The sequence below is a fragment of the Paracoccus sp. S4493 genome, from assembly GCF_000967735.1.
Classification (GTDB): domain Bacteria; phylum Pseudomonadota; class Alphaproteobacteria; order Rhodobacterales; family Rhodobacteraceae; genus Paracoccus; species Paracoccus marcusii.
Window position 1 is genome coordinate 1 of the sequence record NZ_JXYF01000043.1, and the last position, 57012, is coordinate 57012.

General features: G+C 66.9%; 52 protein-coding genes (1 of these 52 only partly in view). 23 read left to right on the forward strand and 29 right to left on the reverse strand.

The genetic code is table 11. The features are described from left to right. From TW83_RS21095 to TW83_RS08185, 3 genes are all read left to right on the forward strand, one after another. A partial coding sequence (locus tag TW83_RS21095) for a sugar phosphate nucleotidyltransferase (protein WP_045982278.1) occupies positions 1-267 on the forward strand: 267 nt, incomplete at its 5' end. Between the two features lie 33 nt (positions 268-300). Then, a complete protein-coding gene (locus TW83_RS08180; RefSeq protein WP_045982279.1) occupies positions 301-1920 on the forward strand; it encodes a glycosyltransferase in 1620 nt (539 codons plus the stop codon). Next, positions 1917-2816 carry a glycosyltransferase family 2 protein gene (locus tag TW83_RS08185; protein ID WP_052714748.1) on the forward strand — a complete coding sequence of 300 codons (900 nt, stop codon included), beginning with the start codon at positions 1917-1919 and terminating at the stop codon, positions 2814-2816. The genes TW83_RS08180 and TW83_RS08185 overlap by 4 nt, the downstream gene beginning before the upstream one ends. 44 nt (positions 2817-2860) lie before the next feature. On the opposite strand, the gene TW83_RS20510 is transcribed toward TW83_RS08185, so the two are convergent. The 3 genes from TW83_RS20510 to TW83_RS08200 all read right to left on the reverse strand — a co-directional run bounded on the left by TW83_RS20510 (position 2861) and on the right by TW83_RS08200 (position 6669). Beyond that, positions 2861-4504, reverse strand: coding sequence for a sulfotransferase (locus TW83_RS20510; protein ID WP_157001439.1), 1644 nt, complete (start codon positions 4502-4504; stop codon positions 2861-2863). Continuing rightward, on the reverse strand, positions 4505-5641 hold the full coding sequence (gene glf / locus TW83_RS08195; protein WP_045982281.1) for a UDP-galactopyranose mutase: 1137 nt from the start codon (positions 5639-5641) through the stop codon (positions 4505-4507). Positions 5642-5733: 92 nt separating this feature from the next. Next, entirely contained in the window at positions 5734-6669 is a 936-nt protein-coding gene (locus TW83_RS08200) for an NAD-dependent epimerase/dehydratase family protein (protein ID WP_052714750.1), read from the reverse strand. Positions 6670-6742: 73 nt separating this feature from the next. Here TW83_RS08200 and TW83_RS20515 point away from each other — a divergent pair, with 73 nt between their 5' ends. The 4 genes from TW83_RS20515 to TW83_RS08220 all read left to right on the forward strand — a co-directional run bounded on the left by TW83_RS20515 (position 6743) and on the right by TW83_RS08220 (position 12636). Then, on the forward strand, positions 6743-7360 hold the full coding sequence (locus tag TW83_RS20515) for a hypothetical protein (RefSeq protein ID WP_157001441.1): 618 nt from the start codon (positions 6743-6745) through the stop codon (positions 7358-7360). Continuing rightward, positions 7361-9934 carry a rhamnan synthesis F family protein gene (locus tag TW83_RS08210; protein ID WP_045982283.1) on the forward strand — a complete coding sequence of 858 codons (2574 nt, stop codon included), beginning with the start codon at positions 7361-7363 and terminating at the stop codon, positions 9932-9934. Between the two features lie 82 nt (positions 9935-10016). Further along, the gene (locus tag TW83_RS08215; protein ID WP_045982284.1) at positions 10017-11066 is read left to right on the forward strand and encodes a hypothetical protein; all 1050 of its coding nucleotides are present in this window, start codon (positions 10017-10019) and stop codon (positions 11064-11066) included. Between the two features lie 139 nt (positions 11067-11205). Then, complete coding sequence (locus tag TW83_RS08220) at positions 11206-12636, forward strand: sulfotransferase (protein WP_045982285.1); 1431 nt, start codon at positions 11206-11208, stop codon at positions 12634-12636. Here the strand turns inward: TW83_RS08220 and TW83_RS08225 are convergent. From TW83_RS08225 to TW83_RS08235, 3 genes are all read right to left on the reverse strand, one after another. Then, positions 12633-13307 (reverse strand): HAD family acid phosphatase, encoded by a 675-nt coding sequence (locus tag TW83_RS08225; protein WP_052714751.1) that lies wholly within the window; start codon positions 13305-13307, stop codon positions 12633-12635. The two genes, TW83_RS08220 and TW83_RS08225, sit on opposite strands and share 4 nt — an antisense overlap. An 84-nt stretch (positions 13308-13391) precedes the next feature. Continuing rightward, the gene (locus TW83_RS08230) at positions 13392-14633 is read right to left on the reverse strand and encodes an MFS transporter (RefSeq protein WP_045982287.1); all 1242 of its coding nucleotides are present in this window, start codon (positions 14631-14633) and stop codon (positions 13392-13394) included. Between the two features lie 90 nt (positions 14634-14723). Further along, the gene (locus TW83_RS08235) at positions 14724-15314 is read right to left on the reverse strand and encodes an outer-membrane lipoprotein carrier protein LolA (protein WP_045982343.1); all 591 of its coding nucleotides are present in this window, start codon (positions 15312-15314) and stop codon (positions 14724-14726) included. 151 nt (positions 15315-15465) lie between these two features. On the opposite strand from TW83_RS08235, the gene TW83_RS08240 reads away from it, so the two are divergent. Next, the gene (locus TW83_RS08240) at positions 15466-16701 is read left to right on the forward strand and encodes a putative DNA modification/repair radical SAM protein (RefSeq protein ID WP_045982288.1); all 1236 of its coding nucleotides are present in this window, start codon (positions 15466-15468) and stop codon (positions 16699-16701) included. Continuing rightward, the gene (locus TW83_RS08245) at positions 16698-18119 is read left to right on the forward strand and encodes a UdgX family uracil-DNA binding protein (RefSeq protein ID WP_045982289.1); all 1422 of its coding nucleotides are present in this window, start codon (positions 16698-16700) and stop codon (positions 18117-18119) included. Before TW83_RS08240 ends, TW83_RS08245 begins: the two co-directional genes overlap by 4 nt. A gap of 4 nt (positions 18120-18123) precedes the next feature. On the opposite strand, the gene TW83_RS08250 is transcribed toward TW83_RS08245, so the two are convergent. Genes TW83_RS08250 through TW83_RS08260 form a run of 3 tightly spaced genes read right to left on the reverse strand, consistent with a single transcriptional unit; the run spans position 18124 to position 21215 of the window. Beyond that, positions 18124-19035: a glutaminase gene (locus TW83_RS08250; RefSeq protein ID WP_045982290.1), complete on the reverse strand. Its 912-nt coding sequence runs from the start codon at positions 19033-19035 to the stop codon at positions 18124-18126. A gap of 55 nt (positions 19036-19090) precedes the next feature. Beyond that, entirely contained in the window at positions 19091-20314 is a 1224-nt protein-coding gene (locus TW83_RS08255) for a UbiH/UbiF/VisC/COQ6 family ubiquinone biosynthesis hydroxylase (protein WP_045982291.1), read from the reverse strand. A 49-nt stretch (positions 20315-20363) separates the two neighbouring features. Beyond that, positions 20364-21215 carry an SDR family oxidoreductase gene (locus tag TW83_RS08260; RefSeq protein WP_045982292.1) on the reverse strand — a complete coding sequence of 284 codons (852 nt, stop codon included), beginning with the start codon at positions 21213-21215 and terminating at the stop codon, positions 20364-20366. A 94-nt stretch (positions 21216-21309) separates the two neighbouring features. On the opposite strand from TW83_RS08260, the gene TW83_RS08265 reads away from it, so the two are divergent. The 7 genes from TW83_RS08265 to pdeM all read left to right on the forward strand — a co-directional run bounded on the left by TW83_RS08265 (position 21310) and on the right by pdeM (position 29880). After that, the gene (locus TW83_RS08265) at positions 21310-22794 is read left to right on the forward strand and encodes an AMP nucleosidase (RefSeq protein ID WP_045982293.1); all 1485 of its coding nucleotides are present in this window, start codon (positions 21310-21312) and stop codon (positions 22792-22794) included. Positions 22795-22941: 147 nt separating this feature from the next. Then, positions 22942-23241, forward strand: a complete 300-nt coding sequence (locus TW83_RS08270; RefSeq protein WP_042246023.1) for an HU family DNA-binding protein — start codon at positions 22942-22944, stop codon at positions 23239-23241. Between the two features lie 124 nt (positions 23242-23365). Continuing rightward, on the forward strand, positions 23366-24256 hold the full coding sequence (locus tag TW83_RS08275; RefSeq protein ID WP_045982294.1) for a DMT family transporter: 891 nt from the start codon (positions 23366-23368) through the stop codon (positions 24254-24256). A gap of 59 nt (positions 24257-24315) precedes the next feature. Next, on the forward strand, positions 24316-25308 hold the full coding sequence (locus tag TW83_RS08280) for a ligase-associated DNA damage response exonuclease (RefSeq protein ID WP_045982295.1): 993 nt from the start codon (positions 24316-24318) through the stop codon (positions 25306-25308). After that, the gene (locus TW83_RS08285) at positions 25305-26855 is read left to right on the forward strand and encodes a cisplatin damage response ATP-dependent DNA ligase (RefSeq protein ID WP_045982296.1); all 1551 of its coding nucleotides are present in this window, start codon (positions 25305-25307) and stop codon (positions 26853-26855) included. The genes TW83_RS08280 and TW83_RS08285 overlap by 4 nt, the downstream gene beginning before the upstream one ends. Next, the gene (locus TW83_RS08290) at positions 26852-29227 is read left to right on the forward strand and encodes a ligase-associated DNA damage response DEXH box helicase (RefSeq protein WP_045982297.1); all 2376 of its coding nucleotides are present in this window, start codon (positions 26852-26854) and stop codon (positions 29225-29227) included. Before TW83_RS08285 ends, TW83_RS08290 begins: the two co-directional genes overlap by 4 nt. Continuing rightward, complete coding sequence (gene pdeM / locus TW83_RS08295; protein WP_045982298.1) at positions 29224-29880, forward strand: ligase-associated DNA damage response endonuclease PdeM; 657 nt, start codon at positions 29224-29226, stop codon at positions 29878-29880. The genes TW83_RS08290 and pdeM overlap by 4 nt, the downstream gene beginning before the upstream one ends. Positions 29881-29931: 51 nt before the next feature. Here pdeM and TW83_RS08300 read toward each other — a convergent pair whose 3' ends face one another. From TW83_RS08300 to mutM, 9 genes are all read right to left on the reverse strand, one after another. Beyond that, on the reverse strand, positions 29932-30669 hold the full coding sequence (locus tag TW83_RS08300) for an outer membrane beta-barrel protein (RefSeq protein WP_045982299.1): 738 nt from the start codon (positions 30667-30669) through the stop codon (positions 29932-29934). 173 nt (positions 30670-30842) lie between these two features. Continuing rightward, complete coding sequence (gene gyrB / locus TW83_RS08305; protein ID WP_045982300.1) at positions 30843-33278, reverse strand: DNA topoisomerase (ATP-hydrolyzing) subunit B; 2436 nt, start codon at positions 33276-33278, stop codon at positions 30843-30845. 93 nt (positions 33279-33371) lie between these two features. Next, positions 33372-34013 (reverse strand): LysE family translocator, encoded by a 642-nt coding sequence (locus TW83_RS08310; RefSeq protein ID WP_045982301.1) that lies wholly within the window; start codon positions 34011-34013, stop codon positions 33372-33374. Continuing rightward, positions 34010-35086, reverse strand: a complete 1077-nt coding sequence (recF, locus tag TW83_RS08315) for a DNA replication/repair protein RecF (protein WP_045982302.1) — start codon at positions 35084-35086, stop codon at positions 34010-34012. Before recF ends, TW83_RS08310 begins: the two co-directional genes overlap by 4 nt. After that, positions 35083-36201: a DNA polymerase III subunit beta gene (dnaN, locus tag TW83_RS08320; protein WP_045982303.1), complete on the reverse strand. Its 1119-nt coding sequence runs from the start codon at positions 36199-36201 to the stop codon at positions 35083-35085. Before dnaN ends, recF begins: the two co-directional genes overlap by 4 nt. A gap of 84 nt (positions 36202-36285) precedes the next feature. Further along, positions 36286-37647: a chromosomal replication initiator protein DnaA gene (dnaA, locus tag TW83_RS08325; RefSeq protein ID WP_045982304.1), complete on the reverse strand. Its 1362-nt coding sequence runs from the start codon at positions 37645-37647 to the stop codon at positions 36286-36288. Between the two features lie 543 nt (positions 37648-38190). After that, positions 38191-38460, reverse strand: coding sequence for a 30S ribosomal protein S20 (rpsT, locus tag TW83_RS08330; RefSeq protein WP_045982305.1), 270 nt, complete (start codon positions 38458-38460; stop codon positions 38191-38193). A 157-nt stretch (positions 38461-38617) separates the two neighbouring features. Then, a complete protein-coding gene (locus tag TW83_RS08335; protein WP_045982306.1) occupies positions 38618-39394 on the reverse strand; it encodes an enoyl-CoA hydratase in 777 nt (258 codons plus the stop codon). 70 nt (positions 39395-39464) lie between these two features. After that, a complete protein-coding gene (gene mutM / locus TW83_RS08340) occupies positions 39465-40310 on the reverse strand; it encodes a bifunctional DNA-formamidopyrimidine glycosylase/DNA-(apurinic or apyrimidinic site) lyase (RefSeq protein WP_045982307.1) in 846 nt (281 codons plus the stop codon). A 75-nt stretch (positions 40311-40385) separates the two neighbouring features. Here mutM and ubiE point away from each other — a divergent pair, with 75 nt between their 5' ends. Next, positions 40386-41132: a bifunctional demethylmenaquinone methyltransferase/2-methoxy-6-polyprenyl-1,4-benzoquinol methylase UbiE gene (gene ubiE, locus TW83_RS08345; protein ID WP_045982344.1), complete on the forward strand. Its 747-nt coding sequence runs from the start codon at positions 40386-40388 to the stop codon at positions 41130-41132. Positions 41133-41136: 4 nt separating this feature from the next. Next, positions 41137-42669, forward strand: a complete 1533-nt coding sequence (gene ubiB / locus TW83_RS08350) for a 2-polyprenylphenol 6-hydroxylase (RefSeq protein ID WP_045982308.1) — start codon at positions 41137-41139, stop codon at positions 42667-42669. A 10-nt stretch (positions 42670-42679) separates the two neighbouring features. Here ubiB and TW83_RS08355 read toward each other — a convergent pair whose 3' ends face one another. The 11 genes from TW83_RS08355 to pqqA form a co-directional block, all read right to left on the reverse strand. After that, entirely contained in the window at positions 42680-43021 is a 342-nt protein-coding gene (locus TW83_RS08355; RefSeq protein WP_127897576.1) for a hypothetical protein, read from the reverse strand. Continuing rightward, entirely contained in the window at positions 43018-43623 is a 606-nt protein-coding gene (locus TW83_RS08360) for a hypothetical protein (RefSeq protein WP_045982309.1), read from the reverse strand. Before TW83_RS08360 ends, TW83_RS08355 begins: the two co-directional genes overlap by 4 nt. Before the next feature lie 85 nt (positions 43624-43708). Then, positions 43709-45028, reverse strand: coding sequence for a hybrid sensor histidine kinase/response regulator (locus tag TW83_RS08365; protein ID WP_045982346.1), 1320 nt, complete (start codon positions 45026-45028; stop codon positions 43709-43711). Continuing rightward, the gene (locus TW83_RS08370) at positions 45018-46169 is read right to left on the reverse strand and encodes an FIST N-terminal domain-containing protein (RefSeq protein ID WP_052714755.1); all 1152 of its coding nucleotides are present in this window, start codon (positions 46167-46169) and stop codon (positions 45018-45020) included. The genes TW83_RS08365 and TW83_RS08370 overlap by 11 nt, the downstream gene beginning before the upstream one ends. After that, a complete protein-coding gene (locus TW83_RS08375; protein WP_045982310.1) occupies positions 46169-46876 on the reverse strand; it encodes a response regulator transcription factor in 708 nt (235 codons plus the stop codon). Before TW83_RS08375 ends, TW83_RS08370 begins: the two co-directional genes overlap by 1 nt. A 120-nt stretch (positions 46877-46996) precedes the next feature. Beyond that, the gene (locus tag TW83_RS08380; RefSeq protein ID WP_045982311.1) at positions 46997-47791 is read right to left on the reverse strand and encodes a quinoprotein dehydrogenase-associated SoxYZ-like carrier; all 795 of its coding nucleotides are present in this window, start codon (positions 47789-47791) and stop codon (positions 46997-46999) included. Positions 47792-47795: 4 nt separating this feature from the next. Beyond that, entirely contained in the window at positions 47796-48932 is a 1137-nt protein-coding gene (gene pqqE / locus TW83_RS08385) for a pyrroloquinoline quinone biosynthesis protein PqqE (RefSeq protein ID WP_045982312.1), read from the reverse strand. After that, entirely contained in the window at positions 48929-49222 is a 294-nt protein-coding gene (gene pqqD, locus TW83_RS08390; protein ID WP_045982313.1) for a pyrroloquinoline quinone biosynthesis peptide chaperone PqqD, read from the reverse strand. Before pqqD ends, pqqE begins: the two co-directional genes overlap by 4 nt. After that, positions 49219-49971, reverse strand: coding sequence for a pyrroloquinoline-quinone synthase PqqC (gene pqqC / locus TW83_RS08395; protein WP_045982314.1), 753 nt, complete (start codon positions 49969-49971; stop codon positions 49219-49221). The genes pqqD and pqqC overlap by 4 nt, the downstream gene beginning before the upstream one ends. Continuing rightward, positions 49968-50849: a pyrroloquinoline quinone biosynthesis protein PqqB gene (gene pqqB, locus TW83_RS08400; protein WP_045982315.1), complete on the reverse strand. Its 882-nt coding sequence runs from the start codon at positions 50847-50849 to the stop codon at positions 49968-49970. The genes pqqC and pqqB overlap by 4 nt, the downstream gene beginning before the upstream one ends. Before the next feature lie 78 nt (positions 50850-50927). After that, entirely contained in the window at positions 50928-51020 is a 93-nt protein-coding gene (gene pqqA, locus TW83_RS08405) for a pyrroloquinoline quinone precursor peptide PqqA (protein ID WP_042250260.1), read from the reverse strand. Positions 51021-51167: 147 nt separating this feature from the next. Between pqqA and TW83_RS08410 the strand changes: the two genes are divergently transcribed. The 5 genes from TW83_RS08410 to TW83_RS08430 form a co-directional block, all read left to right on the forward strand. Continuing rightward, the gene (locus tag TW83_RS08410) at positions 51168-52226 is read left to right on the forward strand and encodes a quinoprotein relay system zinc metallohydrolase 2 (protein ID WP_045982316.1); all 1059 of its coding nucleotides are present in this window, start codon (positions 51168-51170) and stop codon (positions 52224-52226) included. 87 nt (positions 52227-52313) lie between these two features. Continuing rightward, positions 52314-53669, forward strand: a complete 1356-nt coding sequence (locus tag TW83_RS08415) for an ABC transporter substrate-binding protein (protein ID WP_045982317.1) — start codon at positions 52314-52316, stop codon at positions 53667-53669. A gap of 61 nt (positions 53670-53730) precedes the next feature. Further along, positions 53731-54726, forward strand: coding sequence for a sugar ABC transporter permease (locus TW83_RS08420; RefSeq protein WP_045982318.1), 996 nt, complete (start codon positions 53731-53733; stop codon positions 54724-54726). Then, the gene (locus tag TW83_RS08425; protein WP_045982319.1) at positions 54726-55859 is read left to right on the forward strand and encodes a carbohydrate ABC transporter permease; all 1134 of its coding nucleotides are present in this window, start codon (positions 54726-54728) and stop codon (positions 55857-55859) included. The genes TW83_RS08420 and TW83_RS08425 overlap by 1 nt, the downstream gene beginning before the upstream one ends. Further along, on the forward strand, positions 55856-57012 hold the 5' portion of the coding sequence (locus tag TW83_RS08430) for an alpha-amylase family glycosyl hydrolase (RefSeq protein WP_052714757.1). The gene runs 385 nt beyond the window's last position; the window shows 1157 of its 1542 coding nt (coding positions 1-1157); the start codon lies at positions 55856-55858; its stop codon lies beyond the right edge, outside the window. Before TW83_RS08425 ends, TW83_RS08430 begins: the two co-directional genes overlap by 4 nt.

Sequence of the window (57012 nt, forward strand, 5' to 3'; positions counted from 1 at the left end):
CTTCTGGAAAGCTATCTGCATGACGGGTCGCTGACCGTCGAACGCATGGGCCGCGGCTTTGCCTGGCTGGACACCGGCACCCATGCCAGCCTGCTGGATGCGGGCAACTTCGTGCGCACGTTGGAGAACCGCCAGGGTCTGCAGACCGGCTGCCCCGAGGAGATCGCCTTCGAGGCCGGCTGGATCTCGCCTGACCAGCTGCGCGCGCGTGCGGCAAGGTTTGCCAAGAACGATTATGGGGCCTATCTGCTGCGTCTGATCGACTGACCCTTCCTCCCGACAGACGGATTGACCTCGCCCATGTCCGACCTTGCCTCGCACACGCCCGCAGATCCTGCGCTGGTGGCCCATCTGACCGCCGGCATCGCCGAGGCCCGTGCGATCTATGAGCTGCTGTTTCCCACGCAGCAGCTGTTCTTCGTCCTGTCGCAGGGCAACAACCCGATCTGGGCCGCCCCCGAGGTGATCGAGGGTCCGCACAATCCGCGTCCCCAGGACCTGGGTGCGGATTATCTGGGCACCCTGACCCGGCCGGGCGCCTATGACGGCGCGCCGCAGGTGACCATCCGCCTGGCCATCCCGCGCCTGCCCCTGCCCGGAGAGATCAAGCAGATCGATGCGCCCTGGAGGCCCATGCGCGGCCTGGGCGCGCTGTTCCGCGCCAGCCCGCTGTGGTACGAACAGGTGCGCTATGGTGCCGAGATGGCCCGCAAGCGGCAGGCCGACCGACGCACGGACCAGACGGCCATGCCCCTGGGCGACGGCTCGGCCCTGTTGCCCCCGCCCGTGGCGCCCGACAGCGACAAGCGTCCCGCCATCCTGATCGGCATGCACTGGCTGGAGATGGGCGGCGCCGAGAAGCTGGGCTTCGACACCATGCGCTGGGCGCTGGCGGCCGGGCTGCGGGTGTTCGTCGTGGCGTCGGTTCCGGCCGTGCAGCGGCTGGCGGACAAGCTGCCCGACCATCCGGACCTGACCTTCATCCGGCTGGATCGCTATCTGCCGCACCACCTGTGGCCGCGCTATGTCCAGCGGCTGGCGATGGCGGAAAACATCCGCGCCGTGCACATCCACCATTGCACGCCGCTGTACGAAAGCCTGACCATGCTGCGCATGCACCTGCCGTGGGTGCAGACGATCGACAGCACGCATATCGTCGAACACGCGAATGGCGGCTATCCGCGGATCTCGGGCGTGTGGTCCAACTATCTGGACATGCAGCATGTCATCAGCGGAGAACTGGTCCGCTATTTCCGCGACCGATTCCATGCCCCTGCTGGCAAGGTCGTCCTGGGCCGCATGCTGGACCGCAAGAACAACGATGCGCTGCCGCCGCTGCGCCTGCAGGCGGGACAGAAAACGCTGCATGCCTGCTTCATCGGGCGGCTGTTCTATCAGAAGCGACCGGTCGTGGTGGTCGAGGCCCTGCGCGCGCTGAATGCCTGGGCCGGGCGGAACGGCGTCACGTTGACCGCGACCATCGTCGGCGAAGGTCCCTATGACGGCACGCTGACGCGCCTTCTGCGCAAGCACGGACTGTCGTCCAAGGTCGACCTGTTGCCCGGCAATACCGACATTCCGGCCCTGCTGGAACGGTCCGACATCCTGCTTCTTCCCTCGAACAACGAGGGTCTGGCGCTGGTCTGCTACGAGGCCGTGGCCCATGGCTGCATCCCCATCTCGACCCGCGTCGGATCTCAGGACGAGGTGCTGCCCGACGGTCTGCTGGTGCCGCTGGCGCCGCGTGCGGCCGTGGCGGGCACGGTGGCCGCAGTCGACGCGATGTGGCGCGATGCAGGCACCCTGGCGCGCCACAAGGACGCCCTGCAGGCTGCGTGGACGCGTCTGACCGCCGATCCGACCGCCGAGGAGGTGCTGATGCCCGTCTATCGCCGTCTGGCCCAAGGGGACGTGGCATGAGCGTCCTGAACAAGACGGCTGCGGTCATTGTCACCTTCAACCGCTCGGGCAAGCTGATGGCGGTGCTTGACGCGCTGGCGGCGCAGACCATGCGCCCCGACATCGTGCTGGTCGTGGACAATGCCTCGACCGACGACACCGCAGCGCTGGTGCAGGCGCGGGCCGACGCCGACCCGACCATCCGCCACCTGCGGCTGCCGGCGAATGTCGGCGGGGCGGGCGGGTTTCATGCCGGGATCAAGGCAGCCTACCAGATGGGCGCGCAGTATTTCTGGGTGTCGGACGACGATGCCTATCCCCGACCGGACGCCCTGCAATCCCTGCATCGGGCCCTGACGGGTTTCCAGGCCGATAACGGCTGGCGCCCCAGCTTTGCCTGTTCGCGGGTCGAGTGGATCGACGGATCGCTGTGCGAGATGAACTGTCCGCGCACGGTGTGGGACTGGGCACGCTTCGTGCGGCCGGGCAGTGCCTGGGCGCTGGTGGACAGCGCGTCCTTCGTGTCGGTGATGATCCCGCGCTGGGCCGTCAGCGAACACGGCCTGCCGATCGCGGATTACTTCATCTGGTTCGACGATGCCGAATACACCCGCCGCATCGCGCGCAGCTATCCGGGCATCTTCGTGCCCGAAAGCGTCGTGGTCCACGACACGCCCGACAACCGGGGCGTCAACTTCGGCCTGGTCGACGACAAGAGCCTCTGGAAGTTCAAGTACGGAGCTCGCAACGAAACCTCATGGCGCCGGCGCGAGATGGGCCTGATGGGCGTGCTGGCCTATGCCTATGGGGTCCGGGGGCAGATGCGCCGCGGCGACGTGCCCTCATCCCTGCGCCGCCAGATCTATGGCGCGATCATCAAAGGCTTGGGGTTTCGCCCGGCCATTGAGCGCGTTTGACGGACAAGGTGATGCTGACGCGGCATGCGCGTCAGCACTGATTTTTAATGGGTCAACCGAGTGGTCAACACATCTGCAATCTTCTGTTGATCGAACGGTTCTTGCAGCATGTCGAACAGCGGCTTGATTGCATTTGGATCCTGTGAAAATCTTTCATAGGACATCATGATAGAACATTCTTTGTGTCGATCGTGATACTCCGAAAACCTCTGATCCATGTCGCGCACAAGCTTCTCAACATCTTTTAACTTCCAATCTTTCCACCAAGCAGATTTTGCGACATCTTCAATGTTGCGCGTATTGAATATGAAAATCGGATCTTTGAAATGAAAGCGCATAAAGTCGAGTAAGTCGGGAAATCTATCGCCAAGTGCGTTGTATCGGATTTCCTTGAATCCAAAATATTTTGCGTTCCGTGGTGGGGTGATTACGTTGTCGATCATAGAATCGATCATGCCAGCAGCAAATAGCGCAGGACGAATATTTTCTGCGCCAAACCACGGATGATTCGACTTTCGTTCTTCGTTCCCCCAAGTGCCTCGCGTCATTCGCGCCCTCATGGCGGCATTCCAAATTGTTTCAATAACGTTATGGTTCTCACCCCGGATTGTGCAGTCCGGCAGCGTTTGTACAAGACTTTGAAGAAGGGTTGATCCGGTTCGGCCATAGGTGACAATAAAGATATTGCGTTTTAACGCAGGAAACCGCGCATTGAGCCTATGGGTATTGGATATCGTCATCCCTGTATTCCCAGTGTTTGATTGAGAGATCGCAGCGGTTGCCGCATTGCCGCCAGCGTCTGATCTGGCCGCCATCGCTTTTGCTTTTATGCTTGCGAGATCTGATAGAGGAAATTTTGGAAGGGCGGCGTCACATATCTGTTGGGCACATGCAAATTTTTTTCTTTTTATCGCGTGATTTGCCATTACACGATGATATTGAACGGCAGCTTTACGGTTTCGTGCAAGAATCTGAAATTCGCTTTTATCCAGCGACATTTCGATCATTTTCTGGGTTGTTAGCTTTAGCAGCCCCATTTGAGAGAGGAGAGGAGAAACCCCATGACCACCACCAGGAAGGTTGAGGTGCGTTGTTTTCGCCGGGTTACCAAATCGACGTGCGTGCCGCCTATCCGGTCGATCAAGTCCATCATACACTACGTAACAGTGCCTAGCATAAGCAACTCCTTCAGCGGCTTCACTGTAAGGCAAGCTCCAATCCTGGGCCTTCCCTTCGGAATATCGCCACTCCCACGGAACTTTTTTTGCATCTAATGTGCTCTGCGGACTGAACGCAATAACAAGAGAATTAGGCGCAAGAGGTGCAAATGCTGCTGCAGCAAAACCACCCATTGATCCTCCGCTCATGATCACCCTGTCAAATGATGCGAAAAACCCGCCATCTCGGAGCGACTCTAACGCTTCTATTATCTTCGGATCTCTATACCAAATAGCGCGACGAGCTATAACACCAAGGATGGAAAAGCCTTCGCTGCGATAAAACTTGTCTCCCCATGTCGGTCGACCAATATACGGCTCTTGCACTGGACGTGCGGCGTTGTCGAAACTTACGATTAGAGTTTCATTTCCTGGTTCAAACTGAAGCCTATGATCGCCAAGCTCCCGAACGAAGGCTTCTTGTGGTCTGGGCGTGCGCTTTGCCTTGCGTTGAAAAAGATGCCTAAACATTTATAGGGGCTCTGCAGCAAAAGCCGGCATATCAGCGGCGTGGTTTGTGAACTTCTTTGCCGTGTCAAGCGCCTCTCTGATCGTCACGTCCATGTCCAGATAGCGATACGTGCCGAGGCGGCCCACGAAGGTCACGCCGGGGGTGTCGTGGGCCAGGTCGACATACTGCTCCAGCAGGGATTTCTCCTCGACCAGGCGGATCGGGTAATAGGGCGTGTCGCCCGGCTCTGCCGCGCGGGAGTATTCGCGATAGCAGACGGACCCCTGGTGGCTCTCCCAGGGACTGAAATGCTTGTGCTCGGTGATGCGGGTATAGGGCACGTCGCGGTCGCCGTAGTTCATCACCGCGCAGCCCTGATAGTCGCCGTCATGGCTGAAGCGTTCGAAATCCAGCGTCCGATAGCCAAGGCGACCCAGGCAATAGTCGAAGTATCCGTCCAGCGGCCCCGACCAGAAGACGTGATCGGCCTCTGCCGCCATCTCGGCGCTGTATTCGGTGCCCAGTTCGACCGTGATCCGCGGATGGTCCAGGATGGCCGCGACCATCGCGGTGTAGCCGTCCTGCGGCATCCCCTGGAAACGGTGGAAGAAGTAGTTGTCGTCATAGTTGAACCGCACCGGCAGCCGCTTGAGGATCGACGCCGGCAGTTCGGTCGGCGAACAGCCCCACTGCTTTTCGGTGTAGCCTTTGAAGAAGGCCTCGTAGAGTTCCGGGCCCACGAACCGCAGGGCCTGCTCCTCGAAGCTTTGCGGATCGGTGATGGTCGTGACGGCCTTGGATTCGATGAAGGCGCGCGCCTCCTCGGGGCGCAGGGTGGTGCCGAAGAACTGGTTGATCGTCAGCAGGTTCACCGGCAGCGAATAGACCCGGCCCTGCGCGGTCGTCTTGACCCGGTTCTGGAACGGCATGAAGCGCGCGAAGCGGTTGACGTAATCCCACACGCCCTCGTCGTCGGTGTGGAAGATGTGCGGGCCATAGACATGCATCATGACGCCGGTGTCGGCATCGCGTTCGGTATGGCAATTGCCGGCGATATGGGGGCGCGCGTCGATGATGCGGCAGTCATGCCCGGCCTCGGCCAGCTCCCGCCCGATCACGGCACCGGACAGTCCCGCACCCACCAGAAGAATTCTCATTGCCCCGCCCCGCCTTTGTGCATGGTCGACAGTCCGTCATGCTTTGGCCGATGCTATAGCGTGCCGGGAAGGGCAGGCCAACAGGCCGCCGCCTAGGCGACGGCTGAAACCTGCTGCTGCTGACGGATCCAGTCCCAGCTGTCGCGCATGCCCTGCTCCAGCGGGATGGTGGGGTTCCATCCGACCGCCTTTCGAATGCGCGCGATGTCCAGGATGATCCTGGGCACGTCGAAGCCGCGGCCGGGTCGATAGAGCGGCGACAGATCCCGCCCGGTGATCTGTGCCGTCAGCTCGACGATGCGCTTGACCGACGCGCCTTCGCCCGAACCGGCATTGAAGCAACCGTTGATCGGCGATTCCAGGGCGATCGCCGACAGCGCCGCAAGGTCGCGGACGTCGATGAAGTCGCGGATGACGCTGCCGTCGCCCCATACCTCGATCTGTTCGCCGCGGGCTATCTTCCACAGATAGGTGCCGATGATGCCCTGCAGGCCGGCATGACCCTGGCGCGGGCCATAGGGATTCGAGGCCCGCAAGGCGACGAAATCCAGCCCATGCAGCTTGCGCTCCATGTGCAGATAGTTCTCGATGGCGACCTTGACGATCCCGTAGGAACTGATCGGCTGCAGGGGGTGGCTTTCGGGCACCTCCTCGCACTGGGGCACGCCATAGACGGTGCCGCCCGACGACAGGAACACCAGCTTGTGAATGTTGCGGGCCCGCATCGCGTGCAGCAGCCGGACGGTCGCGATCAGGTTGCCCTCGATGTCGGCGCACGGGTTCAGGTTGGAGGTCGCGGGCACCGTCGTGCTGGCGCTGTGGATCACTGAATCGACATCGCGCAGGGCAACCTTCAGGACATCCTCGGATGAGAAGCTGCCCTTGACGTATTCCACCCCGGGCAGGGGGGGGCGGAAGGCTTCGGGTTTCATGTCCAGCACGCGGACGTTGTGTCCGCGGGCGACAAGCGCGTCGACGATATGAGATCCGATGAAGCCGCAGCCGCCGATCACAAGGGTTCGGTTCATGAATGATAATCCGTTATTGTCGCGGTATTCCGTCGAAACGCGGGCTGATCGTGACTGACATGCGCGGCGCAACGTGGCCTTGGCACGATCACCCATACCGGAAACATGCTGCATTGCAAACAACTGCAGGGCTGGCCATAAGCCCTGTACGGTCACCGCAATCCGGGTCTTTGGACAGCACCGCGTCGGCGGAACAGGTCACCCCGAGGGAGCAGGCATAGTGTTGATCCTACACGCTAAGGCAAGCCAGCAGGCACAGGCATTGTCTGCCGAGCTTTTGAAAGAAAACGACTTCCTTGTGCTTGCCGGGCCGGTGGGAGCATTCGATGCCACCGCCTTGCACCCCGGGCCGGGTCGGGTCGGCGGGACCGTTCTGCGCTTTACCCACCTGACCCCCCGGCCATCTGCCTTTCAGGTGTTGGCCGACTGCGCCTGCCTCTGTCAGCGGCTTCTTGCCGAACATCTGTGCGCCCTGCGCTATCGTCAACCGCAGGACGAACAGACTGCCTTTTCCGGCGATGCCCCCGTCGCCTGGTCGGCGCAGGCGGACGGAACCGTGACCGCATTCCGCCTTGCGCCGATCATCGCCAGCAGTCCGCTGCTGATGTCGCTGTCACGCGATCTCTGTGGCCGGTCGATGTCGGACGACCGGCGCTTTGCCTTTCTTGCCGCCGCCTTTGCAGGAGCCTGAATGCCACAACTGAACGACATCTGGACGGCCATTGCCGGTCGCGCCGGGATCGCGGACCGACGCCCTGATTTTCGCTTCGACCCGGCATTCTACGCCCGCACCTATCCCGAGATCGACGGTGACGATGCCGCGCTGCTGCGCCATTTCGTCGACTGCGGAAAGGCCGAAGGCCGCAACGGTACATATTACAGTCTCCTGCGCCGACAGGCGCCCCATATCGACGGTGCCCTGGACAGGCTGGTCACGGACCCGGGCATTCGCGCGGCGATCGACGCCGGGCATCCCGATGCGCTGCACTTGGCGTTCGAGGCGATCCTGCTGGGCGCTCCGGTCGATGCGGCCATCTCGGACTTTTCGATGTCGGCCTATCTGGAATGGTATCCCGACATCGAGGCGGCGGGGATGAACCCGTTGATGCATTATCTGCGCTTCGGATCGGTCGAGGGTGGGCGCCGCACCCTTGCGGATCTGCGCAAGGGGCTGCACCGGGGCCAGCAGGTGTTCCGGCCCGAACTGCCTACCGTCCTGATCTGCGTCCACGAGATGTCGCGCACCGGCGCGCCCGTCGTCGGACGCGATCTTGTCCGCGAGGCAAGCCGGACCCACAACGTCGCGGTGGCCGCCCTGCGCGGCGGGGACCTGCTGGACCAGTTCCTGCCCCACTGCTGCGGCGCGCTGGTGACCCAGAACCCGCTGCGCGAGATGCCCTACCTGAACGCCGACGTGTTCCGCCGGATCGACCATGCGATCCTGAATTCCGTCGAATGCGCACCGTTCATCCATCCGCTGGTCGCACAGCAGGTGCCGTTCGCGGCCTATATCCATGAATATTCAGACTATACGTTCCCGTCATGGAAGTCTCTGTACATGGCGGCCTTTGCGGATCTGCTGATCTTCTCCTCCGAACATGTCCGCGACAGCTGGCAGGGGCGCCTTGCGGATGTCGACTTCGACACCGCGACTGACAGCACCATCATTCCCCAGCACCCGCTGATCGACGGGCAGGTCACCGAACGGCGCCGGGTCGAGGCGCGGCGCAGGATTTCCGCGGCCCTGGGCCGTGATCTGGCGGATGCGCGCATCGTCTGCGGCGCGGGCCATGTCCAGTGGCGCAAGGGCACCGACATCTTCGTGCAGGCGGCGCAGATCTGCGCCGATGCGGACCCCGACACCGTGTTCGTCTGGATCGGCGACGGCCGGAACCACCAGGACATGGGGTTCGGCGTCTGGTTCGACTATCACCTCCGCCAGGTCGGCGCGAACCGGCCGGACGGCAACCTGTTCATGCTGCCGGCGGGGCCGCTGTATCTGGACGTGATGGACGCCGCGGATTCGATGTTCCTGTCCTCGCGGCTGGACCCGCTGCCGAACGTGGTCTTCGACGCGGTGCGGCGCGGCCAGACGATGGTCTGCTTCGACGGAGCCACGGGCTTTGCCGACGACCGGTATCGCGGATCCGACCGGATCACGCGCACCCCCTATGCCGACCCGGCCGCCGCGGTCCGGGCCCTGCTGGCGCTGCCCCGCAAGACGGGAACGCCGGACCAGGACCAGCCCGCCGCCGATGACGATGGGCCGCGACTGTTCGACCGCATGCGCAGCGCCCTGCACGACCGCTTGGTGCAGCAGCGCAACTTCGTCCTCGGCGAAAGCCGGATCGACATCCCGCTGCTGTTCACCAAGTCCGAGGCCGACCGCCCCCTGCGTCGGCAGGAACGCGAGAAGCTGTTCCGTTATGGCCGCCGGTTGCTGTGGCGCGACGTGGACGACGCGCGCACGACCGTCGCCGCATCCGACAGCTGGGTGCACCGCCGCCTGCGCCTGGAGGAGTATCGGGCCGTCGCGCCGGACGACGCCGGGGTGGCGGACTTTGCCATCCACGTCCATGCGTTCTACATCGACGATCTGGATGACGACCTGCGCGATCAGGCGGCCTTCGCACGGGCCTCGCGCATCGTCGTGACCACCGATACCGAGGCCAAGGCCGACCGGATCCGCCAGATGGGTGCCGACCGCGGCCTGACCATCCAGACGCACCTGGTGCCCAACCAGGGCCGGGACATCCTGCCCTTCCTGCGGCTGTTCGGGCGCGACGGCCTGGCGGGCGACGATCGCATCTGGTGCCACCTGCATCAGAAGAAGTCTGTCCAGACGACCTCGCACGGCGATGTCTGGCGGCGTTTCCTGCATCGCATCCTGCTGGGCGACCAGGACATGCTGTCCTGGGCCGTCCGTCGGATCGCCGACCCCGACGTGGGCCTGGTCGCGCCGTTCGAGCCGCATTTCGTGCCTTGGGACGATTCGCGGCGTCTGTTGGCGGGCATCGCGGACCGCTTTCCGGGACCGATGCCGCAGAACCCGCTGCTGTTCCCGGTGGGCAACATGTTCTGGACCAAAGCCGATGTCGCCCGGCAGATGCTGGACCTGTTCGGAGAGGACCACCCCTGGCCCAATGAACCGATCCCGACCGACGGCACCGAGTACCACCTGATCGAGCGCCTGTGGCCCGCCATCGCCGCGCGGATGGGGCTGGATTCGGTGTTTCTGCACAAGGATGATGAGGAGCGGGTCTGACCCGGCGCCGCGCCTTCGTTCAAACGAATATGTGTGTGGGATCTGCGGACAAGCCTTGGACCACACTTAAGCAGGAGACGTCATGGTCAAGCTGATCGTTCATATTGGTCACGGCAAAACTGGGTCCAGTTCCATCCAAGAGACCCTTCTTTCAGGGCGCGATATTCTTGCTGATCAGGGAATAGCCTATCTTGGACTTATGCTGGAGCATGGTGGAGGGTTGAACCGCCATGATTGGCAGAAGCGGTCTGGCTCTGACATCTTCTTCGCCAATGCCCGCGATCCTCTCACCGCTAACGGCGAGATGTTCGCCGCTTTGTCGGAGGCGCTGTCACAATGCGATCGTGACGGCGTCACCAAGACGATTTGGAGCAACGAATGGCTGGCACCCCGCTCGGGGATGGTGCTCCCGGCGTTGCAGAAGATCGCCGAGAGTGGGCACGAGATCGAAATACAATGCTACGTCCGCCGTCACGACAAGTGGGCGATCAGCGCCTATTCGCAGTGGGGCCTAAAGCATAAGTCATACGACGGCAGGGTTCGTGATTTCGAGAGCTGGATGCCGGTTTTCGGAGGACGATCGATACGGTTTGCTGACGACATAAAGCCGTGGCACGATGCTTTTTCCGACAAGGTGAAGGTGTTCAACTTCGACGCCATAGGCGATGTTGTCGAACATTTTCTGGTTAATAATCAAATCGCAGGGGTACGGCGTATTAATGAGAACGTATCTCCGTCTGCAGTGGAGATTGCGGCGCAGGCTGTTTTCAACAGCAAGCATCCCATTTCAATGCGCCCCTCAGAGTACGACAAGGTGGCTAATCTTCTTCGGCGTGATGCTGGGATTGAACAACCTTTGTCGACCATCGACAAGTTGTTTCCCAGTCAGGATGCATTGAAGACGCTTTTGGATGATCGCAGAGATGATATCGCAACCTTGAACGAGCATCTCGCACGAAACGGGCAGCCAGAACTGGACTTCACTACGCCTCCCCGGCCAGTTGAGCATCCCACGCCTTGGGCAATGGACCAATATCTTTTGCGTCTTGTCTTCGGCCTGAATGATGAACTGATAGCGCTACGCGCTCGGGTTGCGACGCTTGAGGCTTCACACAAGGCCAAGGAGAAGTAACTTTCTCTTGAACGCCTTGCAGGCATTTGCGATGGGCAGGAGACCGTCACGCAGACAGTCGGTCCCTGCCCGCCAGGCAGACCGACCCCCTTTGGGAGGAGGGGCGCGCTGCCTCTGACCCCGACCGGAGACGCATCAGATGACCTCGACCAGCCCGCAGACCGACCTGACCGTGCCGCCGGTCAGAACCGCCCTGATCGTGCTGGGCATGCACAGGTCGGGAACCTCGGCGCTGGCGGGTGTTCTGGGGCATCTGGGTGCGGCGCTGCCGCAGGACCTGATGGCGCCCTCGGACATGAATGCCAAGGGGTTCTTCGAATCGAACCGCATCACCGGGCTGAACGACCGTCTGCTGGCGCAGGCTGGCTTCACCTGGTGGGACCCGCGCCGCTTTCCCGCCGCATGGTTCGACACCCCCGAGGCGGCCACCCTGCTGGACGAGGCCGTCGAGGTGCTGCGGGCGGATTACGGCGATGCGGCGCTGTTCGTCATGAAGGACCCGCGGATCTGCCGCCTGCTGCCGTTCTGGACTGCCGCGTTGGACCGCTTCGGTGCGCAGGTCCGGATCGTGCACACGCACCGTGCCGCGTGGGACGTCGCCGCGTCGCTGGCCCGGTGGGCGGAGTACGAGCCCGAGTTCGGGCTGGTGCTGTGGTCGCGCCACGTCCTGGACGCCGAGGCCGACAGCCGCGCACTGCCGCGCTGCTTCACCAGCTTCGAGGCGCTGATGGACGACTGGCGCGCCGTGGCCCGCCATATCGCCGACGCGCTGGACCTGGACTGGCCGCGGGGCCCGGATCAGGTCGGCGCCGCGGTGGACGATTTCCTCAGCCGTGACCTGCAGCATTTCCGCGGCGCATCGGCGACCGGTCCCGACGGACAGCCCCTGCCGCCGGTGGCGGCAGAGTTGCAGCAGGTCTTGGGCGCATGGGTCGATGAGGGAGAATCGTCGCAGGATCACGATCGCCTTGACCGCCTGCGGTCGGCGCTGGATGCCAGCGGGCCGCTGTTCGACGGATTGGCCCTGCGGACCGTGCATCGTGCCCGTCAGGTGGCACATCTGTCGGGCCGGGTCGAAAGCCTGACGGCGGACCTGACCCAGGCGCGCCGGGAGCTGAGCCGTGCCGGGCAGGAGGCCGACCGCCGTGACGCCCAGATCGCCGAACAGGCAGAGCGTCTTGAGGTCATGGAGCGGCGCCAGCACGTCGCGTCGGTCCAGTTGCGGCAGCTGACCGAACAGCGCGAACGCGAGATGCAGGAGCGCCTGCGGCTGGCCATCGCACTGGACGACCCGAACGCCATGGCGGACCGGCTGGACGACCTTGCCGAACGCGTGGAACGTGTCACCGCCGAACGCCGCAGGGAGCGCGACCGCCTGAACGCCGAAGCCGAGGCGATGGCCGCCGAAGGCGCGCGGCTGCGCGAGGACCTGGCCACGGCCCGTGCCGAACGCGATGCCGCGCAGCGCTGGGGTGCGACCCGCGAGGCGGAGCTGCTGGCCAGCACCTCGTGGCGCGTGACGGCGCCGCTGCGGGCGGTGTCGCGTGTGGCGCGGCGGCTGCGGCCCTAGTCGCGCTGCCAGGGGCGCAGCTCGGCCTCCATCCAGGTGCCATGGGCGGCGTTGGGAAAGACGATCCAGTCCTGGCCGAAGCGGCCGGCGTGGTCTTCGGTCAGGCGGTGCTGATCCTCCAGCGCGGCCCCGGCGAAGGCGCCATGGAAATCGTGCAGCGTGTCGCCCAGCTGCAGCACGATACGGTGCCCGTCCTCGACCTGCGCGCGGCGGGCGGCCTTGGGCGGACCGAACAGCAGGACCTGTTCGGCGCAGACCTGCGGCAGGCCGAGACGCGACAGGGTCGCGATGGTGGCCAGCTTGTTCTCCTCGAACCGGTCCGAGACGTAGAAGATCGTGACGCCCAGGTCGTCGGCCAGCGCAAAGAACTCGGCCGCGCCGGGGATCAGGTGGGGGTTGCCCTCGCGCTCCCACAGCAGCCAGGTGTCGATGTTCTGGAACATACCCTCGTTGTGCATCGCGGCCGCCATGACGGCGCTGTTGTCCAGGATCGTCTCGTCGATGTCGCTGAGGATCGCCAGCCCGGCGCCGCCGCCGGCCTGGTCAACGGCGGCACGCAGGCGCAGGGTGGCCAGCGCATAGCATTGCCGCTGCAGGGCGCGCACCTCGGCCGAGGCCTGCTGATAGCGGACGGCGATGGCGTGGTCGTGAGGCGTGCGGGTGGGCTGCATGATCTGTCCTTTGGTCGCGCGCAGCATAGCTAGGCCGCGCGCGCCGCCGGGTCAAATGACGGTCCGGTGGTCTGCGCCGCGGCGTCAGATGGCGGGCGCGGGGATGCGATAGGGCGCCTCGCGGACGGGCAGGTGGATCAGGGCGCTGAAGGCCCCGATGCCCACGCCGATCCACCAGACCAGGAAATAGTCGCCCGACGCGTCGTACAGCTTGCCCCCCAGCCAGACCCCCATGAACGATCCCAGCTGGTGAGACAGGAACACGAACCCGTAGAGCGTCCCCATGTAGCGCAGCCCATAGATATAGGCGACCAGACCCGAGGTCAGCGGCACCGTGGCCAGCCACAGCCCCCCCATGACCAGCGAGAACACGACCACCGTGGCAGGCGTCATCGGCGTCAGGATGAAGGCCGCGGCGGCGATGGTGCGCAGCGTGTAGATGCCCGCCAGCAGGTATTTCTTGGTATAGCGCTTGCCCAGATATCCCGCGAGGATCGCCCCGCCGATATTCGCCAGCCCGATCAACGAGATGGCGATCGCCCCAAGCGCCGACGTGGTGGTGATGCCCAGGCCCGCCAGCATGCCGGCAGGGTCGATGGGGCCGCACATCTCGGTGATCATCGCGGGGAAATGCGCGGTGATGAAGCCCAGCTGATAGCCGCAGGAGAAGAACCCCGCAAAGATCATCATGAAGGACGGGTCGCGGAACGCGCGCCGCAGCACGGTGCCCATGCTGTCCTCCAGCTGCGACGGGGTCGCGGGCCTGCCGTCGCCCAGCATCGGAAGGAACAGCATCGTCGACAGGACGATCACGCCGAAGATGATGAAGACCGACTGCCACGGATAGAAGGCCAGCAGCCCTTCGGCCAGGGGTGCGCCGAAGACCTGTCCCGCCGATCCGGCGGCGGTGGCGATGCCCAGGGCCAGGCTGCGGTTGTCGTCGCTGGCGGCCCGGCCGACCACGGCCAGGATCACCCCGAACCCGGTGCCCGCGATGCCAAAGCCCACGATGATCTCCAGCAGCTGGATGCTGGCCGGGGTCGTGGCGAAGGCGGTCAGGATCAGGCCGGAGCTGTAGAGGATCGCGCCGACGATGATCGCCCACCGGTCGCCCCAGCGTTCCGCCATCGCGCCGAAGATCGGCTGGCCGATGCCCCAGGCCAGGTTCTGGATCGCGATGGCCAGCGAGAATTCGGCCCGCGGCCAGCCGAAATCCTGTGCGATGGGAATCTGGAACACGCCAAAGCTGGCGCGCAGTGCAAAGTTGATCAGCAAGATCAGCGATCCGCCGATCAGCACGGGTGTCAGGATGCGGGAATAGGGCATGGCTGCGGCCTTGGATGGGGTCGGCCGCAGCGTTGCCCCCGGCATGGGGGCGCGTCAATCACGCAATTGTCAGGATGCAATCGCCGCCGGTCAGCGGCGCTGCACCTCGGACTGGATCGAGAAGCGCGAGGCGGGGATCGTTCCGCCCTTTGACATCTCTCCAAGGATCACGGTGGTCTTCTGGCCGGTATCGTCTGTGACGACCCACTGGCGCAGCTCTGTCGGCGCGGTGAACACCATCTGGATGGTGCCGTTCTGCGGCCGCTGCGGGTCCTGCGCGGTGACGACGGTGCCGTTGTTCTGTTCGCTGTGACCGGTGACCATGCCTTGGCGGCCCAGGTTCACGTTGGCATCCAGGATGATCGACAGCGGCGTCTGGGACAGGGGATACTGCTGCGGGCCGCCGTTCGACTTGCCGTCGAAGATCGCCACGTTGCCGCCCGATGCCAGAACCAGTGTCGGGTCGTTGTCGTATTCGAACCGCACCCGGCCGGGACGCTGGATATAGACGGTCCCCGTCGATACCGTGCCGTCCGGGTTGATCTGCGTGAACTCGGACGTGACCGTGGTCAGGCTGTTGAGATAGCGCGAGATCTCGGACAGCGGGATGCGTTCGGCCAGGGCCGGAAAGGCCATGGCGACAAGAAGGGCGGGCGCAAGGGCGAGGGTGCGTATGTTCATGGTCCCGATCATATCCTTTCGCTGTTGCGATGCACATCACGTCTGGCGGATGAACGCGCAGCCAACCATCGCGCGTCCGTGACGGTTCCGCATCATTTGTTTCATACCCGACGCCTTGCGAAGAACGCATGGGGAACATATCTTTCCCGGCATGGCACAGCGCACCTTGCAGGACAAGCTGGCGATCCTGTCGGACGCCGCGAAATACGACGCCTCCTGTGCGTCCAGCGGAACGACGCGACGCGATTCGCGGTCGGGGGGCATCGGCTCGGCCGGGGGCACGGGGATCTGTCATGCCTATACGCCGGACGGGCGCTGCATCAGCCTGCTGAAGATCCTGATGACGAATTTCTGCATCTATGATTGCGCCTATTGCATCAACCGCGTCAGCAGCAATGTCGAACGCGCCCGGTTCTCTCCGGAGGAGGTGGTCCGGCTGACGCTGGAATTCTATCGCCGTAACATGATCGAGGGGCTGTTCCTGTCGTCGGGCATCATCCGCAGCCCGGACCAGACGATGGGCGACATGGTCCGCATCGCGCGGATGCTGCGGATCGAACACGGGTTCAAGGGATACATCCACCTCAAGACGATCCCCGACGCCTCGCCCGACCTGGTGGCGCAGGCGGGGCTGTTCGCGGACCGCCTGTCGGTGAATGTGGAACTGCCCCAGGATGCCAGCCTGCGCCACCTTGCTCCAGAAAAACGCCCCGAGACGATCCGTGCGACCATGGCCGACGTGCGCCTTGGCCGCGAGGCCGCCAAGGACCGCAGCCATACGGGCAAGCGCCCGCCGCGCTTCGCCCCCGCCGGGCAGTCCACGCAGATGATCGTCGGCGCGGATCAGGCCACCGACGTCGACATCCTGAACACGTCGGCCAATCTCTATTCGGGGTATCAGCTGAAGCGTGTCTATTACTCGGCCTTCAGCCCGATCCCCGACGCGTCCGCCATGCTGCCGCTGATCAAGCCGCCCCTGATGCGCGAACATCGCCTGTATCAGGCCGACTGGCTGATGCGCTTTTACGGCTTTGACGCGACAGAGATCGGGTCGGCGCATCCGTCGGGCAACCTAGACCTGGCGATCGACCCCAAGCTGGCCTGGGCGCTGGCCAACCGGGCGCAGTTCCCCGTCGATGTTGCCCGCGCCCCGCGCGAGATGCTGCTGCGCGTGCCGGGCTTCGGCACCAAGACCGTGGGTCGCATCCTGACCGCGCGCCGGAACGGCGTGCTGCGATACGCGGACCTTTTGCGCATGGGCGCGATCATGTCCAAGGCCCAGCCCTTCGTCACGCTGCCCGACTGGACGCCGGGCGCACTGACCGACAGCGCCGGCCTGCGGGCGCGCTTTGCGCCGCCGCCTGAACAGCTGTCCCTGTTCGGATGATCCGGGTCACGCTGCCGCGCTTCAGACGCTTTGACGCTTGGCGTCAGGCCGCCCGCGATCTGGCCAGCGCACGCGTCCCGATGGAGGACGTGACCTGGGCCGACCCTGACACGCCCCCCGACCTGTTCGGCGCCGACCCGGCCCCGCCGCCGGGCGATCATTCGGTGATCGCCACGCAGGAGTTCCTGCAGCCGGCCCGTCAGGTCGCCAGCCATTCGGACCCGGAACGCTGGTCGCTGTTGTACGGGACACTGATGCGGGCGCAGGGCGATCGGCGCTTTCTGTCCAATCCCGCCGATCCAATGATGGACCGCCTGTCGCGCATGGCGAAATCGGTGCGCCGCGACATCCACAAGATGCACGCCTTTGTCCGGTTTCACGAACTGCCCTCGGATGGGCCGCGCCGGGCGTTCGGTGCGTGGTTCGAACCCGAACACCCGATCCTGGAGGCCGGGACGCCGTTCTTTGCCAAGCGGTTCGCCGACATGGACTGGCTGATCGCCACGCCCGAAGGCACCGCCCGGTTCGACGGCGACACCATCGCCTATGACGACCCGGCCCCGCGCCCCGATCTGCCCGACGATGCAAGCCATGACCTGTGGCAGACCTATTTTGCCAATATCTTCAACCCCGCGCGCATCAAGACCAATGCAATGCGGTCCGAGATGCCCAAGAAATACTGGAAGAACCTGCCCGAAACCCGGCTGATCCCCGACATGCTGGCCGATGCGCCACGCCGTGTTCAGGCTATGCGCGACGCGGGGGCGACCGATGCGCCGGCCTTTGCGCCCAAGATCACCGCCCGCCTGCGCCAGCAGCCCGACGACAGCATCCCCGACACGCTGGAGCAGGCCGCGTCCCAGGCCGCCCGCTGCACCCGGTGCGAGCTGTGCCATGCGGCCACCCAAACCGTCTGGGGGCAGGGTGATCCTGCCGCCCACCTGATGCTGGTGGGCGAGGCGCCGGGCGATCAGGAGGATCTGGCGGGCCTGCCCTTCGTGGGCCCCGCGGGCCAGCTTCTGCACCGGACCATGGCCGAGGCCGGGCTGGCCCCCGACCGGGCCTGGCTGACCAATGCGGTCAAGCATTTCCGTTTCACGCCGCGCGGCAAGCGCCGCCTGCACCAGACGCCCGACCGCGACCATGTCGATCAGTGCCGCTGGTGGCTGGACCTGGAACGCCGCATGGTCGCGCCGCGCCTGACCGTGGCCCTGGGGGCGACGGCGGCCTTTGCGCTGACCGGCAACCGCAAGCCGCTGACGCCGCGCCGCGGTCTGGTCGAACCGGCGCGCGACGGCGGCCCGGTCCTGATCACCTGGCATCCCAGCCTGATCCTGCGCCTGCCGCCCGACCGCGCGCCTGCGGCCTTGGCCGAACTGCGCGCCGATCTGGCGCAGGCCGTGCAGATGGTGGCCTGAGGCGTCAGCCGAAGACCGACCAGCCGGTGAATTCGGCCAGCCGCTCGGCGGCCAGCGTGCCCATCTGCGAATTGCCCCATCCGTCCAGACCCGGCGACCAGATCGCGATCGACGCCTTGCCCGGCGCGATGACCAGCAGCCCACCCCCCACGCCCGATTTCGCAGGCATGCCCACGCGGAAGGCGAAATTGCCCGACCCGTCATATTGCCCGCAGGTCATCATCAGCGCGTTGATGCGCCGCTGTTTCACCGGGGCCAGCAGGGGCGGCGCGCAGTCCAGCCCGGCGATCACCCGGCCCGCGCGAGCCAGCTGGATGCAGGACATCTCGATCGCGCATTGGTGGACATAGGTGCCGATGACATGATCCGGCGGATTGCGCAGATTGCCGAAGCTGCGCAGGTAATGCGCCAGCGCCGCGTTGCGGTATCCGGTCCGCGCCTCCGACCGGGCGACGGCCTTGTCGATGTGGATGTCGTCATCCTCCGCCGCCGCGCGCACGAAGCCCAGGATCTCGGCCAGGGTCTGCTGGGGGCTGCGTCCGGTCAGCAGCTGGTCGGTGACCACGATGGCGCCCGCGTTGATGAACGGGTTCCGGGGCCGGCCCTTCTCCTGTTCCAAGAGCAGGATCGAATCGAACCGGTCGCCCGAGGGCTCGCGCCCCACGCGCAGCCACAACTGTTCGCCGATGCGGCCCAGCACGCAGGCCAGCGCGAACACCTTGCTGACCGACTGGATGGAAAATCCCCGATCTGCCTGCCCGGCGGTCAGCACCTGTCCGTCCGCCAGGGCCACGGCGATGCCGAACTGATCGGGGGCGACGCCGGCCAGTTCGGGGATATAGTCGGCGACCTTGCCCCAATCGGCAGCCTTGCGGATGTCGCGGTCCAGGTCCTGCAGAAAGCGTTCAAGCGTCATGGCGTCCCCCGATGCTGCGCAGAGCCTATGGCGCGAAACCGCCGCCCGGGGAAGGTTAAAGCGCCTGACCCGCCAGCATCCGCGGCATCGGCGACACGGACATCCCCGCCGCCTGCCGCATGAAGCCGCGCCGCAGTCCTGGCAGTGCATCGACCACGCCCATGCCCGCGCCGCGCAGCCCGGCCACGGCCGGATTGTCGGTCGCGAACAGCCGGTTCACCCCGTCCATGCCCAGTGCCAGCGTCGTCGCATCCGGTCTGCGCCACGCCTGATACTGCTCCAGCACCAGCGTGCTGCCGATATCCTCGCCGCGCCGGGCGGCATCGACCAGCACCTCGGCCAGGGCGGCTACGTCGCGCAGGCCCAGGTTCAGGCCCTGGCCCGCGATGGGATGGACCCCATGCGCCGCGTCCCCCACCAGCGCCACGCGGTCGGCGACATAGCGTTCGGCCAGGGACAGCGACAGTGGATAGCTGAAGCGCGGCCCCGCCAGCGACAGATCGCCCAGGAAATCGCCAAAGCGCGGCCGCAGGACCGCCAGGAAGGCGGCGTCGTCCAGGGTGGCGATGGCCGCGGCGTTCGCGGTGGTTTCCGACCAGACGATGTTGCTGCGGTTGCCGGGCAGGGGCAGGATCGCCAGCGGCCCGGTCGCCATGAAATACTGATGCGCGATGCCCTGATGGGGCAGGGCATGGTCGATGGCCGCGACCAGCGCGGTCTGGCCGTAATCCCAGCCCTGGCGCCGGATGCCCGCGCGCGTGGCCACGCCCGATCCGCGCCCGTCCGCACCGATCAGCAGCCGCGCCGTCAGCCGCTGCCCGTCAGACAGGATCGCGGTGACGCCCGCCGGGCCGACCTCCTGGCCGGTGACGGACAGGCCGGGCAGGGTGGTGACAGTGCCCTCCATCGCATCGACCAGGGCGGCGTGCAGGAAGCGGTCCTCCAGCATATGGCCCACCGGGCCTTCGCCCAGCTCGGCGCTGTCGAAATGCAGGAAGAAATGGCCCGCGCCCTCTCCGGGCTGCCCTTGGGACGCCTTGATCTGGTGGATGGGCTGAGCGTCATTCGCCAGCCGGTCCCACAGGCCAAGCGCCCGCAGCACGCGGACCGAGGCGATGGCCAGCGAATAGGCCCGCCCGTCGAAACCTGCCCCCGACCGCGCGCGCGCGGGGCGCGGATCGACTACGGCCACGCGCAGCCCGGCCTGGGCCAGCGCCAGCGCCAGGGTCGGGCCGTTCAGCCCGCCCCCGGCCACCACGATGTCGAAATCCTGTGTCATGGCGCGCAGCTTGCACGGGCCGTGGGCAAAGGCAATGCGGCGCGCGGCCTCACGCGCCCTGGGCCAGCAGGGCGGCCAGCCCGGTCCGGTAATCCGGATAGTGCAGTGTCACGCCCAGGTCGCGCTTGATCCGGTCGTTCCGGACCCGCTTGCTGTCGCCATAGAAGGACCGCGCCATCGGGGTCATGTCGGCCTGATCGAAGGGCACCGCGGGCGGCAAGGGCAGGCCCAGCAGGGTCGCCGCATGGGCGATCACGTCCTGAGGCGGGGCCGGGTCGTCGTCGCAGACGTTGTAGATGCCGATCGGGTCGGGCGCGTCGATCGAGGCCAGCAGGACCTGGGCGATATCCTCGACATGGATGCGCGAGAAGACCTGACCGGGCTTGATGATGCGCCGCGCGGTGCCGTCGCGGACCTTCTGGAACGGGCCGCGCCCGGGACCATAGATTCCCGCCAGCCGAAAGATGTGCAGCGGCAGGTCATGCGCCCGGGCCAGGTCCTGCCATGCGCCTTCGGCGGCGATGCGGGCCTGGCCGCGCGGACCCGACCCGTCCAGGACAGAATCCTCGTCGACCCAGCCCCCGTCGCGGTCGCCATAGACGCCGGTGGTGGACAGATAGCCCAGCCAGCGCGGCCGGGCGCGGGCCAGTTCGTCGCGGAACGCGGCCAGAACAGGGTCGCCGTCCGGTCCGGGCGCGGTGCTGACCAGGATCGCGTCGGCCCGGGCGATGGCCGTGCGCAGCGCATCCTCCGACCCGGGCCACAGCAGGGGCACGGCGCCTGCGGCCGCGACGCGGTCAGGGTCGTCGCGGGTGGTGCCGGTGACCTGCCAGCCGCGGGCGGTCAACAGGGGTGTCAGGAAGCCGGCGCTGTAGCCGTGACCGAAAACGAGCATCTTCATGACGGCACCGTAACGGCGCGCGCGTGGCTGCGCCAGACGCTTGCCTGCCGCCTGCCGCGCTGGCAGGGTCGGCGCAGCAAGAAGGACAGATCCGATGACGACAGACGCCCGCTTTCTGCCGGTCCAGACCCCCGACGCCGCGGCGCCCCGCGACTTTACCGACGCGGCCGCGGCCGTGGCCCATCTGCGTGCGCTGTACGACCAGGCGACCGGCTTTCTGCTGGGCCATTTCACCGCCATCCTGGAAGGCACGTCCCCCGTCGCGCGCTATCGCGCCTTCTACCCCGAGGTGCGGCTGATCGTCCCGACGCATGGCAAGATCGACAGCCGCCTGTCCTTCGGCCATGTGGTCGCGCCCGGCGTCTATGCGGCCACGGTGACGCGCCCCGACCTGTTCCAGCATTATCTGACCGAGCAGCTTGGCCTGCTGATCAAGAATCACGGGGTACCCGTGACCATCGGCCTGTCGGACACGCCCATGCCGGTCCATTTCGCGGTCGCCGCCCAGAGCGACCTGGCCGTCCCGCAGGAGGGCGTTCTGGATTTCAGCCTGCGCGACGTCTTTGACGTGCCGGACCTCAACACCATGAACGACGACATCGTGAACGGCGTGGCCGGCGCCATGCCCGACGGCAGCCAGCACCTGGCGGCGTTCACCGCGCAGCGTGTGGATTATTCGCTGGCGCGCCTTGCCCATTACACGGCGACCGCGCCCGAGCATTTCCAGAACTTCGTCCTGTTCACCAACTATCAGTTCTATGTCGACGAGTTCGAGGCCTTTGCCCGCCGCGTCCTGTCGGACCCGGACAGCGGCTATACCGCCTTCGTCGCCCCCGGAAACCAGCAGATCACCGACGGCCATGACACGATCGTGCCGTTGTCCAAGCTGCCGCAGATGCCGACCTATCACCTGAAACGCGCGAACGGGCAGGGGATCACGCTGGTCAATATCGGCGTCGGCCCGTCCAACGCCAAGACCGCCACCGACCACATCGCGGTGCTGCGCCCGCATGTCTGGCTGATGGTGGGCCATTGCGCGGGCCTGAGGAACAGCCAGTCCCTGGGCGATTTCGTCCTGGCCCACGCCTATCTGCGCGAGGATCACGTGCTGGACGACGACCTGCCCGTCTGGGTGCCGATCCCGGCCCTGGCCGAGGTCCAGGTCGCCCTGCAGGAGGCAGTGGCCGAGGTCACCCAACTGGACGGGTACGAGTTGAAGCGCATCATGCGCACGGGCACCGTCGCCACCATCGACAACCGCAACTGGGAGCTGCGCGACCAGTCCGGCCCGGTCCACCGCCTGTCGCTGTCGCGCGCGGTCGCGCTGGACATGGAAAGCGCCACGATCGCCGCGAACGGGTTCCGGTTCCGCGTCCCATACGGCACGCTGCTCTGCGTCAGCGACAAGCCGCTGCACGGAGAGCTGAAGCTGCCGGGCATGGCGACGGACTTCTATCGCACGCAGGTCGCCAACCATCTGCTGATCGGCATCCGCGCGATGGAGAAGCTGCGCGACATGCCGCTGGAGCGCATCCATTCGCGCAAGCTGCGGTCCTTCAGCGAGACGGCGTTCCTGTAGCGCGGCGGCAAAACACCAGCAAACGCGGGTTTTCGCGCGCGGGGCGAAAAAGGCTTGATCTGCCCGTCAAAACCGTGTGTAGCAGGCGATATGCCGCAAAAGGCGCAATTTGTGGGCCCGGTGCAACAGGGCAAGAGGAGACGGACCATGGCTACGGCTGCTGCAAAACCGATGACCAAGACCCAACTGGTGGCGACGATCGCCGAAGAAATGGGCTCGGACAAGAAATCCGCTTCGGCCGCTCTGGACGCGATCGTGGCGATCGTGACCCGCGAAGTCGCCGGCGGCGGCGCGGTGACCCTGCCGGGCATCGGCAAGATCGCCTGCCGCGCCCGTCCCGAGCGTCAGGTCCGCAACCCGCAGACCCAGGAAATGATGACCAAGCCGGCCGACAAGCAGGTCAAGGTCACCATCGCCAAGGCCCTGAAGGACAGCGTCAACAGCTGATCCGCAGATGCTGCGATGACGGATCGGGGTCGTGCCATCGGGCACGGCCCCTTTTCTTTATGTCTTCACCCCGCGGCGGTGCTCTGCTAGCCGTTTTGCATCACCTGCAAGAAAGGCCTGGTCCATGGATCTTCGCGCGTTGCTGATGGGTCTGGCCTTCGCGGTGATGTGGGCCTCGGCCTTCACCTCGACCCGGATGATCGTGACCGAGGCGCCGCCGCTGATGGCGCTGGCCCTGCGCTTTGCGCTGTCGGGCGTGGTGGGCGTGATGATCGCGCTGGCCATGGGGCAGACCTGGCGCACCCTGACGCGGGCGCAGTGGCGCGCCGTTCTGATCCTGGGGCTGTGCCAGAACGCGCTGTACCTGGGCCTCAACTGGACCGCGATGCAGTGGATCGAGGCGGGCCTGGCCTCGATCATCGCCGCGACCATGCCGCTGATGGTGGCCGCCCTGGGCTGGAGCCTGATGGGCGAGCGCCTGCGCCCGATGGGCGTGGGCGGCCTGATCCTGGGCGTGGTGGGCGTGGCGATCATCATGGGCGCGCGCCTGCAGGGCGGCAGCGACCTGACCGGCATCGTCATGTGCTTTGTCGCGGCGCTGGCGCTGGCGGTGGCCACGTTGACCGTGCGGGGCGCCAGTTCGGGCGGCAACGTGATGATGATCGTGGGCCTGCAGATGCTGGTCGGCGCCGTGACCCTGGGCCTGATCGCGCCTTGGTTCGAGCCCTGGGACGTCACCTATACCCCGCGCCTGGTCGTGGCGTTCCTCTATACGGTGATCGTGCCGGGGCTGGTCGCGACCTGGGTGTGGTTCATGCTGGTCGGGCGCATCGGCGCGGTGCGCGCGGCGACGTTCCACTTTCTGACGCCCTTCTTCGGCGTGGCCACCGCCGCCCTGTTCCTGGGCGAGGATCTGGGCGCGGGCGACGTGATCGGCGTCGCGGTCATCATGGCCGGCATCCTGGCGGTGCAGCTGTCCAAGGCGCCCCCGGTCAAGCGTCCGCCGCCCAGCTGACGGACCCCTGCGGCCATCGGCGGCGTTGAACCCGCGCCAACCCCTGCGATGATGGTGCCATGCGTCCCGACCAGATCCTGCACCCGACCGAGGCCGGGCTCTATTGCCCGCCCGGCGATTTCTACATCGACCCGGTCCGCCCGGTGCCCCGCGCGCTGATCACGCACGGGCATGGCGACCACGCCCGTGCGGGTCATGGGGCCGTCATGGCCACGCAGCAGACGCTGGACATCATGGCGATCCGCTATGGCGAGGATTTCACCGGCAGCCGCCAGGCCGCCCAAGGGGTGGCCCGCATTGGCGACGTGCAGGTCAGCTTTCACCCCGCGGGCCATATCCTGGGCTCGGCCCAGATCGCCGTGATGCCCGACCGCGGCCCCAAGATCGTCGTGTCCGGCGACTACTGCCGCGCCCCAAACCCGGTCTGCGCCCCCTATGAGCCGGTGCCCTGCGACATCTTCGTGACCGAGGCGACCTTCGGCCTGCCGGTCTTCCGCCACCCCGACCCGCTGACCGAGATGACCAAGCTGATCGCCAGCATGGCCGAGTTTCCCGAACGCCAGCACCTGATCGGCGCCTATGCCCTGGGCAAGGCGCAGCGGGTCATCGCACTGGCCCGCCAGGCCGGGATCGACGGCCCCATCGCCATCCATGGCGCGCTGCAGCGACTCTGCGATTTTCACGTGGAACAAGGGATCGACCTGGGCCCGCTGGTCCCCGCCACCGCGAAACAGGTCGATGCCCAGCTGGTCATCGCGCCGCCCTCGGCCTTTGCCAGTGCCTGGGTCCAGCGCTTCCGCGACCCGGTGATCGGCTTTGCCTCGGGCTGGATGACGGTGCGCGCGCGGGCGAGGCAGCGGGGGGTGGAGCTGCCCTTGGTCATCAGCGACCATGTCGACTGGCCGCAGGTCACGCAGACCATCACGGAACTGGCCCCGCAGGAGGTCTGGATCACCCACGGGACCGAGGATGGGCTGATGCGCTGGTGCGCGCTGCAGGGCATCGCGTCCCGCCCCCTGCGCCTGATCGGATATGAGGACGAGCCGGAATGAAGGCCTTCGCGCATCTCTTGGAACGGCTGGCCTTCACCGCCGCGCGCAACGCCAAGCTGCGCCTGCTGCGCCATTACCTGGAGGCCACGCCCGACCCCGACCGCGGATATGCGCTGGCCGCGCTGACCGGTGATCTGAAGCTCAGGGCGGTGACGCCGGGCCTCTTGCGCGGGCTGATGGCGGGGCGGGTGGACGAACAGCTGTTCGCGATGTCCTATGATTTCGTGGGCGATCTGGCCGAGACCATCGCGCTGCTGTGGAACACCGACCAGGATCAGGACGTGCCCCTGCGGGATGCGGTGGCGCTCCTGCGCGACACGGGCCGTGCGGGGCTGCCTGCGGCGATCACCGCGATGCTGGACCGGCTTGGCCCGTCGCAGCGGCTGGCCTTTCTGAAGCTGGCCACGGGAAACATGCGCGTGGGCCTGTCCGCCCGCATGGCGCGCATGGCCTTGGCCGAGATGGGCCCCCCCGAGGTTAAGGACATCGAGGAGATCTGGCACGGCCTGACGCCCCCCTATCAGCCGCTGTTCGACTGGATCGCGGGGGGCGCGCGCCCCGAACACGCGGCCCGTGCGCCCTTCCGTCCGGTGATGCTCTCCACGCCGGTCGATCTGGATCAGCTGCGCGCCTTCGATCCCGCCGATTACATCGCTGAATGGAAATGGGACGGCATCCGCGTGCAGGCCATCAACGACGGCGGCACGCGTCGCCTCTATTCCCGGACCGGAGAGGATGTAGGCACGGCCTTTCCCGACCTGCTGGAGGCGCTGAACTTCGACGGCGCGCTGGATGGCGAGCTGCTGGTGCGGCGCGGCGCCGACGTGGCGCCCTTCGGCGATCTGCAGAAGCGGTTGGGCCGCAAGGTCGTGGGGCGCGCGATGCTGGACAGCCATCCCGCGGGCCTTCGGGTCTATGACGCGATGATCTGGAAAGGGCGCGACCTGCGCGACCTGCCGCATCAGGAGCGGCGCGCGGTGCTGGAGGGCGCCGATTTCGGCAGCGACCGGATCGACCTGTCGCCATTGCTGCCTTTCCAGACCTGGGACGATCTGGCGGCCCTGCGCGCCGACCCGCCCTCGATCGTGATCGAAGGCGTGATGATCAAGCGCCGCGACAGTCCTTACGTCGGCGGCCGCCCGCGCGGGCCTTGGTTCAAGTGGAAACGCGACCCGATGGTGGTGGATGCGGTGATGCTCTATGCGCAGCGCGGGCATGGCAAGCGGTCGGGCTTCTACAGCGATTTCACCTTCGGCCTGTGGGACGGGGAGGTGCTGGTGCCCGTCGGCAAGGCCTATTTCGGCTTCACCGATGAAGAGCTGCGAGAATTGGACCGGTTCGTTCGGAACAACACCACCGAACGCTTTGGCCCCGTGCGCTCCGTTGCGCCCAAGCTGGTGCTGGAGGTCGCGTTCGAGGGGCTGAACGCCTCTCCGCGCCACAAGTCCGGGGTCGCGATGCGCTTTCCCCGCATCAGCCGCATCCGATGGGACAAGCCCGCCGCCGAGGCCGACCGGCTGCAGACGCTGAAGGACATGATCCCGTGACGCTGCCCCCCGCGTTCCAGGACTGGTTCTCCCGGCAGGGCTGGCAGCCGCATCCGCATCAGCTGGCCCTGCTGGAGGCCAGGGAGGACAGCCTGCTGATCGCGCCGACCGGGGGCGGCAAGACGCTGGCGGGGTTCCTGCCCTCGCTGGTCGATCTGACCGCGCCGCATCGGGGGATGCACACGCTGTACGTCTCGCCCTTGAAGGCGCTGACGGCGGATATCGCGCGCAATCTGTCGCGTCCGGTCGCCGATCTGGGCCTGGACATCCGCATCGAGGACCGCACCGGCGACACCCGCGCCAGCCAGCGCGCCCGCCAGCGCATGGACCCGCCCGACATCCTGCTGACCACGCCGGAATCGCTGGCCCTGATGCTGTCCTATGAACAGGCGCCCGCGATCTTTGGGGGCCTGCGCCGGGTGGTGCTGGACGAGCTGCATGCCTTGGCCGAGAACAAGCGCGGCGATCAGCTGATGCTGGCCCTGTCGCGGCTGCGCGCGCTGGCGCCCGACCTGCAGGTCACGGGCCTATCGGCCACGGTCGAGGACCCGTCGCGGCTGGCCCGCTTCATGGGCGGCGCCACCGTGATCCACGCCGATCCCGGCCCCGACCCCGATATCGCCATGCTGCCCACCGCCAAGGCCCCGCCCTGGGCCGGCGCGGGCGGGCATTACGCCGTGCCGGACGTGCTGGAGGCCGTGGCGCAGGCCACGACCACGATCATCTTCATCAACACCCGCGCCCAGGCCGAGCTGTTCTTTCAGGCGCTGTGGGCCGCCAATGACGCGAACCTGCCCATCGGACTGCATCACGGCAGTCTGTCGCGCGAGGCCCGCGCCCAGACCGAGGCCGCGATGGCCGCGGGCGAATTGCGCGCCGTGGTGGCGACCGGCAGCTTAGATCTTGGCATCGACTGGGGCGCGGTCGATTTGGTGATCCAGGTCGGCGCGCCGCGCAATGTCAAGCGGCTGGTCCAGCGGATCGGGCGCGCGAACCACCGCTATAACGCGCCGTCGCGGGCGCGGATCGTGCCCGCAAACCGCTTCGAGGTGATCGAATGCGTGGCCGCCCTGCAGGCCGTGCGCGAACGCGATCTGGACGGCGACGATCGGGGGCCGGGGCCGCTGGACGTGCTGTGCCAGCATATCCTGCTGACCGCCTGCGCGGGGCCTTTTGACGCCGATGGGCTGTTCGCGGAGGTCCGCACTGCCGGGCCCTATCGTGACCTGTCCCGCGCCGATTTCGATGACTGCGTCGCGTTCGCAGCCACCGGCGGCTATGCGCTGCGGGCCTATGACCGCTGGCAGCGGCTGATGGAACGCGATGGTTTGTGGCGCCTGCGCGACCCGCGCGCGGCGCGAAACCTGCGCATGAACATCGGCACCATCGTTGAGGCCGAGATGCTGAAGGTCCGCTTTCGCGGACGCGGCGGCGCCCCCTTGGGCGAGGTCGAGGAAGGGTTCGCCGCGACCCTGGCACCGGGCGACACCTTCCTGATCGGCGGGCAGACGGTGCGATACGACGCGCTGCGCGAGATGGTGGTCGAGGTCACGAAACAGCCCTCCAAGGAGCCCCGCATCGCCACGTTCTCGGGCATGAAGCTGGCCACATCGACGCAGCTATCCCATCGGGTTCTGGCGCTGATCGGCGATCCGGCGGCCCATGCAGGCCTGCCCACTGATACCCGCGATTGGCTGGCGCTGCAGGCCCGCGTCAGCACCCTGCCGCGCCCCGGCACCCTGCTGACCGAGGCGTTCCCCCACCAAGGACGCTGGCATCTGGCGGTCTACGGCTTTGCCGGGCGCAACGCGCTGCAGACCCTGGGCCTGCTGATGACCCGGCTGATGGAGGAGGCTGGGCTGGCCCCCCTGGGGTTCCTGGCCACCGATTACGCCCTGCTGATCTGGTCGCTGGACCCGGTGACCGACCCCGCGCCTTTGCTGGATCGCGACGGCCTGCGCGAGGGGCTGGGCGACTGGCTGGCCAGCAATGCGGTGATGAAGCGCAGCTTTCGCAACGTGGCGACCATCGCGGGGCTGATCCAGCGCAACCTGCCGGGCGCGCGCAAGTCGGGGCGGCAGGCGACGTTTTCCAGCGACATCCTGTACGACACGCTGCGCAAGTACGATCCGGACCACCTGATGCTGCGCATCACCGCGGCCGAGGCCAGCCGGGGGCTTGTGGATTTCGGCCGGATCGAGGAAATGCTGGACCGCACCGACCGCCTGAACCACCGCATGCTGGATCGCGTGTCCCCCCTGGCCGCGCCGCTGATGCTGGAACTGGGCCGCGTGCCCATCGCCGGCCAGGGCCGCGAGCGCATGGCAGAGGCGGAGGCTGCGGCATTGATGGCAGAGGCAGGGCTTTCGTGACGTTCCACCCTTTCGATTTCGACGGACAGGCGTTGCAGGCGCGGGCCACCGGTGCGCTGTTCTGGCCGGAACGGCGCTGGCTGATCGTGGCCGACCTGCATCTGGGCAAATCCGAACGCATGGCGCGGCGCGGGGGTGCCCTGCTGCCCCCCTATGAGACGCTGGAGACGCTGGACCGCCTTCAGGCGGAGATCGCAGCGACCGATCCTGCGGTGGTCGTCAGCCTGGGGGACGGGTTCGACGACGACGCGGCGGGGCGCGCGCTGCCTGACGATGTCTGCGACCGGCTGCGCACGATGGCCCAGGGCCGGCGCTGGATCTGGGTCAGCGGCAACCACGACCCCGGGGCGATCTGTCCCCGCCTGCCCGGCGATACCGCGGCGGACCTGCACGACGGCCTGATCCTGCGCCACGAGGCCGGTCAGGGGCCGGACGTGTCGGGCCATTACCACCCCTGCATCCGGCTGGCGGGCCAGCGGCGGCGGTGTTTCCTGGTCGGCCGCGACCACCTGATCCTGCCCGCGTTCGGTGCCTATACCGGCGGGCTGGAGGTCACGGACAGGGCGCTGGCCGCGCTGGTGCCGCAGGGGCTGGCAATCGCCTGCGGGGCGCGCGCCCTGCCGGTGCCGGTGGGCATGCGTCGCCGCGCATGAAAAAGGGCCGGCACGCATCGCGGCCGGCCCCCGTCATCCTGAGTGGTGGGATCAGAAGCGGAAGTTCGCGCCGATCTTGACGCTGCTCATGGTCATGCTGGCGCGGGTCGAGAGGGTGTCGATCCCATCCGAGAATTCCACCCGCTCGTTGCCGAAATCGCGGTACTGGTATTCTGCGAAGATCGACGTGCGCGGGTTGATCATGCGCTCCACGCCCAAGCCGCCCGCGGCACCCGTCGCGGTGAAGCCGCGCGTCTGCGAGAAGTCGCCCGTGCTCAGCGTATAGTCGAAATCACCGCGGGCGACGCCCAGGGTGCCATAGACCAGCGTCTGCGGGTTAACCGCATAGCCGGTCTTGATGACCAGGGTGGCGATGTTCTTCATCTCGCTCTCGACGCGGCCCAGCAGCGGATCGCCGATGTCGATGCTTTCGTCGACCGAGCCGAACTCGACGCCCAGTTCAGGACCGAAGACCCAGTTGCCGCGCTGCCAGCGATAGCCCAGCTGCAGACCTGCGGTTGCGCCGGAGATGCCGACATCACCCAGCCCGCCGATCAGGCCCACATCCTCACCGTCGATGACCTCGGAGAAACCCACCTGATCCTCGGTGTCGAAGATATAGCCGAGCGACCCGCCCATATAGGCGCCGCCCCATGCCGAGGCGATCGGCGCCACGGGTGTCACCGTCACCGGTGCCACGTCGACGACGGGCGACACCACGCCCCCGGCAAGGGCAGCGCCCGCCCCCAGGACCAGGGCCGAGACGGAGGAGAGAGCGAAGAGGCGCATGGGGGATACTCCTGAAAAGCTGGGGCACGCCCACCGGCTGCGCCCGATCTGCAAATGATATCCGGTCAATCCAGCGCAGAGAATCGGCCCAAGATCAATTAAAACGCGCATTGGCCCCTGTTCCTGCACGCGGTGACGGGCATGGACAGTGACCTTTGGGCAACATGGGCCGTTCAGGTATCCAGGTTCTCGACGTTCAGGGCGTTCTGCTGGATGAACTCGCGGCGAGGTTCGACGACGTCGCCCATCAGCTTGGTGAACAGGTCCTCGGCCTCGGCCACGTCCTCGATGCGGACCTGGAGCATGGTGCGTGCGACGGGGTCCAGCGTGGTTTCCCACAGCTGCTCGGGGTTCATCTCTCCCAGTCCCTTGTAGCGCTGCAGGGACAGGCCCTTCTCGCCCTCCAGGAACACCGCCTGCAGCAGGCCCAGGGGGCCGTGGATCGGCTGGTCGCGATCCTTGCGGATGAGGCGCGCGGGCTTGGCATAGATATCCTGCAGGGCCTGGGTCATCTCGCCCAGCCTGCGGCTCTCGCCGCTGCGCAGCATCTGGCCGTCCAGGGTGCGGTTCTCCTCGACCCCGCGCAGGGTGCGCGACAGGCGGATGCCGGCATCCTGGGTCGGGCGTCCCTGCCAGCCGCGCTCGTACTCCTCGGCGATCTGGTCCAGGCGGGCGGCGATGTCGGTGGCCACGCCTTGGGCGTCCTGGTCGATGCGGCCGGGAACCAGTGCCCCGGCGATCGCGGCCTGTTCGGTGATGTGGGGCGGGTAGTGGGTCGGATAGGCGCGCAGGACGCGGCGTGCCACCCGCGCCTCCTCGACCACGCGGGCCAGGTCGTTGCCGGTGATCTCCTCGCCCGAGGCCAGGCGCAGGGATGCTCCTTCCACGCCCTGCTGGATCAGGTAATCCTCCAGCGCGGCCTCGTTCTTCAGATAGACCTCGGACCGGCCGCGCCCGACCTTGTAGAGCGGCGGCTGCGCGATATAGAGATGCCCGCCCTCGATCAGCTCCGGCATCTGCCGGAAGAAGAACGTCAGCAGCAGCGTACGGATATGCGCGCCGTCGACGTCGGCGTCGGTCATGATGACGATCTTGTGGTAGCGCAGCTTCTTCAGGCTGAACTCGTCACGCCCGATCCCTGTGCCAAGCGCGGTGATCAGCGTGCCGATCTGGTCGCTGCCCAGCATCCGGTCGAACCGCGCGCGTTCCACGTTCAGGATCTTGCCGCGCAGCGGCAGGACGGCCTGGTTCTGGCGCGAGCGGCCCTGTTTTGCCGAACCGCCGGCCGAATCCCCCTCGACGATGAACAGCTCGGACAGCGCCGGGTCCTTCTCCTGGCAATCGGCCAGCTTGCCGGGCAGGGATGCCACGTCCATCGCCGTCTTGCGCCGCGTCAGCTCGCGCGCCTTGCGCGCCGCCTCGCGGGCCAAGGCGGCCTCGATGATCTTGCCGACGATCTGGCGGGCCTCGGTCGGGTTCTCCTCGAACCACTCTGCAAGCTTCTCGCCGACCAGCCCCTCGACCGCCGGACGGACCTCGCTGGAGACAAGCTTGTCCTTGGTCTGGCTGGAGAATTTGGGATCGGGCACCTTGACAGACAGCACGCAGGTCAACCCCTCGCGCGCGTCATCGCCGGTGAAGTCGACCTTTTCCTTCTTCGCGATGCCGCTGTCCTGCGCGTATTTGCCGATCACGCGGGTCAGGGCGCCGCGGAAACCTGCCATGTGCGTGCCGCCGTCCCGCTGCGGGATGTTGTTGGTGAAGGGCAGGACGGTCTCGTGATAGCTGTCGTTCCACCACATCGCGACCTCGACGCCGATGCCGCCCTTCTCTCCGGTGATGAAGATCGGCTCGGGCATGACGGCGGTCTTGGACCGGTCCAGGTATTTCACGAATTCCTTGACGCCGCCCTCGTAGAACAGCTCGGTCTTCTGGACCTCGGCATGACGCTCGTCCTCCAGGATGATGCGCACGCCGCTGTTCAGGAAGGCCAGCTCGCGCAGGCGGTTCTCCAGCGTCTTGAAGCTATAGTCCAGGTTGCTGAAGGTCCCGTCCGGATGCACGGTCTTGGCCGAGGCCATGAAGCGCACCTCGGTCCCGCTTTCACCCGGCGCATCGCCCACCACGACCAGCGACTTGACGGTGTCGCCGCGCTCGAACCGGACGAAGTGCTCCTTGTCGTTGCGCCAGATGCGCAGCTCCAGCCAGTCGGACAGGGCGTTCACGACCGACACGCCTACGCCGTGCAGGCCGCCCGACACCTTGTAGCTGTTCTGGTCGAACTTTCCGCCCGCATGCAGCTGGGTCATGATGACCTCGGCCGCGCTGACGCCTTCTCCGGCATGCATGTCGACCGGGATGCCGCGCCCGTTGTCGCGCACGCTGACGCTGCTGTCGGCATGGATCTTGACCTGCACGAAGTCGGCATGGCCGGCCAGGACCTCGTCGATGCCGTTGTCCACGACCTCATAGACCATGTGGTGCAGGCCGGACCCGTCGTCGGTATCGCCGATATACATGCCGGGACGCTTTCGCACGGCGTCCAAACCCTTGAGAACCTTGATGGAATCGGCGTCGTACAAAGCGGGTTGGGCGGCGGTGTCGGTCATGCGTCGGGCTTTCTGTTCGTCATGTCTTGATATAGGCCTTCGCAGGGGCAAAGTCACGGCTTTGGCTGGGTTTTTCGGCCCCGTCGGCGGGTTTTATGCCCGGCCTGCCCAGATCTGGCCCGCACCCAGCACCAGCCCCACGAAAATCAGCAGCCAGCCCGATGCCAGGTTCATCCGCCGCAGCCCCGCGGGGGTCGCCAGACGGGCACGCAGCGCGGCCAGCGTGGCGCCCATGCCCAGGTTCAGCAGGAAAGGAATGGCCCCCGACATCCCCACGATCACCGCGACATCGCGCCCGGTCAGCCGCGCCACGTCGAAGAAACCGGGCAGCACGCCGACATAGAACAGCGCCGCCTTGGGGTTGCCGGCAATGGCCAGCAGGCCCGCGCTGAAGCCCGCCCACCCACCACGCCGGGTCAGGCGGCTGTCGCTGTCCACGGCCTGCCCGGCGTGGCGCAGCAGCCCGATGCCCATGCCCAGAAAGACCGCGACCGCGATCCAGCGCAGGACCGACAGCAGGGCCGCCTGATCGCCCACCAGCAGCGTCAGGCCGAAGATCGCGATCAGAGGCCAGATCATGTCCCCAATCGCCACCCCAAGCGCCAGCGGCCAGACCCCCGCCCAACCGGACGACAGGCCCCGCGCCATGATCGCCACCCAGACCGGGCCGGGCGTCAGCCAGATCGCCGCCAGCGCGCCCGCATACAGCCAGATCGCCTGCACGCTCAGCGTCATGCGGCCTCGCATGCCGCAGAGGCGCCGTCGGTCTTGGTCACGGCCAGGCTGCGCGCGCGCGGGCCGAAGGCGTCGAACAGTTCCGGCCCCGTTCCGGTCAGCAGGGTCTGGGCGGGCAGGTCGGTGATGCGGTCGTAAAGGGCCGCGCGCCGGTCAGCGTCCAGATGCGCCGCGACCTCGTCCAGCAGCAGCAGGACCGGTTGATCCGACAGCGCCCGCGCATTGGCCAGGATCAGCGACAACAGCAATGCCTTCTGCTCTCCGGTCGAGGACTGCGCAGCGGGCATGTCCTGCGGCCCCCAGCTGGCGCCCAGATCGGCCCGATGCGCCCCTGTCAGCGTCCGCCCGGCGGCCATGTCGCGGTGGCGCGTCGCGGCCAGGCGCGCGGCGATGCTGGCGGAGTCGGCATCGTCGGCAAAGCCGTCCTGGGCCAGCAGGGTCAGGCGGGCGGCCGGAAAATCCGTGCCGCCGTCCTGCGCGGCCATGATGGCGGACAGCGCCGCCTGGCGGTTGCGGGTCAGGCCCGCGCCGGCCTCGGCCATCTGCGTCTCCAGTGCGCGGTACCAGCCGGGATCGCCGATCTGATCGCGCAGCAGGCGGTTGCGTTCACGCATGGCCTTGTCATAGGCCAGCGCCAGGTCCGCGTGGTCGGGCATCAGCGACAGGGTCACCCGGTCCAGGAACCGCCGCCGCCCTTCGGGTGCGTCCGACCACAACCGGTCCATCGCGGGCACCAGCCAAATGACCCGCACCAGCCGGGCCAGCGCGGTCTGGGTCACGGGCTTGTCGTCCAGGATGACATGGCGGGGTTGGCCGGGGGGCGCCGCGGTCTCGACCGCGTGATCGCCAAGCGTGGCGCGGAGGCGCCAGCCCGCATCGGGGCCCATCCGCGCCTGATCGGGGGCGGCCACCGCGCGCAGACCGCGGCCCGGCGCCAGCATGGACAGCGCTTCCAGGATGTTCGTCTTGCCGGACCCGTTCGGCCCATGGATCGCCAGGGGGCGGGCGTCCAGCGACAGGTCCAGCCGCGGCCAGGACCGGAACTGGGACAGCCGCAGCGCCGTCAGTGTCACACGCGCATCGGCATGACGACATAGACCGCGCTGAGATCGCTGCCCTCGCGGATCAGGGCGGCGTCGCCCGAGCCGTTGAACAGGAACACCGCATTGTCGCGATCGACCTGGCCCGCGATCTCCTGCAGGTACTTGGCGTTGAAGCCGATCTCCAGCGGCTCGTCGGCATAGGCCACGATCAGCTCCTCCTCGGCGGCGCCGGCGTCGGGGGCGTTGACCGACAGGACCAGCCGGTCCGCGTCCAGCGACAGTTTGACCGCGCGCGAACGTTCGCTGCTGACGGTCGCCACGCGGTCGACCGCACGGGCAAAGTCGGCGGCGTCCACCTCAAGCTTGCGGGCGTTGCCCTGCGGGATCACGCGGCTGTAATCGGGGAACGTCCCATCGATGACCTTGGAGGTCAGCGTGATCGTGGGCGTGGCAAAGCGGACCTTGGTCTCGCTGACCGACACGGCGATCTCGGCCTCGTCGTCGTCCAGAAGCTTGCGCAGCTCTCCGACGGTCTTGCGGGGCACGATCACGCCCGGCATCGCATCCGCGTTCGCAGGCAGGGGCGCGTCGATCCGGGCCAGGCGGTGCCCGTCGGTCGCCACGCAGCGCAGGACGGGGCCGTCCTCGGACTGGGCCACGTGCATGTAGACGCCGTTCAGATAGTACCGCGTCTCCTCGGTCGAGATCGCGAATTTCGACTTGTCGAACAGCCGGCGCAGCACCGATGCGGGCGCCTTGAAGTTCGCGCTGTATTCGCTGGTGGCCATGACCGGGAAATCGGCCCGCGGCAGGGTCGCCAGGCTGAAGGACGAGCGCCCGGCCTGGACCGACAGCCGCCCCGAGGCGTCGTTGCTGGCCAGCTGGACCAAGGCGCCGTCGGGCAGCTTGCGCGCAATCTCGTTCAGCATCACGGCGCTGACGGTGGTGGCGCCGGGGCGTTCGACCTGCGCCACGGCGCGGTCCACGACCTCGGTGTCCAGGTCGGTGGCCCGGAAGCTGACGCCTTCGGGGGTGGCCTCGATCAGCACGTTGGCCAGGATCGGGATGGTGTTGCGGCGTTCCACGACCGACTGGGCCTGCGACACGGCCTTGACCAGAACGGCGCGCTCGATCGAGAATTTCATCAGTTTCCCCTGTCCCATGGCTCTGCGGCCCCTGCCGGACCTGATGTGTAGCCGCCCGCGCGGGCAGTCACAAGATTTTCGTGATCAGGCTTCCAGCATCCGCTTCAGCACGGCGATGTCCTCGACCATGGCGCTGTCCTCGACCAACAGCTCCTCGATCTTGCGCACGCCGTGCATGATCGTGGTGTGGTCGCGTCCGCCGAAGCGGCGGCCGATCTCGGGGAGGGAGCGGCTGGTCAGCTGCTTGGACAGGTACATCGCGATCTGGCGGGGCCGGGCGACGTTGCGCGCGCGTTTCGGACCCATCATGTCGGCCAGGCGGATGTTGTAATGCTCGGCCACCTTGCGCTGGATGTCGTCGATGTTGATCTTGCGGTCATTGGTCCGCAGGATGTCGGCCAGGCATTCCTGCGCCACCTCCAGCGTGATCTCGCGGCGCAGCAGGCTTGCATGCGCGAACAGGCGCTGCAGCGCGCCTTCCAGGACGCGGACGTTGGTGGTGATGCGATGCGCCAGGAACTCCAGCACGCCCGCGCCGATCTCCAAGTCGGGCTGCTGGGCGCGGAAGGCCTGCGTCTTGGACTGCAGGATGCCCAGGCGCAGCTCATACGTCGTCGGGTGCAGGTCCACGATCAGGCCGCAGGACAGGCGCGACTTGATGCGTTCCTCAAGGCCCTTGATCTCGGCGGGCGCGCGGTCGGCCGAGATCACGATCTGCTTGCCCTGGTCGACCAGCGCGTTGAACGTGTGGAAGAATTCTTCCTGGGTGCTGTCCTTGCCGGCGATGAACTGCACGTCGTCGACCATCAGCATGTTCACGTTCCGGAACATGCTCTTGAAGTCCATGATCGAGCTTTCGCGCAGCGCCTGCACGAAGCGGTACATGAACTGTTCGGCCGACAGGTACAGGACCTGCGCCGACGGGTGGCGCGCCTGATAGTCATGCGCGATCGCGTGCATCAGGTGCGTCTTGCCCAGGCCCACGCCGCCATAGAGGAACAGCGGGTTGAAACCGACGGGCCCCCCCTCGGCCACGCGGCGGGCGGCGGCATGGGCCAGCTCGTTCGGCTTGCCGACGATGAAGTTCCCGAAGGTGAAGCGGCTGTCCAGCGGCGCGCCCAGATCGGTGCGGGCGGCGCGGGTGGTCGGCGCCTCGGCCGGCTGGCCCGCGGGGGCGGCGGCCTGGGCCGAGGGGCGCGCCGCGGCGCTGCCCACGTCAAAGCGCAGACGCTCGACCGGGGCGCCATGTCGGGTCAGCACCGCCATGATGTCCTTGGCAAAGTGACGCCCGACCCAGTCAGAGATGAAGCGCGTCGGGCTGACGAATCGCGCGGCCCCGTCGTCGATCGCCATCAGGCGCAGCGGCTTGATCCAGTGGTTGTAGTTGTTCGGCCCCACGCTCTGTTCCAGCTCGGCGCATGCCTGACCCCAGATCTTGTCCATCATCGTCCCGTTTCCCGTCTGTCCCCAATCCCCGCCGGTTGATCCGACGGGACAGAATTCACGTCATCCGGGTGGCACGCAAAAACGCTGCCCCCGCGACCGCGAACGCGGTCGATCAAGGGGCATCAGCCCGTTTTCGGTCCTGGACACAGGTCCCCGGACACCCGGTGGCAGCCGGATGTCGTGAACCCGAAGGCGGAAGAGGTGTTCTTCGCGGCCCGGCCGTCGTCCCGGACGGATCCGAAGATCTGTCCACAGGGCCCGGCCCGTCCCCAAGCGACGTGAATCGCAAGGAGGAAACTAGCCCCAGCTTGTGGATAGCTGCAACCGAACTCTGCGCTTGACAGCAACTTGGTCCAAGCGAATCTGCGATGCCTTTGACTCGATTAACAATTTTCCGAATTGCTTGAATTCGTTCGATTTTTCAAAATGTCGCAGGTGCAGAAACGCAAATCGGGCGCAGGGCTTTCGCCTGCACCCGATGCTGTATTCCGGTGCCCCGAAGGGCGTGGAACGCTTATCTCAGGGCCCCGTGGGGCCTGTGGATCAGTTGGCCGACAGCGCCTTCACGCGGGCCGCCAGGCGCGAGATCTTGCGCGACGCGGTGTTCTTGTGCACGACGCCCTTGGTCACGCCGCGCATCAGTTCGGGCTGCGCGGTCTTCAGCGCCAGCGCGGCCGCATCGGCATTGCCCGAGGCGATGGCCTCTTCGACCTTGCGGATATAGGTGCGGATGCGCGAACGACGGGCCTTGTTGACGTCGGTGCGACGTTCGATCTGGCGGGCGCGTTTCTTGGACTGGGGCGTGTTGGCCATGGGTGTCTTCCTATCGGGTCAGTTGCATGTCTAAATTTCGAACGTGCAAAAGCCCCATGGCGCCGTCCCTGTTCGGGACGGACATGATTCTTGCCAAAGCGGGCCCACACGCATGTAAGTCGGGGCGTATAGGCCAGCCTTGCCGAAAAGAAAACCCTTATCTGTCGCGGAACTGCGCCTCGCGCTTTTCCAGGAAGGCGGCCATGCCCTCCTTCTGGTCCTCGGTCGCGAAGAGCGCATGGAAGGACCGGCGCTCGAACAGCAGACCCTCGCGCAGCGTCGTCTCATAGGCGCGGTTCACGGCCTCCTTGACGGTCTTGGTGGCGATCTGGGACTTTTCAGCGATCTTGCGCGCGGCGGCCATCGCCTCGGGAATCAGCTTGGGGGTGGGCACGACGCGGCTGACCAGACCGGACCGCTCGGCCTCTGCGGCGTCCATGAAGCGGCCGGTCAGGTTCATGTCCATGGCCTTGGACTTGCCCACGAACCGGGTCAGGCGCTGCGTGCCGCCGATGCCCGCGACGACGCCCAGGTTGATCTCGGGCTGGCCGAACTTGGCGTTCTCGGCGCAGATGATGAAGTCGCAGACCATGGCCAGCTCGCAGCCGCCGCCCAGGGCGTATCCGCTGACGGCGGCGATGATCGGCTTGCGCACGCGGGTGATCGCCTCGATCTGGGCGCCGAACAGGTCCTCCTCATAGACCTCGACATAGGTCTTCGTGGACATCTCCTTGATGTCGGCGCCGGCGGCGAAGGCCTTCTCGCTGCCGGTCAGGACGATGCAGCGGACCTTGTCGTTGCGGTCGGCCTCCGACAGCGCGGTCGACAGCTCGTCCAGCAGGGCGCCGTTCAGCGCGTTCAGCGCCTCGGGACGGTTCAGCCGGATCAGGGCGACCTCGTCCTCGATCTCCACGATGATGGTTTCGTAGGCCATGGGGCTTGGACCTCGTTGGCAGATTGCGTGGCCCCCGTCCTAGCAGAGCCCCGCGCAGCCGTCCAACGGTTCACCGCTGGCAGGTCGGACACCAGAAGGACGACCGCCCCGACTGCACGATCCGCGCGATGGTGCCGGGGCAGCCGTCGCGCAGGCAGGGCTGGCCCGCGCGGTCATAGACGCGGAAGCTGTGCTGGAAATAGCCCAGCTCCCCGCTGGCCTGGCGATGGTCGCGCAGGGACGATCCGCCCGCAGCGATCGCGTCGGTCAGAACGTCGCGGACATGCCCCACCAGGGCCGCGATGCGCGGCGCGCCGATCCGTCCCGCCGCCCGCCGCGGATCGATCCCCGCCCGCCACAGCGATTCGCTGACATAGATGTTGCCCAGCCCCGCCACGATGCGCTGGTCCAGCAGCGCCTGTTTCACCGGCACCCGCCGACCGGCGAAGGCCGCGCGCAGGTAATCCGCGTCGAAGACCGGATCGAAGGGCTCGGGCCCCAGATGATCCAGCAGCGGATGGGACGCGCCCTCGCGGATCAGGTCGACCATGCCGAAGCGGCGTGCGTCGTTGAAGGTCACGGTCGTTCCCGCATCGGTGGTCAGCACGACATGGTCGTGGCGCGCGTGGACGCCCGGATCACGGTGGAACTCGCCCAGGCCCGCGCCCTGGACCAGCATGCGGCCCGACATGCCCAGATGCCACAGGACCGTGCCGCGCCCCTCCAGGTCGGCCAGCAGGTATTTCGACCGCCGCCGCAGCGCGGTGACGCGCGCGCCGGTCAGCACCTGCATCAGGTCCACCGGCAGCGGCCAGCGCAGGTCTGGGCGGTTGATCTGGGCGCGGGCGATGCGCGCGCCCTCCAGGTGGGGCAGCAGGCCGCGGCGGACGGTCTCGACTTCCGGCAGTTCTGGCAATCGGGTTCCTTTCGTCGCATTGTGCGCGCGGCACGCCGGACCTATCTGGCAATGGAACAGGCAAACGGCAAGCGCATGACGGACAACAGGCAGACCCATTTCGGCTTTCAGACCGTGCACGAGGATCAGAAGGCCGGCATGGTCCATCAGGTCTTCTCCTCGGTCGCCTCGAAATACGACGTGATGAACGACCTGATGAGCGTCGGCATCCACCGCGTCTGGAAGACCGCGCTGATGGACTGGCTGGCGCCGCGCGACGGGCAGCACCTGCTGGACGTGGCGGGGGGCACGGGCGACGTGGCCTTCCGGTTCCTGGACCGGGCGCCGGGCGCGCGGGTCACCGTCTGCGACATGACCGAATCCATGCTGGTCGAGGGGCGCAAGCGCGCCGAGGCCGTGGACCGCGCCGACCGGCTGGCCTGGGTCACGGGCGACGCGATGGCGCTGCCCTTCGCCGACGACAGCTTCGACCGCTACACGATCAGCTTCGGCATCCGCAACGTGACGCGCATCCCCGATGCGCTGCGCGAGGCGTACCGCGTGCTGAAGCCCGGCGGCCGCCTGGTGGTGCTGGAATTCAGCCAGATCCCGGTGCCCGCGATGCAATGGGCCTATGACCGCTACAGCTTCAACGTGATCCCGGCCATGGGGCAGGCGGTGACGGGGGATCGCGACAGCTATCAATACCTGGTCGAATCGATCCGCAAGTTTCCCGACCAGGACAGCTTTGCCGCCCTGATCCGCGATGCGGGCTTTGGCCGGGTGCAGTGGCGCAACCTGTCGATGGGCATCGCCGCCCTGCATTCCGGCTGGAAATTGTAGGGCGATGCGCGGACCCCACAACATCTTGCGGCTGATCCGCACAGGCGCCACGTTCGAACGCACCGGCGCCATGGCCGCGGTGCTGGACGCGGTCGATGCGCCCATGCGCCTGCGGCTGGCCGCGCGGGTCCTGGGCTGGCCCTTCCGCTGGCTGGGCTACAAGGGCGATCCGACCCTGCCGCCCATCACCCGCGCCATCACCGCCCTGGGGCCGGCCTACATCAAGTTCGGCCAGATCCTGTCGACGCGCGCCGATGTCGTGGGCCCGGAGATGGCCGGACAGCTGCGCATGCTGCAGGACCGCCTGCCGCCCTTTCCGACCGACATCGCCAAGACCGCCATCGAGGCGGAGCTGCGCGCCCCCGTCGATCAGCTGTTCAGCGAATTCTCCGAACCCGTCGCCGCGGCCTCCATCGCCCAGGTCCACCGGGCCCGCGTGCGCGAGACGGGGCGCGAGGTCGCGGTCAAGGTCGTGCGTCCCGGCATCGGCGCGGCCTTCCGGCGCGACATCGACGCGTTCCACTTCGGCGCGCGTCTGATCGAGCTGGTCTCGCCCGGCACGCGCCGCCTGCGCCCCCGCGACGTGGTCAGCCATTTCGAGAAGACCGTCACCGGCGAACAGGACCTGCGCCTGGAGGCCGCCGCCGCATCCGAGTTCGCCGAGAACACGGCCGGCGATGCGGGCTTTCAGATCCCGCGGCCGCATTGGGCGCTGTCCTCGCGCCGCGTGCTGACGGCGGACTGGGCCGAGGGGCTGCCGATGGGCGACCGCGAGGCGCTGATCGCGGCGGGCCATGACACGACCGACCTGGCGCGCCGGGTGATCCAGCTGTTCCTGTCGCATGCGTTGCGCGACGGGTTCTTCCATGCCGACATGCATCACGGCAATCTGAAGGTCGCGGCGAACGGCGACATCATCGCCTATGATTTCGGCATCATGGGAGAGATCGACGAGTATACCCGCCGGGTCTATGCCCAGATCCTCTACGGCTTCATCCAGCGCGACTACCGCCTAGTGGCCCGCGTGCATTTCGAGGCCGGATACGTCCCCCGCGACCGCGACGAGGCCGCCTTCGCCCGCGCCCTGCGCGCCGTGGGAGAGCCGATCTTCGGCGCCGATGCCAGCCGCATCAGCATGGGCAACCTCTTGTCCTACCTCTTCGAGGTGACCGAGCGCTTCGGCATGCCGACCCGGACCGAGCTGATCCTGCTGCAGCGCACCATGGTCGTGGTCGAGGGCGTGGCCCGGTCGCTGGACCCGAACCTGAACATCTGGGACGCGGCCAAGCCGGTCGTGTCGGATTACATCAAGGCCAGCGTCGGTCCCAAGGCCGCGATCAGCGACCTGACCCAGATCGCGCAGACCGTGGGCCGCTATGGCCCGCTGCTGCCGCGCATGATCGAGCGCGCCCTGTGGGAACGCGCCCATCCCGAGGAGACGCGGCTGACGCTGATCCAGGCCCGCCCGCCGGTGCCGCTGTGGCTGGTCGCGCTGCTGGCGCTGGCGGCCGGCGCCGGAATCGGCCTGTCGCTGTGACGCGCGGCGGTCAGAAGCAGATGATCTCGGCCTCGGCCTCGGCGCGGCGCAGGGTGGCCACGGTCTCGGTCAGGGCGGCCATGCCGCGGAACATGCCGGACCGCTCTCCGGTGGTCTGGCGCATCCGCAGGATGGTTTCCGCGCCGACGTAATCGGCATAGGGCAGCACCTCGGCGATGCGGTCAATCGCACAAGAACAGCGGTCCAGCATGTCGCGCGTCTGCCCGTTGGTCGCCATGCAGGCAAAGGCGTATTCGACCCGCGCATTGGTCGGATAATCGTTCACTGCCTGCGCCGATGCGGGGGCCGCCGTCAGGGCCAGCGCCAGCGCACAGGCGCCCGCGCGGATCATTGCAGCACCAGTTCGTTGCGATAACCCGCCGCGGCATCGGTTTCGGCGCGCAGCTCGCGGATGGGCTCGTCCGGCGCGGCCATCACGAAGGTCAGCGTCAGCGTCTGGAAGCCGTGCATGCGTTCTGCATTCTTGTCCGCGATGAAGGGCTGAAAGCTGGCCGTGATGCCGTTGTCGGTGGTCGTGACCTCTCCGCCCCGGAACAGCGCCTCCTTCATGCGGTTGCGGATATAGAAGGGGCTGCCGCCGGTCAGCGCGGCCATGTCGCGGGTCGTCTGTTCCAGAAAGAAGGTCAGGACCGGATCACCCGAAGAGATCGGGAACGGCCCGATCGTGCGGTCGATCGGCCCGGCCTTCTGGGTCAGCTCCAGGATCGGTTGCTGATCGCTGGGGTCGATGTCCTGGGACAGGGTGATGCGGCCGTCCTCGGTCGGGCGGAACCCTTCGGCCATCGGGCCCGTGACGGTCATCTGCCATTCCAGCGTCCTGTCGCCCAGATCCCAGGGGCCCCGTTCGGCAAAGACCGCGTCGCCGGCCTCGGCCGCGATCAGGGGCAGGGGGGCAAGCCCCAGCATCAGGGCAAGTGCAAAGGCGCGGGTCATGGTCGTCCTCCCAAACGTTGGGGCATGATGGGCGCGGGACGGGCGGCGGCGCAAGCCCCGGCGGCGGCCGCATCCCCCCTTGGTCTTAGGCCAGAAGACGCCCTAGAATCTCGGCCAGGTCTGGCGGACTGACGGGCTTTTCCAGCAGGTGGATGCCCATGGCGGCGCAGCGCCGCGAAATCGCTGGATCGCGATGCGCCGTCACCATCACCGCGGGCACCGGCCGGTCGGATGCGGCGCGCAGCGCCTCGATCGCGGCAAACCCGGTGTCGCCGTTCTCCAGGTGGTAATCGGCCAGGATCACGTCGGGGGGTTCGTCCCCCATCGTGGCCAGCGCCTCGGCCGTGTCGCCGGCGATGCGGGGCACCATGCCAAGCCGGTCGCGCAGGATCATCTGATAGGCACGGCGCATCTCGGGGTCGTTCTCGACCACCAGGGCCACGCGGCCGCGCAGCGCGGGCAGCGGCGCGACGGCAAGGCGCGGTGTGTCCGACAGCGCCTGCACCAGGGGCAGGCCGACGCGGAACACCGTGCCGCGCATCGCCTCGGACGACAGGCTGATCGGATGGCCCAGCTTGGCGCAGGCCCGGCGCACGATGGACAGGCCCAGCCCCATGCCGGGCGTCGCGCTGTCATGGGTCAGGCGCTGGAACTCGTCGAAGATGCGGTTGCGGTCCACGGCGGGAATGCCCATCCCGGTGTCATAGACCGACAGCCAGCACATCGCCCCCTTGCGCCGCGCACCCACCGCGACGCCGCCGCGATGGGTGTACTTGATCGCGTTCGACACCAGGTTCTGCGCGATGCGGCGCAGGAAGATCGGGTCGCTGTCCACGACCGCGGTCGTGGGCATGAACCGCAGTCGCAACCCCTTGGCCTGCGCCACGGGCGCGAATTCGGCGGCCAGCCTGCGGAACAGGTCGTCCAGCGGCACGGGCTGCCGGTTGAACTCGATCCGCTGGCTGTCCAGCCGCGAGATGTCCAGCACCGCATGCATCAGCTGTTCGACCGATTCGAAGGCGCTGCCAAGCCGGTCGGTCAGTTCGGTCTGGTGCGGGTCCATCGGCGTGTCGGTCAGCGCCGACAGGAACAGGCGCGCCGCCGACAGGGGCTGCAGCAGGTCGTGGCTGGCCGCGCGCAGGAAACGGGTCTTGGACCGGTTCGCCTCCTCGGCCAGGGCGCGAGCTACGGCCAGTTCGCGGTTTCTTTGCGACAGGTCGGCCATCGCGCGTTCCAGGTCACGCGTGCGGGCCAGCACCTCCTGCTCCAGCGCGACGGCGGCCTGGAACATCGACCATGCGGACCCGCGTGATTCTTCCAGCCGGTCGATCCGGTCGATCAGGACGGCGTTGATGCGGGTCAGCTTGGCGATCTGCCGGTCGGGCGGATCGTCGTCACGCAACATCATCGGACCTCATGAAGGCCAGGCCCACGAATGTCTGGTTCACATGCATGCCGCTGTGCTGTTCGCCATAGGTGTTGAACCCCGCAACGCGGTGACGGCGGTACAGGTCCGACATCCGGTCGGTCAGCCCCGCGCGTTCCAGTGCCAGCCGGCGCAGGATGCAGTCGAAGGCCAGCACCATCAGCGGCGGCGTGGGCAGCGCCTCCAGCAGGTCGGAAAACCCCTGGATCAGATCCTCGGACCGGCCTAGGGTCAGGACCGTGCCGGTGTCGATGGACGACATCAGCGACAGGCCGTCGTCGTCTGTGATGGCGCTGATGGCACGCACGTGATGGCGCCCGCCCATGCGCAGCAGCAGGGGGTGGCGGGCAAATTCGCTGGGCGTCAGGTCGGCGCGGCGCAACCCGGTCAGGCGGGCATATTCCTGGGCCGCGGGTTCGGCGTTCAGCTCCAAGATGCGGCGTTTTTCGGGAATGGCGGCGGTGACCACCGCGCGGGTGGGGGTGGGGCTGAAATGGGCGAACGTGACCTCGCGGATGGTCAGGTCGGTCTCGACCAACAGGAAGACCGCGACGCCCGACCGCACGGCGCCCTGCGCAAGCAGCGAGGTGCGGCGGAAATCCAGACCGTCGCCAGCCGACCCCCCCAGCACCGGGACCGAGGGCAGGGCCGCGTCCAGCGTGGCGACCAGCGCGTCCTCCTGTCCGGCCAGGCCATCGGTCAGCAGAAGGCCGAACAGGTGCCGCGCCGGATCGGGGCCGAAATCGCGCGCCATCTGGCGCAGCTGCGCCATCCATTCCGACACCGGCAGCGCGGCAAGGTCCGGCAGCAGCAGGGACGCGGCGCGGAAATGGCGCGCGGGAAACCCGATCGCCACCACGCTGTCGCTGGCATAGCCCTGCGGCCCGATCTCTCCGGCGGACGAGCATCCGGCGATCACGCAATCGGGCGGCAGGTGGGGGGCCAGCCCGGACTGCAGCACGGCCAGGTCGTCCGCCTGCGCGCCGAACAGCAGGACCAAGGCGGGATTGGTGCCGCGCAGGCCGTCCAGCAAGGTCGGGACCATGTCGGTCCCGCCGCGGTCGGCCTGCACAGCGACCGGCCCGGATGCGCCCTCCATCGCAGCCGGGTCGGTGTTCATCAGCCGGCCTCGAACAGCCGGATCGAGTTGGCCAGCAGCACGGCCTGCGTGCGGCGGCGGGCGTTGATCTTGGACATGATCGCCGTGATGTGGGTCTTGACCGTGGCCTCGGCGATCGACAGCTCGTAGCTGATCTCCTTGTTGGCCTTGCCCTTGCAGATCAGCCGCAGGATCTTCATCTGCTGCGGCGTCAGCGACGAAAAGCGCCGCGCCAGTTCGGCCTTCGCGTCGTCGTCCGCGCTGTCCTGATCGGGTTGGTATCCGTCGGGGGTGACGTGCTCGCCCTCCCACATGCGGCGCAGGCTGTCGACCAGCGCCTCGCGCGACAGCGACTTGCTGATATAGCCCTGCGCCCCGGCCGCCATCGCGGTCGAGATCATAGCCCCCTCCAGATCGGCCGAGATCATGGTGATCGGCACGCCCGGAAGCTGGCGGCGCAGGGTCACGATGCCCTCGGCGCCGCGCGCGTCGGGCAGGTTCAAGTCAAGGATCACGGCGTCGGGCGCACCCTGCACGCGGATCTGTTCCACCGCTGCGCCAAGGCTGCGTGCGGTGCGGACATTCTTCAGGCCAAAGCTGATCTTCAGCGTCAGTGCCAGCGCATCGCACATCAGCGGGTGGTCGTCGACGATCAGGATCTCGCGGACCTGGTCGGCGGTGGGTCGCGCTGACGGCACGGGACGCGCCTGCATGGCGGCTGCTGTCATGGCATTCCTCCCTGGGTTCTGCCGGCTGCAACCCCTCCTCAAGGGTGCCGCCGTGACCGCAGTCTAGGGCAGGGTGCACATAAAGCAAGCGCCATGCTGCGACGAAAGTCGGATGGCGATCTAGCTTTTGTTGACCGTTCGTTCGCCCGGCGGAAAGCTTTCGGTCCAGACATTGCCGTCCGTATCCTCGACCCGGACGTTGATCGGCTGGCCATCCGGTTGATAGCGAAAGCGGAACACCGGATCCTCGCTGACCGAGATCCCCGCCGCCATCGAGAACAGCAGTGCGTCACCCTGGCGCACGTCCAGGCGGTCGATGAAATGGGCCGGGATGTTCAGCAGCGTCACTTGGTCGCGCTGAAGGCCCGAAAAATTCGGGTGCCGGATCATCAGCGTGCCGATCTCCGCTCCGTCCTGAACCTCGCTGCGCCAGCGCATCTGGCCCATGGTCGCCTTGGTCGCGGCCATGTCCTTGCCCGCCGGTGCCGAACAGCCGCCCGCGGCCTTGACGAAGCGCCCGGCCATGATCTGCGTGCCGTCGGCCTGGGTCGCGATGGCGCGGACGTCGGAATAGCTGTCGACCCGGACGCGCACCTCGAAATCCAGGGGCATCAGCGCGGGACCAAAGGCGTATTCGGCGGCGACGGGTGCAGGGTTCTCGTCAATGACCAGGGTCAGGGCGTCGATGGCGGGAGCGTCGGCCGCCTGCGTCAGACGGATGGGCACGATGGCCGCGTCATGGGCGCGGGTCGGTGCGTCCAGGTCCAGCACCGTCGCGTCCTGCGGCGGATCGCTGTCCAAATCCATCACCGCCCCGCGCAGATCCTCCCAGGTCGGCGATGGTTGCAGCGCGTTGTCCTGCGCCATCGCGGGCGCGGCCGGCAGCGCCGCCGTCAGGGTCAGCCACAGTCTCATTGCCTCATCCTCCCTTGGACATCCTCCGATAGACGAATTCGGTGGTCGTGGCGGCGGCGTCCTCCTCGGCGCGTGCCACGACCCCTGCATGCAGCGGAGATTTCGAACAGACCGGGTCCGTGGCCCGCGCGTCGCCGGCCAGCGCCATCGCCTGGCAGCGGCAGCCGCCGAAATCGACGGACTTGCGGTCGCAGCCGCGGCAGGGTTCCGGCATCCACGCCGTGCCCCGGAAGGCGTTGAAGCTGTCGGACAGGTGCCAGATGTCGGACAGCGACCGCTCCTGCACGTTCTCGAAGCGCATCCAGTCGATGGTCTGGGCGGCGTGGCAGGGCAGCACGGTCCCATCAGGCCCGACGTTCAGCCCGGTCGAGCCCCAGCCCCCCATGCAGGCCTTGGGATAGACCGCATGGTGATCGGCGGGGACGTAATCGATGACCATCCGTCCGCGCAGCCGGACGCGGGCGGCGTTGACCACCTGTCGCGCGAATTCGGCCTGTTCGCGCGTGGGCATCAGCGCGCCGCGGTTGCGGTCGGCCCATCCGTGGAACTGGACGGTCGCCACCTCGATCCGCCGGGCGCCAAGGCGTTCGGCCAGATCGATCATGTCGGGCAGGCGGTCCATGTTCTGGCGGTGGACGACGGCGTTGATGGTCAGCGGAAAGCCGATCTCGGTGACCCAGTCGCTGAAGGCCATCTTCTTGTCCCAGGACCCCGGATGGCCGCTGATCCGGTCGGCCATGTCCGGGCGGATGCCCTGCAGCGACAGCTGGACATGATCGACGCCCGCGCGGTCCAGTTCGATCAGCCGGTCACGGGTGATGCCGATGCCAGAGGTGATCAGGTTCACGTACAGCCCCGCGTCGCGCGCATGGCCCACGATCTGCGCCAGATCGCGCCGCGCACCGGGTTCACCGCCCGAGATGTGCACCTGCAGCACGCCCAGATCGGCAGCCTGCCGGAACACCCGGCCCCAGTCGTCGGCGCCGATCTCGCGCGACGCGCGGACCAGATCGACCGGGTTCGAACAATAGGGGCAGGCCAGCGGACAGCGGTGCGTGACCTCGGCCAGCATCGCCATGGGCAGGCCGGGGGTGACGGGGTTGCCGTCCAAGTCGCGGGGCTGGTGCTGCTGGTCCTTCATGCACTGTCCCTGACAAAGACCATGCGCCGTTCGATCAGCCCGGTCAGGAAATCGCGCACGTCGCCGCCGATCTGGTCCACCGGCGCGTCATAGCGCGCGGCCAGATCGCGCACGATCCGGTCCACGCTGCGGGCGCCGTCCAGTTCGGACAGGATCGCCTCTCCGATCTGGTCCAGCTGCATCGCGCGTTCCGGGGCCTGCAGCACGCGGATGCCGCGCACGCGGTCGCCCTGCAGCCGCACGCCGCGCGGCAGATAGGGGATGTCGTCGGGTCCGATCAATGCGGTCATGCGCGCATCCCCTCTCCGGGCCGCCAGGCCCCGGGGGGCGTGCGCCCCTCGACATAGCCGTGCCACAGCGCGTCCAGCTGGGCCCACAGCACGTCGGTCTTGAAGGTCAGCGCGGCGGCGGCGGCGTCCTGCTTCTCCAGCGTGTCGGCATGGGTCAGGACATAGTCCAGGCCGAACTTGACGTCCTCGGGCGCCTCGGTCAGGCGTTTCTTGAAATAGGACAGGCTGCTGTCATCGGCGAAATCGTAATGCTGCAGCAGACCCTCGATCCGCTGCGCATGGATGCGGGGCGCGAACAGTTCGGTCAGGCTGGCCGCCACCGCGTCCAGTAGGGGCATGTCGCGCACGAAGCGGACATAGGCATCGACCGCGAACCGTGTCGCCGGCATGATGCCCACGCCCGATGCGACATAGTCCGGGTCAAGCCCCACCGCCTGCGCCAAAGCCAGCCAGCGGCGGATGCCGCCGCCCTCGGTCTGGCCGCCGTCGTGATCCTCGATCCGCTTGCGCCAGGCGCGGCGCAGGTCGGGATCCTCGACCCGGCTCATGAAGGCCGCGTCCTTCATGGGGATGCGCGACTGGTACATCCAGCGGTTGATGACCCAGGCCCGCACCTCGTCCGGGGTGCACTGCCCGCCATGCAGGCGGGCGTGGAACGGGTGACGGTCGTGATAGCGCGCGGCGCCGATGGCGCGCAGGCGGGCCTCGAAATCCTCACGGGACTGGGCGGTGGCTTGGACGTCCTTCACAGCGTGATCTCCATTCCGTCGCGGGCGACCTGCCAGCCCTGTGCCGCGGCCTGGGCCGCCTGCGGGCTGTCCGGGTCGGTCAGCGGGTTCGAATTGTTCATGTGCACGAAGATGCGCCGGCCAATCGGCGTGTCGGCCAGGGCGGGGATCGTGTCGGTCACAGCCATGTGCCCCATGCGGCGACCGGTCTTGCGGCCCAGACCCATGCGGATCATCTCGTCGTCGTCCCACAGGGTGCCGTCGAAGAACAGCGCATCCGCCCCCGCGACGCGGTCGCGCAGCCAGTCGGGCATGTCCGCGCATCCGGGGATGTAGAACGCGCGCCGGTCCGCGCTGCGCAGCTCGACGCCCACGGTGGTCTCTCCGATCAGGCCGGTCTCGACCGTGGCGCCCTCCTGATACAGTGGCACCTTGCCCGGCACGGCGAACAGCGTCGCGGTCAGGCCGGGGGTCAGCGGGATCGTCTGGTCCAGCGCGACGGTCCGGCGTGGGACAAAGTCGGGGTTCACCGCAGCCATCATCGGGTTCGCCGCCAGCGCATCATGGATCGCCTGCGTCGCGAACAGATCGAAGGGCTGGCTTTCGCGCAGCGTCAGCAGCCCGGCCACGTGATCGATGTCGCCATTCGTGACCAGGACCGACCGCAGCGGCATGGTCCGCGGGCCGGACGGATGCAGCGCGGGCGTCGCTGCCAGTTGCGCCCGGATGTCGGGCGATGCGTTCAGGATGGCCCAGTCGCGCCCATCGGCACTGACAGCGATCGAGCTTTGGGTCATCGACGGAATACGTCCAGCGCGGGCCGCGTCGCAATTGCCGCAGCCGCAGTTCCATTGCGGAAGGCCACCGCCCGCCGCCGCCCCAAGGATGATGATCCGCATCGGGTGTCGTGCCTTACGATAAGAAAGCCCCGCCCGAACGAGTTCGGACGGGGCCGCATTCTTGCCTGCGGTACAGGCTCAGAACAGGACGGGCTCGTCCTCGGCGGGTGCGTACATGTTGATTTCCATGCCGCAAGCGATCTCGGTCAGGATAGGTTTGGTCCAGGCCATGTTGTGCTCCTCCTACATGCCGGTGGCGCCGCTACAGAAGGCGACTGGATTCAAATCTAGTATAGAGACAGGATGAATCAACACGACAAAGGTCGCAAGGTCGTGACCATTTCGTGAAGACGGGCCGCAAAAGGGGACGGAAGGACGATGTTTCACCTGGTTCTGGGCGTCTGTCTGGCGATGGCCGCCGATCAATGCGGCCAGGTTCTGCTGCCCCAGGGCGATTCGGCGACGGCCCAGGGGTGTCGGACGCAGGCCGCGCAGGTCGCGGATGCGTGGCTGGCCGCGCGGCCCGATCTGACCGGCAGTGCGCCGGAATGCCGCGCCAATGCCGATCTTCCGGCGCTGGATCTGCAGCAGGTCGCGCCGGGCGTTCATGTCCATTTCGGCGATTCTCACCAGATGGAGGAGACCCCGGACGGGCGCATCGCCAACCTGGGGGTGATCGTCGGCCGCGATGCGGTGGCGGTGATCGATGCGGGGGTGTCGCGGGCGCAGGCGCAGGACCTCTATGTGGCGATCCGGAGGATCACCGACCTTCCGGTGCGACACCTGATCCTGACGCACATGCATCCCGACCACGTGCTGGGCGCGCAGGTGCTGTCCGAGGCCGGGGCCCGCATCACCGCGCATCACGCCCTGCCGCAGGCGCTTCAGGCGCGGGCGGCGGGGTATCTTGACGCGCTGGTTGGTCTTTACCCGGCCCCGGACTGGATCGGCACGCAGGTGGTCATGCCCGACGACCTGGTCGATGACCGCCGCCAGATCGACCTGGGCGATCGGTCCCTGCTGCTGCGGGCATGGCCCGCGGCCCATACCGACAGCGACCTGACCGTGCTGGACCGCAGGACGAACACGCTGTTCACCGGCGATCTGCTGTTCCGGGACCTGACGCCGGTGGTGGACGGATCGCTGCTGGGATGGCTGGAATGGCTGGACAGCGACCCGGCGCGCGGCGCAGGCTTGATCGTGCCGGGACATGGACCGGCCAGCGAATCATGGGCCGACGCATCGGCACCCCAGACCGCATTATTGAAAGCGCTTGCGACCGCGACGCGCCGGGCCATTCAGGACGGGTTGCCCCTGTCGCAGGCCGTGCCCGCCATCGCCAATGCATTGCAGCCGATGCAGAATTCATGGAATTCCTATCCAGAGACGGTGGCGCGGAACGCAACCGCGGCCTACAAGGAACTGGAATGGGAATGAGAAGCGTTTGACAGGTTCGCCAGAACTGGCAAATGTTCGCGTTAACAGCCGGGCGAAACAGGTCCGGGGACTTTCAGGGAGGAAGACTTGAAAACCGCATTGTACACGACCGCCGCGATCATCGCGCTGACCGCTGGCAGCGCGCAGGCGCAGCTGGTGATCGAACCGGGCAGCGACGACCGCATCAACTGGGCCAGCCTGGACGAGTTCAAGGCCGCGAATTCCGACCTTGAGGGGCAGAGCTTCAACATCCTGGGCCCCTGGCTGGGCGGCGACCAGGAGCTGTTCCAGTCGGTCATCGCCTATTTCAACGAGGCGACCGGCGCGCAGGCGAACTATTCCGGTTCCGACAGCTTCGAGCAGCAGATCGTCATCGACAGCGAGGCCGGATCGCCCCCCGATGTCGCGGTCTTTCCGCAGCCGGGCCTGGCCTCGGATCTGGCCGAAAAGGGCTTCCTGCGCCCCCTGGGCGAGGAGACGGCGCAATGGCTGACCGACAACTATGCCGCGGGCGAAAGCTGGGCGGCGCTGGGCACCTATGCGGGCCCCGACGGGACCGAGGCGCTGTACGCCTTCCCGTACAAGGCCGACGTCAAGTCGCTGGTCTGGTACGTCCCCGAGAACTTCGAGGATGCCGGCTATGAGATCCCCGAGACCTACGAGGACCTGAAGGCCCTGACCGAGCAGATCGCCGAGGAGGGAGAGACCCCCTGGTGCATCGGCCTGGGATCGGGCGGCGCGACCGGCTGGCCCGCGACCGACTGGGTCGAGGACCTGATGCTGCGCACCGCCACGCCCGAGGATTACGACGCCTGGACGACCAATGCGATGCCGTTCAACGACCCCAAGGTCGTGGCCGCGATCGACGAGTTCGGTTGGTTCGCCAAGAACCCCGATTTCGTCGCGGGCGGCGTCGGATCGGTCAGCGCGACCGATTTCCGCGAAAGCCCCGCCGGCCTGTTCGACAGCCCGCCCGCCTGCTACCTGCACCGTCAGGCCAGCTTCATCACGACCTTCTTCCCTGAGGGCACGGTCGTGGGCGAGGATGCCGACTTCTTCTACATGCCCGCGCCCGCATCGGGTGACCTGGGCCAGCCCGTCCTGGGCGGCGGCACCATGTTCGCGGTCCTGTCGGACAACCCCGCCGCGATGGCCTTCGTCGAGTTCCTGAAGACCCCCGTCGCGCACGAGATCTGGATGGCGCAGCAGGGCTTCGTCACGCCCTATACCGGCGCCAATGTCGAGGCCTATGACGATCCGACCGTCCGCCGCATGGGGCAGATCCTGCTGGACGCGACGGTCTTCCGGTTCGACGGGTCGGACCTGATGCCCGGCGCGATCGGCGCGGGGGCGTTCTGGACCGGGATGATCGATTTCGTCGGCGGCGCCTCGGCACAGGACGTCGCGGACAAGATCCAGGCCAGCTGGGCTTCGCTGAACTGACGACGACCGGCGCGGCGGCCGCGACGCCGCCGCGCCCCATGATCCAGGGGGGAGACCGGGAATGGAATTGCTGTGGTTGGCGGTCAGCACGATCGCGATCGGGGTCTTTGGCTGCGTGGCCTGGTTCTGGGGGTCGAACTGGCTGCTGGACCGCATCTATCCGCCGCGCGGGGCGCAGGCGGGCGACAACATCCGGCGGGCGAACCAGATCCGCCCCTGGCTGTTCCTGGGGCCCGCGATCCTGTTCCTGACGACCTATCTGGTCTATCCGGTGCTGGACAGCCTCTGGCGGTCGCTGTTCAATTCGAACGGATCGCAGTTCGTCGGCCTGGACAACTATGTCTGGCTGGTGAACGACGGCAAGTTCCGGGAATCCATGCTGAACAACATGGCCTGGCTGCTGGTCGTGCCGGCCCTGTCCACGCTGTTCGGCCTGCTGGCCGCGCAGCTGACCGACCGGCTGAAATGGGGCAACATCGGCAAGTCGCTGATCTTCATGCCCATGGCCATCAGCTTTGTCGGCGCGGGCGTGATCTGGAAGTTCATCTATGAATACCGCGCCTCGGGCGAGACGCAGATCGGCCTTCTGAACTGGATCGTGACCCAGCTGGGTGGAGAGCCGCAGATCTGGCTGACCCTGCCGGTGTGGAACAACCTTCTGCTGATGATCGTGCTGGTCTGGATCCAGACAGGCTTCGCGATGGTCATCCTGTCGGCCGCCCTGCGCGGCATCCCCGAGGAGACGATCGAGGCCGCCATCCTGGACGGCGCATCCCCCCTGCAGGTCTTCTTCAAGATCAAGGTGCCGCAGATCATGGGCACCATCGCGGTGGTCTGGACCACCATTACCATCGTCGTGCTGAAGGTCTTCGACATCGTCTTCGTCATGACCAACGGGCAATGGGGCACGCAGGTGCTGGCGAACCTGATGTATGACTGGATGTTCCGCGGCACGCCCGATTACGGGCGCGGATCGGCCATCGCCATCGTCCTGATGATCCTGGTCACCCCGATCATGGTCTGGAACATCTACAACGCACGCAAGGAGGTCCGCTGATGGAGGGGATGGCTGGACAGAAGTCGTCGCTGGCCTGGGCGGTCAACATCGCGGCCTTCCTGCTGGTGCTGCTGTGGACGATCCCGACGCTGGGCCTGTTCGTGTCGTCGTTCCGCGACCGCGACCAGATCTCGACCTCGGGGTGGTGGCAGTCGTTCTCGGGGTCGGTGCAGACCGGTTTCGTGCGTTCGGGCACGGCCGAGGACCAAGTGCAGGAGGGCGATCTCTATGTGATACAGGGCAGCGCCCTGGAGGGTACGCAGGAGTTGACCGCCTGGGGCACCAGCGCGCGCCAGCCCGATGCCAACGCCCCCGGCGACACCGTCGAGCTGGAGCCGGGGATCGATCTGACCGTGGCCGAGGACGGCAGCTATCGCATGACCTCGGCCCAGCCCTTCGAGATGCGGCGGGGTGAACGGATCTTCACCACCACCCTGTCGCCGCCGGCCTTCACGACCGACAACTATTCCCGGGTTCTGACCGCGGGCGGGTTGGGGCGCGCCTTCATGAACACCATGACGGTGACGATCCCCGCCACCGTCATCCCGATCCTGATCGCGGCCTTTGCGGCCTATGCGCTGGCTTGGATGCAGTTTCCGGGCCGGGCCCTGCTGACGGCCTGCGTGGTGGGGCTTCTGGTCGTGCCGCTGCAGGTGGCGCTGATCCCATTGCTGCGGCTGCACAACGAACTGGGCATCGGCAAGGGATACCTGGGCATCTGGCTGGCGCATACCGGGTTCGGCTTGCCGCTGGCGGTCTATCTGCTGCGAAATTACATGGTCGGCCTGCCACGAGAGGTCATAGAGAGCGCCCGCGTCGACGGCGCGACCGAATTCCAGATCTTCCGCCGGATCATCCTGCCGCTGTCCTTCCCGGCCCTGGCCAGTTTCGCGATTTTCCAGTTCCTGTGGGTCTGGAACGACCTGCTGGTGGCCACGGTGTTCCTGGGCAACACGCGCGAACAGCTGGTCATGACGGGCCTGCTGCGAGAGCTGATGGGATCGCGCGGAGGTGAATGGGAGATCCTTGCAACTTCGGCCTTTATCTCGATAGCGGTGCCGCTGCTGGTGTTCTTTGCCATGCAGAAATATCTGGTCCGCGGATTGCTGGCCGGCTCCGTGAAAGGTGGATGAACTTGACTGAACAGACGACGGATTGGTGGAAGGGCGGGATCATCTATCAGATCTACCCGCGCAGCTTTCAGGACACGACCGGCAGCGGCACGGGCGATCTGGCGGGCATCGCCCAGCGCTTGCCCTATGTGGCGTCCCTGGGGGTCGATGCGGTCTGGATCTCTCCGTTCTTCACCTCTCCGATGAAGGATTTTGGCTACGACGTCAGCGATTACTGCGGCATCGACCCGATCTTCGGCACGATGGAGGATTTCGACTGGCTGGTCCAAAGCGCGCACGAGCTGGGTCTGAAGGTCATGATCGACCTGGTGATGTCGCATACCTCGGACCAGCATCCCTGGTTCAAGGAAAGCCGCGCCAGCCGCGACAACCCGAAATCGGACTGGTATGTCTGGTCGGACCCGCGCCCGGACGGCACGCCGCCCAACAACTGGCTGTCGATCTTCGGCGGCAGCGCGTGGCAATGGGATGCGCGGCGCGAACAGTATTTCCTGCACAACTTCCTGTCGTCGCAGCCGGACCTGAACTTTCACAACCCTGCCGTCCAGGATGCCCTGATCGAGATGGCGCGGTTCTGGCTGGACAAGGGCGTCGACGGCTTCCGGCTGGACACGATCAACTTCTATTTTCATGACGCCCAGCTGCGCGACAACCCGCCCCTGGCGCCGGAACTGCGCAAGTCGGACACGGCCCCCGCCGTGAACCCCTACAACCACCAGAGCCACCGCTTCAGCAAATCGCAGCCCGAGAACCTGGCCTTTCTTGAACGGTTCCACCAGGCGCTGGTGCCCTATGGCGCCGCCGTCGTGGGCGAGATCGGCGACAGCGAGCGCGGGCTGGAACTGCTGGAGGAGTATACCGGCGTGCCGGGCCGGGTGCAGATGTCCTATGTCTTCGACTTCCTGTCGGGTGACGACCTGCCCGCCGCGCGCGTGGTCGAGGTGTTCGACAAGCTGCACCACATCGCGCCCAACGCCTGGCCCTGCTGGGCCATGTCGAACCATGACGTGGTGCGCCACGTCACGCGCTGGAACCTGCCGGACCAGGCCGCCAAGGCCTATGCGACGGTGCTGTTGTGCCTGCGCGGGTCGGTCTGCCTGTACCAGGGAGAGGAGCTGGGCCTGCCCGAGGCCGAGCTGCGCTTCGAGGATCT

Excerpts from the sequence above, each read along its gene's own strand:
- TW83_RS08285 (WP_045982296.1), top strand. The coding sequence starts at position 25,305 with ATGAAGGCCTTCGCGCATCTCTTGGAACGGCTGGCCTTCACCGCCGCG.
- TW83_RS08380 (WP_045982311.1), bottom strand. The coding sequence starts at position 47,791 with ATGAGACTGTGGCTGACCCTGACGGCGGCGCTGCCGGCCGCGCCCGCG.
- TW83_RS08360 (WP_045982309.1), bottom strand. The coding sequence starts at position 43,623 with ATGACCCGCGCCTTTGCACTTGCCCTGATGCTGGGGCTTGCCCCCCTG.
- TW83_RS08200 (WP_052714750.1), bottom strand. The coding sequence starts at position 6,669 with ATGAACCGAACCCTTGTGATCGGCGGCTGCGGCTTCATCGGATCTCAT.
- TW83_RS08185 (WP_052714748.1), top strand. The coding sequence starts at position 1,917 with ATGAGCGTCCTGAACAAGACGGCTGCGGTCATTGTCACCTTCAACCGC.
- TW83_RS08275 (WP_045982294.1), top strand. The coding sequence starts at position 23,366 with ATGGATCTTCGCGCGTTGCTGATGGGTCTGGCCTTCGCGGTGATGTGG.
- TW83_RS08425 (WP_045982319.1), top strand. The coding sequence starts at position 54,726 with ATGGAGGGGATGGCTGGACAGAAGTCGTCGCTGGCCTGGGCGGTCAAC.
- TW83_RS08420 (WP_045982318.1), top strand. The coding sequence starts at position 53,731 with ATGGAATTGCTGTGGTTGGCGGTCAGCACGATCGCGATCGGGGTCTTT.
- pqqB (WP_045982315.1), bottom strand. The coding sequence starts at position 50,849 with ATGCGGATCATCATCCTTGGGGCGGCGGCGGGCGGTGGCCTTCCGCAA.
- dnaA (WP_045982304.1), bottom strand. The coding sequence starts at position 37,647 with ATGATGGACAAGATCTGGGGTCAGGCATGCGCCGAGCTGGAACAGAGC.
- TW83_RS08255 (WP_045982291.1), bottom strand. The coding sequence starts at position 20,314 with ATGACACAGGATTTCGACATCGTGGTGGCCGGGGGCGGGCTGAACGGC.
- TW83_RS08265 (WP_045982293.1), top strand. The coding sequence starts at position 21,310 with ATGACGACAGACGCCCGCTTTCTGCCGGTCCAGACCCCCGACGCCGCG.
- TW83_RS08250 (WP_045982290.1), bottom strand. The coding sequence starts at position 19,035 with ATGACGCTTGAACGCTTTCTGCAGGACCTGGACCGCGACATCCGCAAG.
- TW83_RS08215 (WP_045982284.1), top strand. The coding sequence starts at position 10,017 with ATGGTCAAGCTGATCGTTCATATTGGTCACGGCAAAACTGGGTCCAGT.
- TW83_RS08180 (WP_045982279.1), top strand. The coding sequence starts at position 301 with ATGTCCGACCTTGCCTCGCACACGCCCGCAGATCCTGCGCTGGTGGCC.
- ubiB (WP_045982308.1), top strand. The coding sequence starts at position 41,137 with ATGCGCGGACCCCACAACATCTTGCGGCTGATCCGCACAGGCGCCACG.
- TW83_RS08270 (WP_042246023.1), top strand. The coding sequence starts at position 22,942 with ATGGCTACGGCTGCTGCAAAACCGATGACCAAGACCCAACTGGTGGCG.
- TW83_RS08240 (WP_045982288.1), top strand. The coding sequence starts at position 15,466 with ATGGCACAGCGCACCTTGCAGGACAAGCTGGCGATCCTGTCGGACGCC.
- TW83_RS08310 (WP_045982301.1), bottom strand. The coding sequence starts at position 34,013 with ATGACGCTGAGCGTGCAGGCGATCTGGCTGTATGCGGGCGCGCTGGCG.
- ubiE (WP_045982344.1), top strand. The coding sequence starts at position 40,386 with ATGACGGACAACAGGCAGACCCATTTCGGCTTTCAGACCGTGCACGAG.
- TW83_RS08260 (WP_045982292.1), bottom strand. The coding sequence starts at position 21,215 with ATGAAGATGCTCGTTTTCGGTCACGGCTACAGCGCCGGCTTCCTGACA.
- gyrB (WP_045982300.1), bottom strand. The coding sequence starts at position 33,278 with ATGACCGACACCGCCGCCCAACCCGCTTTGTACGACGCCGATTCCATC.
- TW83_RS08365 (WP_045982346.1), bottom strand. The coding sequence starts at position 45,028 with ATGTTGCGTGACGACGATCCGCCCGACCGGCAGATCGCCAAGCTGACC.
- TW83_RS08335 (WP_045982306.1), bottom strand. The coding sequence starts at position 39,394 with ATGGCCTACGAAACCATCATCGTGGAGATCGAGGACGAGGTCGCCCTG.
- TW83_RS08280 (WP_045982295.1), top strand. The coding sequence starts at position 24,316 with ATGCGTCCCGACCAGATCCTGCACCCGACCGAGGCCGGGCTCTATTGC.
- glf (WP_045982281.1), bottom strand. The coding sequence starts at position 5,641 with ATGAGAATTCTTCTGGTGGGTGCGGGACTGTCCGGTGCCGTGATCGGG.
- TW83_RS08230 (WP_045982287.1), bottom strand. The coding sequence starts at position 14,633 with ATGCCCTATTCCCGCATCCTGACACCCGTGCTGATCGGCGGATCGCTG.
- pqqD (WP_045982313.1), bottom strand. The coding sequence starts at position 49,222 with ATGACCGCATTGATCGGACCCGACGACATCCCCTATCTGCCGCGCGGC.
- TW83_RS20510 (WP_157001439.1), bottom strand. The coding sequence starts at position 4,504 with ATGTTTAGGCATCTTTTTCAACGCAAGGCAAAGCGCACGCCCAGACCA.
- dnaN (WP_045982303.1), bottom strand. The coding sequence starts at position 36,201 with ATGAAATTCTCGATCGAGCGCGCCGTTCTGGTCAAGGCCGTGTCGCAG.
- TW83_RS08210 (WP_045982283.1), top strand. The coding sequence starts at position 7,361 with ATGCCACAACTGAACGACATCTGGACGGCCATTGCCGGTCGCGCCGGG.
- pqqA (WP_042250260.1), bottom strand. The coding sequence starts at position 51,020 with ATGGCCTGGACCAAACCTATCCTGACCGAGATCGCTTGCGGCATGGAA.
- TW83_RS08375 (WP_045982310.1), bottom strand. The coding sequence starts at position 46,876 with ATGACAGCAGCCGCCATGCAGGCGCGTCCCGTGCCGTCAGCGCGACCC.
- TW83_RS08355 (WP_127897576.1), bottom strand. The coding sequence starts at position 43,021 with ATGATCCGCGCGGGCGCCTGTGCGCTGGCGCTGGCCCTGACGGCGGCC.
- TW83_RS08225 (WP_052714751.1), bottom strand. The coding sequence starts at position 13,307 with ATGCAGCCCACCCGCACGCCTCACGACCACGCCATCGCCGTCCGCTAT.
- rpsT (WP_045982305.1), bottom strand. The coding sequence starts at position 38,460 with ATGGCCAACACGCCCCAGTCCAAGAAACGCGCCCGCCAGATCGAACGT.
- TW83_RS08370 (WP_052714755.1), bottom strand. The coding sequence starts at position 46,169 with ATGAACACCGACCCGGCTGCGATGGAGGGCGCATCCGGGCCGGTCGCT.
- TW83_RS08235 (WP_045982343.1), bottom strand. The coding sequence starts at position 15,314 with ATGAACATACGCACCCTCGCCCTTGCGCCCGCCCTTCTTGTCGCCATG.
- TW83_RS08245 (WP_045982289.1), top strand. The coding sequence starts at position 16,698 with ATGATCCGGGTCACGCTGCCGCGCTTCAGACGCTTTGACGCTTGGCGT.
- pqqE (WP_045982312.1), bottom strand. The coding sequence starts at position 48,932 with ATGAAGGACCAGCAGCACCAGCCCCGCGACTTGGACGGCAACCCCGTC.
- TW83_RS08220 (WP_045982285.1), top strand. The coding sequence starts at position 11,206 with ATGACCTCGACCAGCCCGCAGACCGACCTGACCGTGCCGCCGGTCAGA.
- TW83_RS08410 (WP_045982316.1), top strand. The coding sequence starts at position 51,168 with ATGTTTCACCTGGTTCTGGGCGTCTGTCTGGCGATGGCCGCCGATCAA.
- TW83_RS08300 (WP_045982299.1), bottom strand. The coding sequence starts at position 30,669 with ATGCGCCTCTTCGCTCTCTCCTCCGTCTCGGCCCTGGTCCTGGGGGCG.